The 55233-nt window shown below is 59.2% G+C and carries 60 protein-coding genes and 2 pseudogenes (1 of these 62 only partly in view); 26 read left to right on the top strand and 36 right to left on the bottom strand.

What is annotated here, in order from left to right; all coding sequences use genetic code 11:
• The 4 genes from OP494_RS16275 to OP494_RS16260 form a co-directional block, all read right to left on the bottom strand.
• Positions 1 to 163: the 5' portion of an FAD-binding oxidoreductase gene (locus OP494_RS16275; protein ID WP_280542447.1), read on the bottom strand. 1235 nt of this gene lie to the left of the window's left edge; only the first 163 of its 1398 coding nucleotides appear in the window; the start codon lies at positions 161 to 163; its stop codon lies off the left edge, out of view.
• A 23-nt stretch (positions 164 to 186) separates the two neighbouring features.
• Positions 187 to 1551, bottom strand: coding sequence for a Na+/H+ antiporter NhaC family protein (locus tag OP494_RS16270; protein WP_280542445.1), 1365 nt, complete (start codon positions 1549 to 1551; stop codon positions 187 to 189).
• A 101-nt stretch (positions 1552 to 1652) separates the two neighbouring features.
• Positions 1653 to 2942, bottom strand: a complete 1290-nt coding sequence (locus OP494_RS16265) for an FAD-binding oxidoreductase (protein ID WP_280542443.1) — start codon at positions 2940 to 2942, stop codon at positions 1653 to 1655.
• A 9-nt stretch (positions 2943 to 2951) separates the two neighbouring features.
• Positions 2952 to 4319, bottom strand: coding sequence for a glutamine synthetase family protein (locus OP494_RS16260; protein WP_280542442.1), 1368 nt, complete (start codon positions 4317 to 4319; stop codon positions 2952 to 2954).
• Between the two features lie 188 nt (positions 4320 to 4507).
• On the opposite strand from OP494_RS16260, the gene OP494_RS16255 reads away from it, so the two are divergent.
• Positions 4508 to 5167 carry a GntR family transcriptional regulator gene (locus OP494_RS16255; protein ID WP_280542440.1) on the top strand — a complete coding sequence of 220 codons (660 nt, stop codon included), beginning with the start codon at positions 4508 to 4510 and terminating at the stop codon, positions 5165 to 5167.
• Between the two features lie 48 nt (positions 5168 to 5215).
• Here OP494_RS16255 and OP494_RS16250 read toward each other — a convergent pair whose 3' ends face one another.
• Positions 5216 to 6931 (bottom strand): mechanosensitive ion channel domain-containing protein, encoded by a 1716-nt coding sequence (locus OP494_RS16250; protein ID WP_280542438.1) that lies wholly within the window; start codon positions 6929 to 6931, stop codon positions 5216 to 5218.
• A 321-nt stretch (positions 6932 to 7252) separates the two neighbouring features.
• Between OP494_RS16250 and OP494_RS16245 the strand changes: the two genes are divergently transcribed.
• Together OP494_RS16245 and OP494_RS16240 are read left to right on the top strand one after the other, a co-directional pair.
• A complete protein-coding gene (locus OP494_RS16245) occupies positions 7253 to 7681 on the top strand; it encodes a DUF2231 domain-containing protein (RefSeq protein WP_280542437.1) in 429 nt (142 codons plus the stop codon).
• Positions 7678 to 9021 (top strand): sorbosone dehydrogenase family protein, encoded by a 1344-nt coding sequence (locus OP494_RS16240; RefSeq protein ID WP_280542435.1) that lies wholly within the window; start codon positions 7678 to 7680, stop codon positions 9019 to 9021. The genes OP494_RS16245 and OP494_RS16240 overlap by 4 nt, the downstream gene beginning before the upstream one ends.
• A gap of 38 nt (positions 9022 to 9059) precedes the next feature.
• Here the strand turns inward: OP494_RS16240 and OP494_RS16235 are convergent, their stop codons facing one another.
• From OP494_RS16235 to OP494_RS16225, 3 genes are all read right to left on the bottom strand, one after another.
• Entirely contained in the window at positions 9060 to 9947 is an 888-nt protein-coding gene (locus tag OP494_RS16235; protein ID WP_280542434.1) for a LysR family transcriptional regulator, read from the bottom strand.
• 85 nt (positions 9948 to 10032) lie between these two features.
• Positions 10033 to 10422: a tautomerase family protein gene (locus OP494_RS16230; RefSeq protein ID WP_280542432.1), complete on the bottom strand. Its 390-nt coding sequence runs from the start codon at positions 10420 to 10422 to the stop codon at positions 10033 to 10035.
• 670 nt (positions 10423 to 11092) lie between these two features.
• Complete coding sequence (locus OP494_RS16225; protein WP_280542430.1) at positions 11093 to 12082, bottom strand: MDR family oxidoreductase; 990 nt, start codon at positions 12080 to 12082, stop codon at positions 11093 to 11095.
• A gap of 345 nt (positions 12083 to 12427) precedes the next feature.
• Here OP494_RS16225 and OP494_RS16220 point away from each other — a divergent pair, with 345 nt between their 5' ends.
• The 3 genes from OP494_RS16220 to OP494_RS16210 all read left to right on the top strand — a co-directional run bounded on the left by OP494_RS16220 (position 12428) and on the right by OP494_RS16210 (position 15960).
• Positions 12428 to 13870, top strand: coding sequence for a CoA transferase (locus OP494_RS16220; RefSeq protein ID WP_280542428.1), 1443 nt, complete (start codon positions 12428 to 12430; stop codon positions 13868 to 13870).
• A gap of 100 nt (positions 13871 to 13970) precedes the next feature.
• Positions 13971 to 15479 carry a DUF2252 family protein gene (locus OP494_RS16215; RefSeq protein ID WP_280542426.1) on the top strand — a complete coding sequence of 503 codons (1509 nt, stop codon included), beginning with the start codon at positions 13971 to 13973 and terminating at the stop codon, positions 15477 to 15479.
• Positions 15480 to 15570: 91 nt separating this feature from the next.
• Entirely contained in the window at positions 15571 to 15960 is a 390-nt protein-coding gene (locus OP494_RS16210; RefSeq protein ID WP_280542425.1) for a GFA family protein, read from the top strand.
• A gap of 210 nt (positions 15961 to 16170) precedes the next feature.
• Here OP494_RS16210 and gstA read toward each other — a convergent pair whose 3' ends face one another.
• On the bottom strand, positions 16171 to 16773 hold the full coding sequence (gene gstA / locus OP494_RS16205; RefSeq protein WP_280542423.1) for a glutathione transferase GstA: 603 nt from the start codon (positions 16771 to 16773) through the stop codon (positions 16171 to 16173).
• Between the two features lie 123 nt (positions 16774 to 16896).
• Here gstA and OP494_RS16200 point away from each other — a divergent pair, with 123 nt between their 5' ends.
• Positions 16897 to 17778 (top strand): LysR family transcriptional regulator, encoded by an 882-nt coding sequence (locus OP494_RS16200; RefSeq protein WP_280542420.1) that lies wholly within the window; start codon positions 16897 to 16899, stop codon positions 17776 to 17778.
• A gap of 184 nt (positions 17779 to 17962) precedes the next feature.
• On the opposite strand, the gene OP494_RS16195 is transcribed toward OP494_RS16200, so the two are convergent.
• The gene (locus OP494_RS16195; protein ID WP_280542419.1) at positions 17963 to 18469 is read right to left on the bottom strand and encodes a DUF2846 domain-containing protein; all 507 of its coding nucleotides are present in this window, start codon (positions 18467 to 18469) and stop codon (positions 17963 to 17965) included.
• 327 nt (positions 18470 to 18796) lie between these two features.
• Between OP494_RS16195 and OP494_RS16190 the strand changes: the two genes are divergently transcribed.
• Entirely contained in the window at positions 18797 to 19483 is a 687-nt protein-coding gene (locus OP494_RS16190; protein WP_280542416.1) for a glutathione S-transferase family protein, read from the top strand.
• 24 nt (positions 19484 to 19507) lie between these two features.
• Here the strand turns inward: OP494_RS16190 and OP494_RS16185 are convergent, their stop codons facing one another.
• Complete coding sequence (locus tag OP494_RS16185) at positions 19508 to 19918, bottom strand: TetR/AcrR family transcriptional regulator (RefSeq protein WP_280542414.1); 411 nt, start codon at positions 19916 to 19918, stop codon at positions 19508 to 19510.
• A gap of 283 nt (positions 19919 to 20201) precedes the next feature.
• On the opposite strand from OP494_RS16185, the gene OP494_RS16180 reads away from it, so the two are divergent.
• Positions 20202 to 21590, top strand: a complete 1389-nt coding sequence (locus OP494_RS16180) for a PAAR domain-containing protein (protein WP_280542413.1) — start codon at positions 20202 to 20204, stop codon at positions 21588 to 21590.
• On the top strand, positions 21587 to 21979 hold the full coding sequence (locus OP494_RS16175) for a hypothetical protein (protein WP_280542412.1): 393 nt from the start codon (positions 21587 to 21589) through the stop codon (positions 21977 to 21979). The genes OP494_RS16180 and OP494_RS16175 overlap by 4 nt, the downstream gene beginning before the upstream one ends.
• Positions 21980 to 22112: 133 nt before the next feature.
• Here the strand turns inward: OP494_RS16175 and OP494_RS16170 are convergent, their stop codons facing one another.
• The 11 genes from OP494_RS16170 to OP494_RS16120 all read right to left on the bottom strand — a co-directional run bounded on the left by OP494_RS16170 (position 22113) and on the right by OP494_RS16120 (position 31020).
• Complete coding sequence (locus OP494_RS16170) at positions 22113 to 23117, bottom strand: virulence protein RhuM/Fic/DOC family protein (RefSeq protein WP_280542410.1); 1005 nt, start codon at positions 23115 to 23117, stop codon at positions 22113 to 22115.
• 82 nt (positions 23118 to 23199) lie between these two features.
• Positions 23200 to 23676 carry an NYN domain-containing protein gene (locus tag OP494_RS16165; RefSeq protein WP_280542408.1) on the bottom strand — a complete coding sequence of 159 codons (477 nt, stop codon included), beginning with the start codon at positions 23674 to 23676 and terminating at the stop codon, positions 23200 to 23202.
• 183 nt (positions 23677 to 23859) lie between these two features.
• A complete protein-coding gene (gene rpiB, locus OP494_RS16160) occupies positions 23860 to 24306 on the bottom strand; it encodes a ribose 5-phosphate isomerase B (RefSeq protein ID WP_280542407.1) in 447 nt (148 codons plus the stop codon).
• Positions 24307 to 24327: 21 nt separating this feature from the next.
• Positions 24328 to 25602, bottom strand: a complete 1275-nt coding sequence (locus OP494_RS16155; RefSeq protein WP_280542402.1) for a TRAP transporter large permease — start codon at positions 25600 to 25602, stop codon at positions 24328 to 24330.
• 9 nt (positions 25603 to 25611) lie between these two features.
• Complete coding sequence (locus OP494_RS16150) at positions 25612 to 26079, bottom strand: TRAP transporter small permease (RefSeq protein WP_247619461.1); 468 nt, start codon at positions 26077 to 26079, stop codon at positions 25612 to 25614.
• Positions 26080 to 26144: 65 nt separating this feature from the next.
• On the bottom strand, positions 26145 to 27131 hold the full coding sequence (locus OP494_RS16145) for a TRAP transporter substrate-binding protein (RefSeq protein WP_280542399.1): 987 nt from the start codon (positions 27129 to 27131) through the stop codon (positions 26145 to 26147).
• A gap of 7 nt (positions 27132 to 27138) precedes the next feature.
• The gene (locus OP494_RS16140) at positions 27139 to 27909 is read right to left on the bottom strand and encodes a FadR/GntR family transcriptional regulator (protein WP_247619459.1); all 771 of its coding nucleotides are present in this window, start codon (positions 27907 to 27909) and stop codon (positions 27139 to 27141) included.
• Between the two features lie 456 nt (positions 27910 to 28365).
• Positions 28366 to 28692: a DUF202 domain-containing protein gene (locus OP494_RS16135; protein WP_280542385.1), complete on the bottom strand. Its 327-nt coding sequence runs from the start codon at positions 28690 to 28692 to the stop codon at positions 28366 to 28368.
• 39 nt (positions 28693 to 28731) lie between these two features.
• Complete coding sequence (locus OP494_RS16130) at positions 28732 to 29097, bottom strand: DUF202 domain-containing protein (protein WP_280542381.1); 366 nt, start codon at positions 29095 to 29097, stop codon at positions 28732 to 28734.
• Positions 29098 to 29149: 52 nt separating this feature from the next.
• Positions 29150 to 30283, bottom strand: a complete 1134-nt coding sequence (locus tag OP494_RS16125) for a mandelate racemase/muconate lactonizing enzyme family protein (protein WP_280542379.1) — start codon at positions 30281 to 30283, stop codon at positions 29150 to 29152.
• On the bottom strand, positions 30280 to 31020 hold the full coding sequence (locus tag OP494_RS16120; RefSeq protein WP_280542376.1) for a GntR family transcriptional regulator: 741 nt from the start codon (positions 31018 to 31020) through the stop codon (positions 30280 to 30282). The genes OP494_RS16125 and OP494_RS16120 overlap by 4 nt, the downstream gene beginning before the upstream one ends.
• Positions 31021 to 31326: 306 nt before the next feature.
• Between OP494_RS16120 and OP494_RS16115 the strand changes: the two genes are divergently transcribed.
• The 5 genes from OP494_RS16115 (at position 31327) to OP494_RS16095 (ending at position 37326) form a co-directional block, all read left to right on the top strand.
• Positions 31327 to 32952, top strand: a complete 1626-nt coding sequence (locus tag OP494_RS16115; protein WP_280542374.1) for a GMC family oxidoreductase N-terminal domain-containing protein — start codon at positions 31327 to 31329, stop codon at positions 32950 to 32952.
• Positions 32949 to 34373 (top strand): aldehyde dehydrogenase family protein, encoded by a 1425-nt coding sequence (locus OP494_RS16110; protein WP_280542372.1) that lies wholly within the window; start codon positions 32949 to 32951, stop codon positions 34371 to 34373. Before OP494_RS16115 ends, OP494_RS16110 begins: the two co-directional genes overlap by 4 nt.
• 71 nt (positions 34374 to 34444) lie before the next feature.
• Positions 34445 to 35506, top strand: coding sequence for a TRAP transporter substrate-binding protein (locus OP494_RS16105; RefSeq protein WP_280542364.1), 1062 nt, complete (start codon positions 34445 to 34447; stop codon positions 35504 to 35506).
• Positions 35507 to 35554: 48 nt separating this feature from the next.
• The gene (locus tag OP494_RS16100) at positions 35555 to 36028 is read left to right on the top strand and encodes a TRAP transporter small permease subunit (RefSeq protein WP_280542355.1); all 474 of its coding nucleotides are present in this window, start codon (positions 35555 to 35557) and stop codon (positions 36026 to 36028) included.
• Complete coding sequence (locus tag OP494_RS16095) at positions 36025 to 37326, top strand: TRAP transporter large permease (protein ID WP_280542350.1); 1302 nt, start codon at positions 36025 to 36027, stop codon at positions 37324 to 37326. The genes OP494_RS16100 and OP494_RS16095 overlap by 4 nt, the downstream gene beginning before the upstream one ends.
• On the opposite strand, the gene OP494_RS16090 is transcribed toward OP494_RS16095, so the two are convergent.
• Positions 37297 to 37719, bottom strand: coding sequence for a hypothetical protein (locus tag OP494_RS16090; RefSeq protein ID WP_280542349.1), 423 nt, complete (start codon positions 37717 to 37719; stop codon positions 37297 to 37299). The genes OP494_RS16095 and OP494_RS16090 overlap by 30 nt on opposite strands.
• 40 nt (positions 37720 to 37759) lie before the next feature.
• A complete protein-coding gene (locus tag OP494_RS16085) occupies positions 37760 to 38569 on the bottom strand; it encodes a sulfite exporter TauE/SafE family protein (protein WP_280542348.1) in 810 nt (269 codons plus the stop codon).
• Between the two features lie 108 nt (positions 38570 to 38677).
• Here OP494_RS16085 and OP494_RS16080 point away from each other — a divergent pair, with 108 nt between their 5' ends.
• The 4 genes from OP494_RS16080 to OP494_RS16065 all read left to right on the top strand — a co-directional run bounded on the left by OP494_RS16080 (position 38678) and on the right by OP494_RS16065 (position 41123).
• Entirely contained in the window at positions 38678 to 39478 is an 801-nt protein-coding gene (locus OP494_RS16080) for a helix-turn-helix transcriptional regulator (protein WP_280542347.1), read from the top strand.
• Positions 39479 to 39821: 343 nt separating this feature from the next.
• Positions 39822 to 40286, top strand: coding sequence for a nuclear transport factor 2 family protein (locus OP494_RS16075; RefSeq protein ID WP_280542345.1), 465 nt, complete (start codon positions 39822 to 39824; stop codon positions 40284 to 40286).
• Positions 40287 to 40288: 2 nt separating this feature from the next.
• Positions 40289 to 40846 (top strand): TetR/AcrR family transcriptional regulator, encoded by a 558-nt coding sequence (locus OP494_RS16070; protein WP_280542342.1) that lies wholly within the window; start codon positions 40289 to 40291, stop codon positions 40844 to 40846.
• 16 nt (positions 40847 to 40862) lie between these two features.
• Positions 40863 to 41123, top strand: coding sequence for a PHB depolymerase family esterase (locus tag OP494_RS16065; protein WP_280542340.1), 261 nt, complete (start codon positions 40863 to 40865; stop codon positions 41121 to 41123).
• A gap of 64 nt (positions 41124 to 41187) precedes the next feature.
• Here OP494_RS16065 and OP494_RS16060 read toward each other — a convergent pair whose 3' ends face one another.
• A complete protein-coding gene (locus OP494_RS16060) occupies positions 41188 to 42108 on the bottom strand; it encodes a LysR family transcriptional regulator (protein WP_280542338.1) in 921 nt (306 codons plus the stop codon).
• 165 nt (positions 42109 to 42273) lie between these two features.
• On the opposite strand from OP494_RS16060, the gene OP494_RS16055 reads away from it, so the two are divergent.
• Positions 42274 to 42678 carry a RidA family protein gene (locus OP494_RS16055; protein ID WP_280542337.1) on the top strand — a complete coding sequence of 135 codons (405 nt, stop codon included), beginning with the start codon at positions 42274 to 42276 and terminating at the stop codon, positions 42676 to 42678.
• A 47-nt stretch (positions 42679 to 42725) separates the two neighbouring features.
• Here the strand turns inward: OP494_RS16055 and OP494_RS16050 are convergent.
• The 5 genes and pseudogenes from OP494_RS16050 to OP494_RS16030 form a co-directional block, all read right to left on the bottom strand.
• Positions 42726 to 42905 (bottom strand): annotated as a pseudogene (locus OP494_RS16050) (NYN domain-containing protein); the annotation flags it as partial.
• Positions 42906 to 43025: 120 nt separating this feature from the next.
• Positions 43026 to 43175, bottom strand: a complete 150-nt coding sequence (locus OP494_RS16045) for a hypothetical protein (protein ID WP_280542335.1) — start codon at positions 43173 to 43175, stop codon at positions 43026 to 43028.
• 124 nt (positions 43176 to 43299) lie between these two features.
• Positions 43300 to 43789, bottom strand: a pseudogene (locus OP494_RS16040) (zeta toxin family protein).
• Positions 43790 to 44197: 408 nt separating this feature from the next.
• Positions 44198 to 44674 (bottom strand): NYN domain-containing protein, encoded by a 477-nt coding sequence (locus OP494_RS16035; RefSeq protein ID WP_280542333.1) that lies wholly within the window; start codon positions 44672 to 44674, stop codon positions 44198 to 44200.
• Positions 44675 to 44892: 218 nt separating this feature from the next.
• Positions 44893 to 45327, bottom strand: coding sequence for a MarR family transcriptional regulator (locus OP494_RS16030; RefSeq protein WP_280542332.1), 435 nt, complete (start codon positions 45325 to 45327; stop codon positions 44893 to 44895).
• Positions 45328 to 45681: 354 nt separating this feature from the next.
• Here OP494_RS16030 and OP494_RS16025 point away from each other — a divergent pair, with 354 nt between their 5' ends.
• The 5 genes from OP494_RS16025 to OP494_RS16005 all read left to right on the top strand — a co-directional run bounded on the left by OP494_RS16025 (position 45682) and on the right by OP494_RS16005 (position 48082).
• A complete protein-coding gene (locus OP494_RS16025; RefSeq protein WP_280542330.1) occupies positions 45682 to 46332 on the top strand; it encodes a DsbA family protein in 651 nt (216 codons plus the stop codon).
• 66 nt (positions 46333 to 46398) lie between these two features.
• Complete coding sequence (locus tag OP494_RS16020) at positions 46399 to 46722, top strand: multidrug efflux SMR transporter (protein ID WP_280542328.1); 324 nt, start codon at positions 46399 to 46401, stop codon at positions 46720 to 46722.
• A 67-nt stretch (positions 46723 to 46789) separates the two neighbouring features.
• On the top strand, positions 46790 to 47182 hold the full coding sequence (locus tag OP494_RS16015) for a multidrug efflux SMR transporter (protein ID WP_280542326.1): 393 nt from the start codon (positions 46790 to 46792) through the stop codon (positions 47180 to 47182).
• A gap of 84 nt (positions 47183 to 47266) precedes the next feature.
• A complete protein-coding gene (locus tag OP494_RS16010) occupies positions 47267 to 47749 on the top strand; it encodes a nucleoside deaminase (RefSeq protein WP_280542324.1) in 483 nt (160 codons plus the stop codon).
• Between the two features lie 159 nt (positions 47750 to 47908).
• Positions 47909 to 48082 carry an alpha/beta hydrolase gene (locus OP494_RS16005; RefSeq protein ID WP_280542322.1) on the top strand — a complete coding sequence of 58 codons (174 nt, stop codon included), beginning with the start codon at positions 47909 to 47911 and terminating at the stop codon, positions 48080 to 48082.
• Between the two features lie 413 nt (positions 48083 to 48495).
• On the opposite strand, the gene OP494_RS16000 is transcribed toward OP494_RS16005, so the two are convergent.
• The 3 genes from OP494_RS16000 to OP494_RS15990 form a co-directional block, all read right to left on the bottom strand.
• Positions 48496 to 49443, bottom strand: coding sequence for a DUF808 domain-containing protein (locus OP494_RS16000; RefSeq protein WP_280542320.1), 948 nt, complete (start codon positions 49441 to 49443; stop codon positions 48496 to 48498).
• A gap of 270 nt (positions 49444 to 49713) precedes the next feature.
• Complete coding sequence (locus tag OP494_RS15995; protein WP_246895737.1) at positions 49714 to 49917, bottom strand: cold-shock protein; 204 nt, start codon at positions 49915 to 49917, stop codon at positions 49714 to 49716.
• Between the two features lie 269 nt (positions 49918 to 50186).
• A complete protein-coding gene (locus OP494_RS15990; RefSeq protein ID WP_280542319.1) occupies positions 50187 to 51038 on the bottom strand; it encodes a helix-turn-helix transcriptional regulator in 852 nt (283 codons plus the stop codon).
• A 110-nt stretch (positions 51039 to 51148) separates the two neighbouring features.
• Here OP494_RS15990 and OP494_RS15985 point away from each other — a divergent pair, with 110 nt between their 5' ends.
• Positions 51149 to 52330: an MFS transporter gene (locus tag OP494_RS15985; protein ID WP_280542318.1), complete on the top strand. Its 1182-nt coding sequence runs from the start codon at positions 51149 to 51151 to the stop codon at positions 52328 to 52330.
• A gap of 126 nt (positions 52331 to 52456) precedes the next feature.
• Here OP494_RS15985 and OP494_RS15980 read toward each other — a convergent pair whose 3' ends face one another.
• From OP494_RS15980 to OP494_RS15970, 3 genes are all read right to left on the bottom strand, one after another.
• Positions 52457 to 53773 carry a HipA domain-containing protein gene (locus OP494_RS15980; protein WP_280542317.1) on the bottom strand — a complete coding sequence of 439 codons (1317 nt, stop codon included), beginning with the start codon at positions 53771 to 53773 and terminating at the stop codon, positions 52457 to 52459.
• Positions 53760 to 54092 carry a helix-turn-helix transcriptional regulator gene (locus OP494_RS15975; RefSeq protein ID WP_280542315.1) on the bottom strand — a complete coding sequence of 111 codons (333 nt, stop codon included), beginning with the start codon at positions 54090 to 54092 and terminating at the stop codon, positions 53760 to 53762. The genes OP494_RS15980 and OP494_RS15975 overlap by 14 nt, the downstream gene beginning before the upstream one ends.
• A gap of 351 nt (positions 54093 to 54443) precedes the next feature.
• Positions 54444 to 54623: a hypothetical protein gene (locus OP494_RS15970; protein WP_280542313.1), complete on the bottom strand. Its 180-nt coding sequence runs from the start codon at positions 54621 to 54623 to the stop codon at positions 54444 to 54446.
• Between the last annotated feature and the right edge of the window lie 610 nt (positions 54624 to 55233).

Genomic DNA, 55233 nt, shown 5'->3' with positions numbered 1-55233 from the left:
GATCGGGGGAAAGCCTCTTCAGGTAATAGGCAGTCCAAAGCCCGGTGAAGCCGGCGCCGACGATGACGACGTCGGCCTGTACATTCCCGGACAGGCGCGGGCGCGATGTCGGCTGCTCGGCCAAGGTGGAGGTCCAGAAGTTGCAACGCGCGTCATCGTGCATGAAGTACCTGCCTGAATCAGTCATCACATATACCCCAACGCCAGGTAGCCCGCAGCGGCAATACAGCCCGCCAGGGCCGCATAAGGCAGCTGGGTAAAGGCATGCTGGAACGGTGTGCAACCACTGGCTTGAGCGGTCAGCACCGTGGCATCGGAGTAGAAGCACGCATGACTGCCGAAGGTGCTGGCGGAGAGCGTGGCGCCGATCACTAGGGTCATGTCGGCCCCGAGATTCTGCCCCAGCACGGCGACGATCGGCAGGATGATCACGAACACGCCCCAGTTGGACCCGGTGGCAAAGGACACGAAGCCCATCACGGTAAAGATGATGAACGGCAGCATTTGCGCGCTGACCAGTGGCTCGACCGTGGTGATGACATAGTCGGCGAGGCCCAGCGACGTATTCACCTCATTGAACAGGAAAGCAGCGACCAGCACCGCCAGGGCATCCAGCATCGACTTGAAGCCTTCGAGGATGTTGTCGAACGTCTCGCTGGGTGAAAGCTTCTTGAACCCGATGAAGGCCACGATCATCCCGGCCAGGGTAACGAAGATGCCCATCAGAAAGTCGAGATCGAACCACCAGGTAAAGAAGGCCAGCGAGGCCATGGGCAACAAGAAGGACCAGATACTACCTTTCGAGTTGGTACCCGCTTCGAGATGGGCGATTTCAGCGTCGATATGTTCGGCACCGGGAGGCACGCACTGCCCCTGCCCTTCGGCACGCTGCTCGGCCTTCTTCATGGGGCCGAAAGCGGGAATCCAGCGAAAGATGAACAGCGGCACCAAGATCACGGCGACCCAAGGATAGAACATGAACGGGATGGCCTGAATGTAGGTCCACACACCCTGACCATCCTCCGCCACGCCGTTGCTCTCGAGTAGCGCGCCGAAGAAGACCGCCCAGGTCGATATCGGAATCAGCACGCTGATGGGCGCCGCAGTGGAGTCGATGACATAGGCCAGCATTTCCCGGGACGTCTTGAAGCGGTCGGTGACCTTACGCATCGAGGTCCCCACAGCCAGCGAGTTCAGGTAGTCGTCGACGAACAGGATGATGCCCATTACCCAGCAGCCCAGCAGCGCACGGGGCTTGTTGGTCGTGTAACGCATCAGCTTGTCGGCGAATGCCCGGGAGGAGCCGGACTTGAGTAGCAGCGCGATGATACTCCCCATCAAGCCACAGACCATGATGACCCAGGCGACGTCCTCGTCGGTCATGACCGTGAGCAAATCATCGGTGAGGCTGCTCAAGGCATTGCCTGGGTCGATCATCAAGGTACCGATGAAGGCCCCCAGCACCAGCGGTTCGAGAGCGCGTCGTGTCCACAGCGCGAGTATCAAAACGATTGCCGTGGGCAACAGGACCAGCGGATTGTCATATTCCATCGTGTCTCACCTCAGCGGAGTTGTTGTTGTGCCTTCGTGAATGACGGGAAGCCGAATTGTCGGGCGCAAAAGCGCCGCTATTTAAGTTTTTCGAGTAATTGCTACTTCAGCTTTTCGAGTAATTGGTAGTACCACATGCCGGCCGCGAGCAGTGCATTGCCGAGACGGTCATCGAGCGGGATACGAAGGTGTCGAACCTCGGCGAAGGCATCGAACTCCTCGAGACTGCCGGCGACCGCGTTGGCCATGATTTCGCCGACGATGTGTGAAGTGGCAATGCCATGGCCCGAGTACCCCTGGGCGTAGTAGACGTTGTCGGAAAGTTTGCCGAGCTGAGGAATGCGGTTGATCACGATGCCCGCCATGCCTTGCCACTGAAAATCGATGGCGATGTTCTGGAGCTGAGGGAAGGTGCGTTCCAGGCGCGGCCGCAGCTCGCCGGCGATGTCTTGTGAATCGCGTCCCGAGTAATTGGCCCCGCCGCCGAACAGCAGACGCTTATCGGCGGTCAGTCGGTAGTAATCGAGCACGAAGCGCGTGTCATAGACCGCCAAGTCCTCGGGGTTAATGGCCTGCGCCTGCTCAGGTGTCAGTGGCGCGGTGGTCACGATTCCCAGTGCCGCAGGGAAAAGCTTGCCACTGAGTTGCTTGCGCTCGAGGCGATGATAGGCGTTGCCCGCAAGAATCACGCTATCGGCCGCCACCCGGCCGTGCTCGCCGACCACCACCGGCGTATTGCCATGCTCGATACCGACCACCGGCGAATTTTCGAAGATAAGCGTCCCTAGGCTTGCCGCCGCGCGGGCCTCTCCAAGGCACAGGTTCAGCGGGTGCAGGTGCATGTTGTAATCGTTGCGGATCGCACCGTGATAGAGCTCAGTGCCGATCACGCCGCGCACCGCCTCGGTATCCAGCCAGTGGATGTGCTCACCGATGGCATGGCGCTGCGATTCCTCGTAGTCCTGGCGCAGCGCCTTCACGTGGCTCGGTTTGTAGGCCGCCTGCAGGTGGCCTTGCTTGAGATCGCAGGCAATGCCGTATTTCGCTACCCGCTCGCGGATGATCTGATGCCCGCGCCAGCGCAGATTCCAGACAAATTCCTTGGCGCTCTCACCCAGCGTACGCCGCATCTGTTTGGCCATGGCATCCTGGCCGGAGAGGCTGCCGGTCACCTGACCGCCGTTGCGCCCGCTGGCGCCCCAGCCGATCTTGTTGGCCTCGACGATGGCGACGCGATAACCGCGCTCGGCCAGTTCGACCGCGGTGGCCACGCCGGTGAAGCCGCCACCGACGATTGCCACATCGACCCGGTGCTCTCCTTCCAGGCGCGGATAGTCGGACTCCTCGGCGACCGACGCGGTGTAATAGGAAGCGCAGCGCTCCTGGATCATGTCTTCTCCTTAGAGCCGGGTGAGATAGGTCTGGCGGTCAATATCGGTGACCATGGCCAGCAGACGCTGGGCCTCGTGCCGCTTCACCCTGGCGTAGAGATCGCGGTACTCGGTACCGAGGATGTCGGCCATGGCCGGCGAGTCGGCGAAGCGCTCGATGGCAGCGAGCCAGTCGTGAGTGAGACACTCGGGACGCTGCTGCGAGATGGCTTCGTCCTCGATGGCCGGTGGCGGCGCGGTGCGCTGCTCCAGGCCCTGCAGGACACCGCCGAGCAGCGCCGCGGCCACCAGGTAAGGGTTGGCATCGGCACCGGCCACGCGATGTTCCAGTCGCGCGCCAGGACCACGCCATTCCGGTACGCGCACCGCCGCGCCACGATGGTCACGGCCCCAGGTGCACTCGATCGGCGCGAAGCAGTCCGGCTGGAAGCGCCGGTAGGAATTGGCATGGGGGGCGAAGATCGCCTGGGCGTCGAGCAGGCTGTGCATCACGCCGCCAATGGCGGCTTCGAGATGCCCGGCGCCGTTGTCTTCATCGAGGATATTGGTGCCATCATCGTCGATCACGCTGACATGCAGGTGCATGCCGGAGCCGGCCTGCTCGGTGTAGGGCTTGGCCATGAAGGTGCTGGACAGACCATGGCACTTGGCGGCTTGGGCAACGAGGCGCTTGAAGTAGATTGCATCGTCGGCGGCGGCCAGGGCGTCCGGGCGATGCCACAGATTGACCTCGAACTGGCCGGGCCCGAACTCGGCGATCAGCGTGTCTGCGGGTACCTGCTGAGCGTCGGCAAAGGCGCGAATGGTATCAAGCACCTCGCCTAGCGATTCCATCGCGTCCATTTCATAGAGCTGCAAGCCCTTGGGCACGCCACCAGGACACAGCGAGGCGGGTGGCATTGGCCTCAGCGCCTGCCGTTCGTCGGCGTCGAGTAGGTAGAACTCCAGCTCTATGGCCACCACCGGCGTCCAGCCGTGCTGGCGAAAGCGCTCGACTACGGCCGCCAGGATGGCGCGCGGATCCATGAAACTCGGCGTCCCATCCAGGCCGTGCAAAGTGGTGAGAACTTGGTGGCCATTGGCCCACGGTAGTGGCGACAAGGTGCGTTCATCGGCGTGGCAGACGCCATCCGGGTCGCCGATGGACTGCGATAACCCGGTGAGGGCGTCGTTGTCCTCGCCCCAGATATCCAACGACTGCGTCGAAAGTGGCAGCCGGACTTGCCCGGCCAGCACCTTGTCGAACTGGGCGGCGGGGACCCATTTGCCACGCGGAATACCATTCATGTCGACACAGAGCACGTCGACCCGCTTGCTGGCAGCGTCTAGGCGGGAGCGCTCGGAACAGGGAACGCGTTGCGAAGATGATTGCGTCATGGATCGATCTCGCTAGTGTATTGTTCTGAGAATGGTGTGATCACACGTGTGTGATCACACTAGCAGAGGCCTGCAGGGCTCACAAGGCACCCATGGCAGTCGTGATCGCTCAACTGAGTTAAGATAGGTCGTAGAGCCTCGTCGGCACCGTCGCCCCTGTAATAAGCGAAATGACAATGGCAAACGGCATGACCACGCAACTGACCGCCCATCGCGATGCGTTTTCACCCGATACCGCCTCGACCCGGCTGCACCGGGCTCTCCGCGTGCGGTTATGCGAGGGAGACTTCACGCCTGGGGAAGTGATCTCGATCCGGCGTATCGCCGCGGAATACGGCACCAGTGCCATGCCATCGCGGGAGGCGGTGCGCTGGCTGGTCACGGAGGGGGCGCTGGTATTCTCCGACAGTCGCAAGATCATCGTCCCCGAACTTAGCCATGATCGCTTTCATGAAATTTTATTCGCGAGAAAGAATCTTGAAACCGAGGTGTCGCGCCAAGCTTTCGACAATATCGCCGGCACCGACATCGAGGCCCTGGAACGGATTGATGAGCGGATCAACACCGCCATCGCCCAGGGCGACCTGGTGAGTTACATGCGGGGTAATTACCAGTTCCACTTCCATATCTACCGCCTAAGCCAATCGCAAGTGCTTTTACCATTGGTCGAAATACTGTGGCTGCAATATGGCCCCAGCATGCGCTACATCTGCACGCGCTGGGGGGCATCGAGCATCGCCGACGATTATCATCGCGAAGTGACTCAAGCGCTCAGACGCGGCGACCTCTCGGCGTTCTGCCAAGCGATTGCCGCGGATATCGAGCAGGGCATGCTGCTGCTGGAATGACGGCCTCCTGGTGAGTCGCTATCAAGCGTCCCTATCAAAGAGCCCTTATCAAGACGCCCCACCGCCGTAGCTAGGCGGACGCCCCGGCCTTTCGCCTAGCGCCACATCGTGCTCGCTGATGGTCGTCACTTCCCTTGGCCACCATTCGGGGTGGTCGTCTCGGATGAAGGCCATCAGTTTCTCCCGAACATTCATTTCAGCGACCCAGCCGGCGAAAGGATCCGAGGTCATCAGGTAGCAAACGACCGTCTGCGCCCGCTCAGTCTGTCCCGTTACATAACAAGAAAGCTTGTGGTGTTCGATGACGTTATCTTCTTCCTGCGCGTACTCCAGGAACTTCTCCCTGAGGCATTGAATGTCAGCGCTCAAGTGGAGGATCAGCGCCAGGCTTCTGAACTCCTTGGTGCTCTTGACCGACAGGTTTTCGAAGGGCCTGGAAACGAAGTACGTGACCGGCACTATCAAGCGTCGGTCATTCCAGACTCTCAAGCGGATGTAGGTATAGAAGATACCTTCCACGTAGCACCATTGGTCTTCGAAGACCACCAGATCGCCGATACGTATGGGCTTGGCCAACGACAGCTGAAACGAAGAAAGGATATTGCCGAGCACCGTCTGGCCGGCGATCCCCACCAGCACCGCCAAGACGCTGGCCGAGGCCAGCAAGGTGACTCCCAACGTCTCGAATAGCTGGATCTGACTCAGCACATAGATCGAAACAGCCGTGACCGTGATCAGAATAATGATGCGTCGCAACGCATAGAGTGTCGTCAAGAACTGACGCGCGTCCTGGGGCTTGGTGTCATCTATCTGCCCGATGAGACGCCGGGTTATTTGCAGCATGAAAGTATCGACGAGGCGCAGCGCGATCGTGCCGCCACCCCAAGCCAGAATGACGATCAACAGCACCCGGAAGGAGGTGGTTGCCACAGCCGAGAAAGACACGACGTAGTCGAGCACCGCCTGGGTGACCAGTGACATGACGACGAGCGCTACAGGCGCCTTGATTCGACCGACGAAGATGCTCGGCGCGCCGGAAGGTAACCAGCGTGTTGCCACCCCGACCAGGTGGTGGACCCACCACCCCATCAGCCCCACCAGCAACAGAAATACCGGAATGGCGATCCATTCCCAGATTCTGAGCGCTCCAAACGAAGCCTTGAAACGCTCCGGAATATACGCCTCAAACATCAAGGGGCCATATTCCTCGTAAAGCAAAGGCACCGACAAAACACTGTCCGGCATGACCAACCAGACTGGCGCCTCTTCACCCACCCGATATCGGCCCAGACGGATGTCATAGGTTTCGCCCTGGGCGGTGAGCGATGCCAGTTTGAGGTTCCGGCGGGGCTCTCCTGTCTGGGGATGCTGGCCCGTGGGGTCCTCGATGGCAGCATCCTGGCGTCCAGGGAGACTGGAAACCTTGAGCCATTCGCCACGTTTGAGCACCTCGGCCAGTTGCCTGGCCAACTGTCCGCCTCGCTCTCGCTGCTGCGCAGGGGATAGTTCGGAAAGATTGAGGATATGCGCCGCCGCCGCGAAGTCCTCATTTTCGGTCAGTGTCAGAAAACTACGAATCGCCTCCCGTGGCGTTATTCGTTTGACCGCCTTGGGGACCTCGCCCAGCCCCGCGTTGAGCGAATCGACGGAGAACCAGCGTGTCTCATCACTATCGTCATCCGGCGTTTGCGCCATACATAGGCTGGAGAAGATGAAAACCACTGCAGCCACCAGCCACAGTCGCCATGCGCTTTTTTTCTTCATACGTCCCTTACCGATTCAGTGGGCCATCCATGCATTCCACCCACCACCGGATCGATCCCGATCCGGCCGGGCCTTTCTCCATAAAAGACCAACCAGTTAGTGGTTGCTCGCAGTACAGCCCACCCGGTATTGCCGCGTCCAGTTTTCATTGTCCGGCGCTCCGCTCCAGGGTGGGGCCCGCGTGTCATGGGCGAGCAAGGAGAGCCGGCGGAACGTCTATTTTGGTGGGGCCTCCATGAGCAAACTACACTGCAGCCGAATGCGCCTGGCCAAGTCATCCTTGGCGAGGCGTCTTCCACTGATCCGCAAAAGGAGTTTGCCGTGATTGCCACCGCCGCACGACCGGCCCGCAGTGGGCCTAACCCACTGCATGGAATGTTGCTTGCGGGCACCTTCCCTCTCTTCTTGGGCGCCGCGTTGAGCGATTACGCCTATTCCACCACTTACCAAATCCAGTGGAGTCACTTCGCTTCCTGGCTGATCGCCGGCGGCCTGGTGTTCTGCGGCTTGGCACTGATCTGCGCGCTGGTCGGGATATTCCGCCCCGCCAACAGTCGCGGTCTTTCCATCCTCTACTTTCTGCTATTGCTGGTGACCTGGATCCTCGCCTTCGTCAATACGCTGGTCCACGCCAGAGACGCCTGGGCGATGATGCCGACGGGACTGACGCTCTCCATCGTCATTGCCGTGCTCTCTTTCATGGCCGTCTGGATCGGATTCACCAGCCGCAAGCGCGGAGGTCAGTCATGAAGTTCGCACGCAAGTACGCTGGCATACGTTATGCCTTATCGCTCTCGATCCTGCTGCTCGCCAGTGGTGCCTACGCCGCCGATTCAGGCCAGCAGTACGGCCCGAACCCTGAGCTACCCGAGCCGCAGCGAGGCCTGTTGCCCAACATGGCGGTGCCCGCACAGGCACAGTGGGGCGACACGAAGCCCACGGTGCCCGATGGCTACACGATCACCGCCATCGTCACCGACCTCAAGGTCCCGCGCCAGACGCTGGTGCTTCCGAACGGCGATATCCTGGTGGCGGAAGGCAAAGGCGGCGGTAACGCCCCCAAATCGCGACCGAAAGATTTCATCGCCGGCTTAATTCAGTCGCAAGGCACCACCTCGGTCACAGGCGGCGACCGTCTAACCTTGCTGCGCGACAGCGACGGTGACGGTACTTTTGAGGAGCAGACGGTGTTCGCCGAGGACCTCAATGCGCCCTACGGCCTCGCCCTGGTCGATGACGATCTCTACGTCGCCAACCAGGACGCACTCGTTCGCTTCGACTACCAAGAAGGCCAGACCGAAGCCAGCGGCCCACCAGAAGTGGTTACACCGCTACCTTCGAGGATCAATCACCACTGGACCAAGTCCCTGACTGCCGGCGCGGATGGCGACTATCTTTATGTCGGTATCGGCTCCAACAGCAACATCACCGAGCGCGGCATGGCGGCGGAAGTGAACCGTGCGGAAATCTGGGAGATCGATCCGGAAACCGGCGCATACCGCGCCTACGCCACCGGCGTGCGCAACCCCACCGCCTTGACCATTCAACCGGGCACGGACCAGCTCTGGGCCGTCGCCAACGAGCGCGACGAACTCGGGCCGAACCTGGTGCCCGACTACCTCACATCCATTCAGGATGGCGGCTTCTACGGCTGGCCTTATAGCTACTGGGGCCAGCACGTCGACCCACGTGTAAAGCCGGAGAATCCGGCGCTGGTGGAGTCGGCGATCGCCCCCGACTACAGCCTCGGCTCGCACCACGCACCGCTCGGCCTCGACTTCTCCAACTCGGCAGTGGGCGAACAATTCACCAACGGCGCCTTCGTCGGCGAACACGGCAGTTGGAACCGCGCCGACCCCGTTGGCTATAAGGTCGTCTTCATTCCATTCGAGAATGGCCAGCCCGCTGGCAACCCCGTCGACTTCGTCTCCGGCTTTCTCACCAGTGACGGCAAGACACGCGGCCGCCCCGTCGGCGTCACCGTCGCCCCGGATGGCTCGGTGATCGTCGCCGACGACATGACCAATGCGGTCTGGCGGGTCACGCGGGATGATGCGAACGCGCAGCCAGCAGAGCGCGAAGTGCATTAAGCCACTGCCCTCATAACCGACCCTGTGTAGCCTGCCTTTCAGATAGAACTGCGACTCAAGGTATCTCGGAAATCCTGGAAAACTGGCGTGGCGTAACCTTTACGCCACGCCAGTTTCGTGGTGACGTTGCAGAGTGGAATGCACTTCAGGTTATCGGGTGGCAGCAGCGTTTGATAGACACTCTCCGGCAAGACCGTTGCATACCTACCCGTGCATGCCAAGGCAACCATTACGTGATACGAGGGTGATTCCTGAATCTCCCATTCTTTTCTATCAGGTATACTCAGGTATTCTTCGGCGATTCTCCTATAGGTACACCCCAGCGGAAATGCTGCCAGTTTTTTCACCGAGACATCATCCAGGCCAGGATTTTCAATTCCTATGTCCGGATGCAGCAAGACGAGAGATTCTTCCCAGGCATCGTGGAATTCCAACCCAAGTACATCCAGTTTTTCTGACAGCGGGCTCTCGATGAAGGAAGGTGGAATAGCCAGAAAGGCACCATCGATCTTTCCCGACCGAACGTCATCCAGCAGTCGTATCGATGGGCTCGTTGTGAGGTCCACTCCATGCTCAGGGAAAGACGTATGAAAGGCGGCTAGAAGTCCCGGCAAACGGCTCGCAGCCGTTGCCTCCATACTGCCGATCCTGATCGATCCCGGAAAGCGCCCTCCCGAAACGACATGCATGGACTCCGTCCGGAGACTGAGCATCCGCTCAGCGTAATCGAGAAAAACCTCGCCTGCCGCCGATAGGGAAAAGCTTTTCCCCGTCCTCACCAGAAGCTCGGCACCGATGCTTGCTTCCAGCTTTTGCAGCCTCGTGGTCACGTTCGATGGGCTCTTTTTCAACCGCCGTGCTGCACCCGTTACACTGAGCTCATTCGCGACGCAGACGAAAACCCTGAGAGACTCAAAGTCTTCCATTAAGCCAATCTCCCGATGCAAGAAATTCCGGTAATAAAGCTCTCCACAGCATCCATATAACCCTTTTGATAAAACTGACTATACGTTACAGCTTACCAGTAACGAACTGGGCTTCTCCAAGCCCAAAACTCCAGTCCGGCCCCGTGTTTTCTATCACCGAGACAATCAGGTCACTGGACTTTATCCCGCAACACGCTTCCAAGCGACTGGCCAAAGAACGATAAAGCTCGACTTTCATCTTCTCCGGCCGTGACTTACTGATCACGGTCATGACAACGCTGGCATCTGTTCTTTCCAGGCCCAGCCCTGTATCGGAGAGAATCATCTCACAGGGCTTATGGCTATGGACGACTTGGTATCGGTCCGACTCGGGTACCTGGAAGCTTTCAATAACGGCCTGATGCGCCGTATCAAGCAACATTCTCAATTCGGATTCAGTCCTACCTTCCACAACATCAAACTTAACAAGGGGCATAAAAACTCCAACAAATAGCGGTATATTCACCAATCGCAAAGAAATAAATAATGGACGCTTACCTTAGGGTAAAGGCGCTTCTGATGTCGCTGATAGACACTTCCGTTCGCATTTTAAGCGTAGTCGGCTCAAGTTCTTTCTCAGACAGGCAATTCAACCATGCCTTCCTCGGCTCAGCGCAATAGATTCGTTTAACACCCTCCTCGAGGAAGTTTTCAAGATCGACATTTTCGCTCGGATAAAGTATTTCGAAAGCCTTGCGACTTCACCTGAATTGGAAACCTCTCGGGCCACGCACTGCAGATAAAGACACATCAGGTTATTGGTCCCTCTTGCTCGCGTCGAATCGTAGAAGGTCATGAATATCGAGCTATTTCTGGCAATATTTCGGGAGTGCTCCGCCAATGTCCAGGACGACCAATAGAAGTTTAGATCGGAGTCCGGCAGCGCGGTGACAGGTGTATTCCAAGGAACGTCGTCGCGCGATGTCGCGATATTAGCATAGAGACATTCCTTCAGAATTTCGGCCGAGCGACTCGCCAAGCTTAAATCACCCATAAAAACTCCCCTTAGTTTACAGCAGTCATCATTTCACCAAGCACTTTCAAAAAACCCTCCCAGCCAAGTTTCAAACCGAAACGTGTGAGATAACTAGTGACATTTGGCGCCTTTAAACGTTAACGTCTACAACTATCCTTCCTTTAAGCCTACCGGCCAGCATGTCCGGTGCTCGTTCAGAAACCTCATCAAGGCCAATAGTCGTGACCAATTGCTGCAAAGCCGTCCGTTCTAAATATTTCGCGAGAAGGTCCCAAGCTTGAAACCTACGTTCCTTGCTGCAATAAACGCTATCTATACCCACGAGAGCTATACCGCGCAAAATAAAAGGTGCAACGGTAGCAGGAAAATCCATTCCCTGGGCTAGACCACAGGCCGTGACCACACCACCGTATTGAGTACTCGCACATGCGCTGGCAAGTGTATGGCTACCGACTGTATCCACCACGCCACTCCAACGTTCCGCGGCCAGTGGTCTGCTTGATGAGCTGAGTTCCGTCCTATCGATGACATCCGCTGCACCTTGACGTTTTAACCAATCGACTTCGCTAGACTTACCAGTGGAAGCCACAACGCGATAGCCAAGGTTTGATAATAAGTTCACTGCAATACTACCAACGCCCCCCGAAGCGCCGGTGACCAAGACATCACCATCAGCGGGCATAATGTTGTGTTGCTTCAATGCAAGTACACACAATGCCGCTGTATAACCCGCAGTCCCGATAGCCATAGCTTCTTTAGTAGAAAAAGGTTCAGGTAGAGGAAGCAGCCACTCTCCTCTCACGGCAGCGCGTTGGGACATCCCACCCCACTTTGATTCGCCAACCCCCCATCCATTAAGCATCACAGCATCCCCCACTTTAAACTTGGGGTCTTCGCTTTTAGTGACGAAGCCTGCGAGATCAATGCCGGGGACAAGAGGGAAGCGACGTACAATGGGCGACTCGCCCGTGATTGCCAGGGCATCTTTGTAATTGAGCGTCGAATACTCCACTGCAACTTCTATCGGCTCTTTAGGCAGCTGTTCGGGTGAAAGTGATATCATTCGTGCTTGATATCCTTCGTCATCTTTTGACACAAGGATCGCTTTAAAAGACGTCATATCGTGAGTTCCTTAAGCCGGAATCGCAATAAACCAGGGTTCTAGACCACGGTGGCACCAGCCTATCTCCCAAGCCTCATCGTTCTCATATTAAGAACGATACTTGACTATCATTCTCTTTTCAAGAAAATATGGGCATCCGATCTCCATACGGATACGACCCACTGCCCAGAGCGGTGCGGTGCGGTGCGGTGCGGTGCGGTGCGGTGCGGTGCGGTGCGGTGCGGTGCGGTGCGGACACAGCATGGTCCGGGAGTCCTGCGGCAGCCTTAATCGTGGTTTTGACCTACCTCGGTTACCACAGCCCAGAAGCACATCCTGCCCCCATATTTAGGAGCTATAGGAATGAGTCAAAACAAGGGAAAAATCAGCGCATTCGATGAGCTGATGGGCATCCGGGCTGGTCAGCAGCTTGCGCCCAATGAGGTAAGCTTTACAGGAGACGATCCGCTGTTTGTATCTCCTTTTCGTATCGGGCGAACATTGGCCCACGCACTGGCGGCACGCAGTGTGGCGGCAAACGATTTATGGCAACTGAAGACCGGACGCAGGCAGTCCATCAGTATTGATGCCAAGGCAGCTGCAGCGACTGCGTTGGGCGGCGAAGACATGACACTGGTCCGTGGTGACTACGGCCAATATCACCCTACGCCCATCTCGGAAGATGTAGAGCACATGGTGGCGCTCACCCAGCCGTGGCGGACAGCGGATGACCGCTGGTTTGTACCGCATTTCAACTTGCCACATCTCGAGCGTCGAGTACTCGATGTTTTGAATTGCAAGAGTACGCCTGATTCAGTTGCTGAGGCCGTAAGGCATTGGAAAGCAGATGAACTTGAAGAAGCTATCGCAGCAGCAGGCGCATGTGGCGGGAAAGTGCGTACGCCAAAGGAGTGGCTTGCTCATCCCCACGGTGCTTATCTCGCATCGCGGCCAGTCGTTGAAATCACTAAAGTTGCCGATGGAGCACCGCAGCCACTCCCCGAAGGTTCCCAACCGGCGTCAGGTATCAGGGTTCTTGATCTCACCCGTATTCTCGCCGGTCCAACGGCGGGCATTGGTATGGCCGAACATGGCGCTGATGTCCTGATGGTCACCGCGCCCCACCTGCCCCAGGTCGCGCCTTTTGTACGTGATACTAGCCATGGAAAACGTAGCTGCTTCCTTGATTACAACGACGCCTCGGACGCTGCTCGACTCAGGGAGTTAGTTAGTGATTCGGATGTATTCATTGAAGGGTATCGTCCTCACCGTCTTGAAGCCCACGGGTTCGGTGTAGAGGAGCTGGCAAAGCTTCGCCCTGGCTTGGTCTACGTCAGTGTGAACTGCTATGGATCGGGTGGACCCTTTGCATCACGGGCTGGTTGGGATCAGGTAGCACAGGCCGTAACTGGCATTTGTGATCTTCAGGGGCAAGCGACGAAGGCAGGCAAGCCCATGTTGACACCCGTCTATCTATGCGACTTCCTGACTGGCTACCTAGCTTCCTTTGGCGCCATGGTGGCACTGGCTCGACGTGCTCGGGAAGGCGGCACATATCACGTACAAGTCTCTTTGTGTCAGTCAGCCATGTTTCTTCAACGCCAGGGGCTGCTTGAGCAGTTCGAGACTGCGCCGGGGCGGCTGTCGCCTGAAGAATTTGAAGCCTACGCCGTATATGACGACCACACTTCCTATGGTGACCTGAAAAGCCTTGGGCCTGTGATTCGCATGTCCGAGACGTCACCTCGGTGGGAGAGAACCACACCTACACTTGGTAGCGATACGCCAGAGTGGTTGCCGCGCTGATATAGCGCCCCGGCAAGATATGCGATGCCCAGCCAAGTCGTGCATGCTGGAGGCAAGGGTATAACGACATCACGGTAGCCACGACAGGCAAGGGGTACCCATGAGCCGAGAATCGGAACCGACGCGCAAGGCACTGTACGAGCAAGCCCAACGGCAGGAGATCGCGGGACGCTCAAAGATGAGCAAGGCGGAACTGGCGGCGGCGCTCGAGCGGCAACCGTTCGAGGAACCCGCCGCCCCGGTGGCGACACGTTTCGATACTTTCAAACGTCTGGCAGAAGCCGTGGCTGATGGGGATTTCGTGCTGCGTCCGCGCGCCTTGACCGGTTTCGAGCGGCGCCGGCACGTGCGCCAGACGCTGCGCGAGGATCACCGGCTACGCATCGCGGACGGCTCCGAAGAAGCCGGCGCCAAGTTCGACCAGCTCGCCGACTCGCTGTTCTCGTTCTTTCGTGGCACCGCGCTGCTGTTCTATCGCGACATGGCCGGCGACGACGCCTGGATGCCGACCGTACTCGCGCTCGGCGACGTTCACCCCGGCAACTTCGGCGTCATGCCCAACATGGACAACGTGCCAATCTTCTCGGTCAACGATTTCGACGAGGCCTACTACGCCCCGTTCAGCTGGGATATCAAGCGCGGCGCGGTCGGTTTCATGATCGCCGCAGAGACCGAAGGCGAACTCAAGCGCAAGCAGCAGATCAAGATCGTCCGCCGCTTCGTGCAAGGCTATATCAAAGAAATGGAACGGCTGGCCCAGAAAGGCACCGAGCAGGATGAAGAAATGCGCTTCGACAACGCCCCGAAGCTCATCCGCACGCTATTCGAGAGCGCCGATGAAGATCGTGCCGCGTGGCTCGCCGACGACTATCTCGACGAGACGCGAAGCGGCTTCCGCCCGACCAAGAAACTGGTACCGACCTCGTCGCGACGCGACGAATTCCAGAAAATCACCGACCGGCTGATCAAAGAGAACGACATCGAGGTGCCAGCACGCGCCCGGGGGCGAAGTGAGAATGGCATGCGCGTGAAGGACCTGGCGATACGTCTCGGCCAGGGCACCGCCTCGCTGGGGCTCAACCGCTACTACGTACTGATCGAAGGCCCCGAACGCGACGGCACGGACGACCTGATCATCGAGTACAAACAGGCCCGTCGCTCGGCGCTTTCCGGCCTGGTGCCGCCCTCTGCCTACGAAATGGACACGCTCGCCGAACGCATCAGCCATGCTCAGGCCGTGCACCTGATACGCGGCGACGTCTTCTACGGCCATGTCGAGTTCGAGGGCCACAGCTATCTATCCCGCGAGCGCGCGCCGTTCCGCGACGATATCGATTTGGACGAACTCTCCAAGAGCGAATGGAAGGCTTACGCCCGCATCTGTGGTGGCGTGCTCGCCACCGTGCACGCCCTCTCCGACGAATCCGGCAACCTCGACTACGACATCGAACCCGCGATCCTCAACGCCACCGGCCCACCGACACTGTTCGCCGAGGACATGGTGGAATTCGCCACCGAAGCCGCCGACCGCGTGCGACGCGACCATGGGCTATTCCGCGAGGATCACGCTCGAGGCGCGTTCACGCAGTTGGATATCGTGCATCGGTGAGTGACGCGGGAGCCATACTGGTTCATGGATAGCGACGAAATTCTCGTCTCGGCAACAGATTCAAATGCATGATATTTCAGGAGATATAACAATGGATCCAGTAACCGGCGGCTGTCTGTGCGGCAAAATCCGAGTCACTGCGCATGGCGAGCCACTTCGGGTCGGCATTTGCCACTGCATGGACTGCCGCAAGCATCACGGCGCGCTCTTCTATGCCGCCGCCGATTACCTCGCGGAAGCGGTGATCATCGAAGGCGAGCCGCACGAGTACCAGGGGCGCCACTTTTGCTCCAACTGCGGCTCATCGGTCTTCTCGATGAGCGATGGCGAGATCGAAGTCCACCTGGGTACGCTCGATGCACCCGATCGATTCATGCCGACCTATGAGCTATGGACCATTCGGCGTGAACACTGGTTGCCACCGTTTCCGCTCGCAGAGCGTTACGATCGAGATCGCACGCCATCCGGGGCTGACACTTAACCGAGCAGCACCACTACTGGACCGCGACGGTCTCGAGCCATAACGAGCGCCTGCACCATGGCGAGATGTCGCGCGAGTTCCACGGCTATAGCGCCTCACTCCAGCAGCGCCTCACCCCAGCAGCGGATCGCCTTCGATGGGTATGCACTGGCTCGCGGTGTTAATAAGGGAATTAGCGGTGAGCTTGGGCATGCGAGGCACCAACGCCGACTAGGCCCCCTCGGCTTGCCGTGCCGCCCGAACAGCCGGCCTGTCTCCTATCCGAGCCATATAGCTCGCCAGCGCCGGCCAAGGATCGAGGCCGATATCGAAGAAGCGACACCATCCCAACACCGTGAACAAGTAGGCATCCGCAACGTTAAAGTGCTCGCCCATCAAATGGTCCTTTTGCTCGAGAGTGCTTTCCAGGTAGTCAAAGCGCTTAAAAATTTTATCGCGAAAGACGCCTTTGGCAGCGTCGGGCAGTTCCGCGTTGAATAGCGGCGCCAAACCAGCGTGGATCTCACTATTAATGAAAGCCAGCCACTCTTGTAAACGGATCCTCTCCCAGCTCCCAACAGCTGGCGAAAGATTCATCTGCGGCTCGAGGTCAGCCAAATACAGGAGTATGGCAGGTCCTTCTGTCAGGATTTGTCCTTCCTTGAGCTCCAAGGCCGCTACATAGCCCTTAGGGTTGATGGTGAAAAAATCTCGACCATCTTCCGTCACTTTCTTGCGGTTATCGACACGAACCAACGCGAATGGCAACGCCAATTCGCGCAGAACGATATGCGGCGAGAGTGAACAGGTATTGGGTGCGTAATAAAGCTTCATCGGAATCATCTCTGTTGGTATGCACGACACGCCGAGGTGCCACTGGTCTTTCAGAGTGTGCTAATCGCTCCCAACATCGTAAAATTAATATTTCACTGTATAGCCATTAGCTGAGCTACTGACATGATGAACCTGACCCACTGGCGCTTGATCGTCGCCGTCGCGGATGCTGGCACTATCTCCCAGGCAGCCGAACGCGTCGGCATGACGCAATCCGGGGCTAGCCAGGCTATCGCGCAGATGGAAAAGGCGCTGGGATCGCAGCTGTTCACTCGCATGCGACGGGAGGCCAGCATGACTGCCTTCGGTGAGCTGGTCGTCGACAACGCACGTTCCATGTTGACGAGCCTCGACAGCATTCGCGGCCTAGCCGAAGAGCAGAAAGGACTTGGTCGCGGTCGTTTGCGTCTCGGTAGCTTCCACTCGGTTATCTCGAATCAACTCCCTCCCTTACTGACCACCTTCCATCAGCGCCACCCCGGCATCGAGGTCATTGCTCTGGAAGGCACCGATGAAGAAGTCGAGGCGTGGCTGGCCAGTGGCGCTATCGATCTCGGTGTGGTGTTGAATCCCACACCGGACCGTCAAGCCTTGATACTCGGTCGCGATGCTTGGGTGGTCCTGGTACCCGCTTCTCATCTCTTGGCGCGGCGCGCTTCCGCATATGGAGTCGACTTTACTGAACTCGCCACACAACCGTTCATCCATGCCACTGGTGGCTGCACAGTGAACGCTCAGAGCTTGGCTCGAGATGCAGGTGTGGAACTAACGAACATTCGCGTAACGGTGCGAGACTGGGCCAGCGCCTGTGCGTTAGTACGAGAAGGGATGGGGATCGCCGTGGTTCCGGAGTGCACCCTACCGCGAGATCGAAAAGGGTTACGTGCCCTACCCTTAACGCCCCCGATATACCGCCAGTTTGGTTTGGTCACGGGAGCCGCAACACCCATCCCCAACCCCATAGAAGCGTTCTGGCAGCACGTTGAAAAAACACTCAAGTGCTAGTTTACGAGGCCACATAGGATTCGCCACCAAGGCCGCTAACCGGCCTGTCCGGCGATCCCGCATCTGGATATCGTGAATCGGTGAGTGGAGGCACACCGAACGTACACATGAACGGCTTTTTTAAAATGAAAAGACGTGAGTAATGTAGGCTGACCTGCCGAGCGGTGCCCGGCAGGTCGTAGGCCTACTGCGAAGCGGCCAGGCGGCAGCACTCACGCACCGCCTCCATGCCCTTCGTTTTTTCGACCATATTCAGTCCTGCACCACCGACGAATACACCCATCTTGATGTATTGCTCGACGAAATAATTCTCACCGGCATCGGCCATGAAATCGATCGAGTTGTCACTGAACTCGGACTCCGTCGACAGACTATGTTCGCCCGGCTCGATCACTTCATAGAAGTAGACGCCATTGGCCGTTTCACCTAGAAGCTGGCCATCCAGGGAAACCGATTTCTTCAGCGCCTTCCCCATGAAACTGTCACGGTAGACATACAGCCCAGCCTTCTCCTGCGGCGGTGTAGGGAACTGCTTCAGTGCTTGATCCGCGTCGTTGGACCCCATCGGTACCGAGGCGCACCCCGAGACGACCAACGTCGCCAATAGCAGAAGCCCTGCAATCACATTCCTGTACATCGACATTTCCTTTAATTTCGTCGTTTCTTTTAAGTTGTTGCGGCTCACCGCCATTCGAATATCGACCGTGAATGCTTTTTATTTAGAAAAATATTATCATCAAGTAGAAACGTTGACTCAGCGCTACACGGAAAAGCTTCCACAACACCACGAGCATGATGATCAACGACGCAGGAGGGCCCTAGCGCACGCAACCGGGGGTCGACGATGTCAAGCGGCCATGGGATAGCCGGACGTATGGCTCGCCGATGGCCACCATCGTCATTGGTGGGCGATCACTTAAACTTTCGACAACGCTTAACAAACTCGAGCTAGACTTGTGCCGGTGCCATTCGCTCCCGTTCGATTGTCCAAGTCTCGTCCTCGCTCAGGAGAATATCTTTGGATTACCAACTCTATATCGCCAACAAGAACTACTCCTCCTGGTCCATGCGCCCCTGGGTGCTGATGACAGCTTGCGATATCGCGTTCGAGGAGATATTGACGCCCTTCGCAGGCACCGCAATCCAGCAAGCGTTCAGAGAGTTTTCGCCCACCGGCAAGGTCCCCTGCCTCAAGCACAACGATGTGCTGGTCTGGGACTCTCTGGCGATCATCGAGTACCTGGCAGAAGCGCACCCGGGCGTATGGCCGGCGGATAAGCAGGCGCGAGCCTGGGCACGCTCGGCTTGCGCAGAAATGCACTCGGGCTTCATGGCGTTACGCGACGAATGCTCGATGAACTGCGGCTTGAGGATCGAACTGGGCACACCGAGCCCAGCGCTGGAGCAGGATCTGACGCGGCTGGCGGAATTATGGGTGGAAGGCCTCGATCGCTTCGGTGGGCCCTGGCTCGCCGGTGAGGCATTCGGTGCGGTCGATGCGTTCTACGCGCCCGTGGCGGTTCGCTATCGCACCTACGGGCTGACCCTGTCGGCCCAGGCCAGCGCCTATGCAGAGCGCTTGCTCGAGCACCCGGCGGTTCGCTCATGGGTCGAGCAAGGCATTCAGGAACCATGGCGCGACGAAGCGCACGAAGAGGATTGCCTGCGCGGGCGCCGTATCCTGGCCGAGTTACGTCAGGTCTGAAGCGATGTTGGCGCCTCCTATTCTCTACCTACTCTTCAAGGTGCCCCGAATCAGCGACGCGAACGTCTTTGTCGCGTCGGCCTCGCTGCAGTTGCTGCGCACCATCGCCGCTGCGAGCGCATCTCCTGCGCCGATCAAGCCAACGCAGCAGCGTTCAAGATCGGCATCGGCCATCTCGCAGTACGGTTTCAATACCCCGGCGAACAGCTGGACATAGCCGTCGAGCAATTCCTGATAGACCGCCTCTTTTTCCTCGCTGCCCGCTAGCGCCGCACCGATGGCATGCCACTCGCCGCTGGTATCGGCATAACAGTGAACGTGAGCAGCGGCGAGTATTTCGGCGGTTTCCTCGAGACTCCGCTCTCTGGAGGTCAGCGCTTCGCGAAGCGCACTCGACTGCTGCGAGTCGATTAGCTTGTAGAGCGCGATCAACAACCTCGAGCGGCTTGTTATTCACTTTTAATGCTCGATGCGCCACTGCATCGCTGAGATATTTTCAGTTCATCGATCAAGGCTCTGAGACCTGCCGAAGCACCAAGTCCAACCATAGCACGCCCTCACCGACGAATCCGGCAGGCTCGCGACATCGCCAGAGACCAGCACCACCACATCCGCCTGTGCCGCGTACTCGAATACATAAACTATTCATTACATACTTATACTTGATCTCCTCAAGTTGACCCTCGACCATATCTACCAATATTGAAGCGGAGTCCGCATGTTCAAACCCGGCGACGGTATGATTCGGGTGGGTGATCCGACGAGCCATGGCGGCAAGGTCATCACTGGGCAGCAGAATTACATCGTTGATGGAGTCGCCGTGGCCTGTGTTGGCGACAAGGTGACGTGCCCACAGGACGGCCATAACGGCGTGACGACTATCGTCGAGGGACATCCAACGATCCGAATCAACGGAAAACCCGTCGCGTTTCACGGCTGCCGAACGGCCTGTGGCGCTCGCCTGATGTCGATGGCGCAGGGCTATCACATGCTGGGTAGTGCAGACCCTGCCCCGGCGCCGAAGGCAACGCCGGCCACGCATCGCGATCCAGCAGCCGCTGCTGCCGCCAGGCATCGTGACGAAGAAAAAGATGGTCTCGAGCCTGGGTTCCATATCGTGCGCGAGGCGGGCTATCGTGACCAAATCAAGCAGCAGTTGCTGCCCTCCCCGTCACCTGACGTAGATGCGATGTTCTACCGGCTGAACAGCCACTTGCCCGATTACGTCCTGCCAGGATCAATGGTTGTGCTGAGCGATCCCGACAATCAGATGTGCATGGCCGAAGAACAGCAACTGCAGGACCAGGCGCGGATGATCCAGACCTCAGTCCAGCAGTTAAAACCTTCTCAAGCCGACATCATGATGACGAACTGGGAGGCGATGCTCGAGCTATCCGAGTCACTGAGTGATGCCTCGACCGAGATGGGCGTCACTGCAACAGCGCTGGAACCGCTCAAGGCACAAGCGGCTGACGCCGTCGACGACCTGGCCAACGTCTGGGATCAAGGACAGGAATACGTGAAGGCGAATGGCGAGAAGCTGCTGTCGAAGATACAGGGGGAGTCGCAATCCTTCATGGCGGGCGCATTCGAGCTTTCGGAAACGGCACAGGCTCTCAAGCTCAAGCTGGGTGTAAAAACCAACAAGCTCGTTCATCGAGCATCGCAGGCGTTCGAGGGTTTCCCAACATTCAATGTGCCAACCGTCATGGATGGCATCAGAAAAGCCAGCTCCATCGCCAAAACGCTCGACGCGGCAACGTATCTCGGCATCGCGCTGGATGTGACCGCCACGCAACTCAAGGTCAAATCTTCCTGCACGGCCTATTCAACGACCAAACAGTGCCGAAAGGCGCAGATCGTTGGTTATTCAGCGCTGACTGGTCGGACCTTTGCGTCCGCCGTCGGTGGTGCCGGCGGAAGAACTGCGAGTGGCATAGTTTGCCTTGGCATCGGCAACCCCGCCGGAGCCCTTACTTGCAGCATTGTTTTGATGGGAACAGGTGGGTATGTCGGTAACGAGTTTGGTGATGCTGTGGGAACGGGCTTCGGCCAAGCCATTTACGAAGTGGTTTACGACGGTGGCAACGACGAGGCAGATCAATGAACGGTTCGATACCCTGGATCATTTTTGTCTTCGGCAACGGCGCAGTGCTCGCCATCGGCTTCTTTCTTGTCATTGCTGGCTTGATCTTAGCACCATTCGTTATCGATAGAGCCGATCAGGCGTTGAGCGTGTTATTACCAAAAGGTGAGAGTCTATTCAAAGGGTTGCCTGTATCCTACTACCGACTTGGCACCTATGGTCGAATCATCGCACTTCGCAATACTCGTTGGTATCGGCGCAACGTGTTCGAGGGGCGTGAGGATCGAGTCCAGGCTATCATCGATGCACCCAGATGGCTTATGCGTCTCTGTGTATGGGTATTCGCTGTCTACCAGCCTTTGGGCGTGCTTTGGCTAATTTGGGGCGGACTCATCATGCTGATGCGATAGTCATCACTTAATCATGGCGATCCCCCTAAGGCTCTCATTTGCAGAATTTCCTTCTGAGTAATTTTCGGTGGCGATGAATACGAGAGAATCTCAGTGAACGGTTCGATACCTCGGATCGTTTTCGTTCCTGAATTCAAGCGGACGTTGCCTCACCGGCGAGCATGTTCATGATCAGCCGGATCATCGTCTCCTTGTTGGCGGGATCGGACTCCGCGACCAGCAGCGTCAGCGCGGCCAAACCGACATCGTTGATCACAGGCTCTCCCGTCGATGACAGCAGGCGATCATTACGGTGCAGGAAGTCGACGAACAGGAAGGCCGCACTGCGCTTGTTGCCATCAGCGAACGGATGGTTCTTGATCACAAAATAGAGCAGATGCGCAGCTTTCGACTCGATACTCGGATAGGCCGGCTCACCGAAGACGGACTGGTCGAGATTACCCAGCAGTGAGGCCAATCCATCGCTTCGATCCCGCGCAAACAGGTCGGTCGCCTCTCCCCGTTCTATCAATTCGGCTTTCAACTCGCCCAGCGCCGCTCTCGCGATGTCCAACGTAGGGAGTTGCCCGCCCGCCTGCACGTCGGGATCGCTCAATAGCCCTTCGTCATAGCGTTGCAGCAGCAGAAACGTCTGCGCATAACGCGCGACGATATCCACCAACCCACGACTGCCCGACACATCCAGCGACGGGCTGTGCGCCGCCTTGCGCACCAGCGCCATCGCCGCTTCCAACTCCTGGGCATTGGCCTCGAAGCGCTGTTGATGCAGCGTCCAGCCCTGGATGAGATGCTCCCGCAAGACGCGCGTTGCCCACTGGCGGAAGCGGACCGCACGCCGGGAGTTGACGCGGTAACCGACGGAGATGATGGCATCGAGGCTGTAGTGCAGCCTCGCACGCTCGACCTTTCTGCCCCCTTCAATTTGAACTTGTAAGAATTCCTTACAAGTTCCCTCCTCCATCAACTCTTCCTCGACGTAAATATTTTTCAAGTGGATCGTGATGTTCTGCGGCTTGACGTCGAACAGCTCAGCCATCTGCCGCTGCGTCAGCCAGACGGTCTCGAGCCCTTCGTCCAGACACACGTCGACCGCCTTGTCGGCATCCTCGTAGATCAGGATCTGTAGTTGTTCGCTCATGTCGGTCTTGTTCGAGTGAGTTCAAGATTAACCGACCATAGCACGCCCTCTCCGACGAATCCGGCAACTCAGCATCAGCGCCTCACCCCAGCAGCAGCTCGCCCTCGATGGGTATGAACTGGCTCGCGGCGTTTATAAGAGAATTGGCGGTGAGTTTGGGCACGCCGTAGACCTCGACGCGCTTGCCATGCACCTCGCGGATCTTCTCCGCCAGCAGGTCGAAGTCGCCATCGCCGGAGACCAGCACCACCACATCCGCCTGTACCGCATACTCGATGGCATCGAGCGTGATGCCCACGTCCCAATCGCCCTTGGCGGAGCCATCCGCGCGCTGGATGAACGGCTTGAGCCTGACCTCGAAGCCGATCGAGCGGAGAATATTCTGGAACTCGCGCTGCTTCGCGTCGCCCTTGTCGGTGGCATAGCAGCGCGCGGCCAGTACCTCCCGGTTCGCCGTCGCCCTCGCCCAGAACCGACGGTAATCGAAGTGTTTGCCGTAGGCTTCGCGCACGGTGTAGTAGACGTTCTGGGTATCCACGAAGATGGCGACGCTTGTCATGGCAAGGAGATCCCCGGCAGGCAGTGAGGCGCCAGCCCCGGAAGGCGAGCGTTGGCTTGACTGCATGATACGCGATAACCGACGCGTTCGGCTTCAGGGGAGGGGCTGGAGGGTTGGTTGAATTTCATGGCCGCCAGCGTCTGACCGGCGCTCGGCGGCCTGGATATCCTATCGATTGCGGTTCTAGCCTTCGTTTTCCATGGCATGCAGCTTTTCCACGCGCCGGCGGAATTCTTCGCTGGTGGAAAACTCGGCTTCGAGATAGGCCTTGATAAGGTCGTTGGCCAGCCAGGGGCCGACGATCTGTGCACCGATGCACATCACGTTGACGTCATCGTGCTCGACGCACTGGTGCGCCGAGTGGATGTCATGGCACACCGCAGCGCGAATGCCGCGAATCTTGTTGGCGGCAATGGAGGCGCCCACGCCGGTACCGCAGACCATCAAGCCCCGGGCCGCCTCGCCACTCGTCACCTTGCCGGCCATCTGCTTCGCAATATCGGGGAAATCCACCGGGGTGTCATCGTGTGACCCCACGTCGACCACCTCATGGCCGAGCGATTCCACGTATTCCACCACCGAGGCCTTGAGCCTGTAGCCCGCATGATCCGAGCCTATGACGATCTTCATATATCTACTCCAGGTTTTTGTTTAGCGAAGCATGCCGGGCAACCAGAGCACCAGGTCCGAGGCAAACGTGATAATGGCCAGCGTCGTCAGCAGCGGCACATAGAAGGGAATCAACGCCCACAGCAGTTGGCGTAGCGATATTCTGGCAATCGACGAAATCAGGTACAACGACAGCCCCATGGGCGGCGTCAGCAGGCCGATCATCAGATTGAAGATCGCCACGATGCCCAGGTGCACGGGGTCGACACCGGCCAGCACCATGGGCGGTGCAATCACCGGCACCACCAGCAGCGTGGCAGTGGTGGAATCGAGGAACATGCCCACCGCAAAGAAGATCAGGTTGGCGATCAGCAGCAGTACCAGCGGATCCTTCGAGACCTGCAGAATCCAGCCGGCGAATTCCTGGGGAATCTGCTCGACGGCCAGAATCCACCCAAACAACGAGGCGGCGGCGACGATGATCAAGATGGCGCTGGTACTGCGAAGCGTGACCATCATGGCATTCCACAAGTGCGCCCAGGTCAGTTCCCGGTACACCATCCCGCTGACCAACAGCACATAACCGGCCGTGACCGCCGCCGCTTCGGTCGGGGTGAACAGACCGCTCATCATCCCCGCGATCATCAGGACCGGCGCCAGCAACGCCGGTAGCGCCGGCAGCAGTGCCGACAAGACCTCCCCCAGGGTGGGCCGGCGTGCCGCACGGGGCATGTTGCCACGCAGCGCCAGCACGGCTGCCGTCGCCATCAGCAACGCGATGCAGATCAGTGCCGGCACGATGCCTGCAATCAACAACTGCACGATGGAGACACTGGTCACCGAGCCATAGACGATCAGGGGAATGCTCGGCGGAAAGATCGGCCCCACGACCGCCGACGAGGCCGTGACGGCAGCAGAAAAAGGCGCCGCGAAGCCGCGCTTGCGCATGGCCTCGATTTCGATCTTGCCCAGCCCGCCGACATCGGCCAACGCCGCGCCGGACATCCCCGAAAAGATCAGGCTGGAAAAGATATTGACCTGTGCCAGCCCGCCCGGCACCCGGCCCACTAGCGTATCAGCGAAACGAAAGATGCGCTCGGTCACGCCCGCCAGATTCATGATGTTGCCCACAAATATGAAGATCGGCACGGCCACCAGGGGAAAACTGTCGAGTGCATAGGTGATGCGTTGGGCCAGTAGACCGCTGGGAAAGCCCTCGATCAGCACATAGCCAATGGAGGGAATCAGAATGGAATAAACGACCGGGAACCCCAGAATGAACAGGGCCAGGAAGCCGATGATCAAGGCAATGCCCATGATTACCCCTTATTGGTTGGGTCCGACGTCAGCGGCGGGTGGCTTGTTGCCATGGACGATATGCAACAGGCATGCGGCACTGAACCCGAGCAATGTCGATCCCAAAAACAGCCAGAACGGAATCTTGAGGGTCGGCGTGGTATTGCCGAGGTTCGCTTGCATAGTGATGACCGTGGCATAGGCGATAAAGGCGCTGGCCGCGATCGTGCACAATAGAATCACCACCTTCACGGGCCCGCGCAGCCATGTCGGCAACGACTCTCGAAGCTCGGCCATGACGATGTTCTCGCCGTTGTCGACCACCAACGGATAAGCCATGAAGACCAGACAGACCAGCAAGAAGCGGGTGAACTCCTCCGCCCCGACCATCGGGCTGGTGAAGACTTGCCGCAGGATGACTTGCGCCAGCGGGACCAGCACGATCCCCGCCAGCAACAAGGCGCACAACCCTTCAAGCAGCCTCCTGACTAGATGCATGCCGACACTCCTTTACTGACGAACCATTCGCCAAGGAGCCCCATTCCGGGGCTCCTGGCGCTAACTCACTCGACCTTCGAGATCATGTCGATGTAGGGTTTGAAGTTCGGAAAGTCCTGGTCGACCTGGGCCCGCACCTGCTCGCGGAAGGCTTCCACGTCCAGCCCGTCGTCCTCGTCCAGCACCGTCATGCCCTTGTCCGTCAATGTCTGCACCAGCTCGTCTTCCGAGCTTTCTGCCCACTGCAGCGACTGTTCTGCCTTCTCGTCGAGCACCTTCTTGATGGCGCTGCGATCCGACTCATCCAGCGACTGCCATGCCTTCTCGTTCACGAATACCGCCAGCACGGAATCCATGTGACCGGTGAGCGAGACATGCGACTGGACTTCGTACAGCTGGTTGGCGTTGATCATGGTCAGCGGGTTTTCCTGGCCGACCACCAGCCCGGTCATCAGTGCCGTGGGAAGCTCCGAGACCGCGACGGGTGTCGGCGTGGCGCCAAAGCCCTTGACCATGGAAACCCAGAGATCCAGCGGCACGGCCCGGAAAGGCTTGTTGTCGAGATCTTCCGGCGACTTGACCGCGAAGTTGGAAGAGATATGACGCTTGCCCCGGTAGATCCTGCCAATGATGCGAACACCACCCTCTTCGATCAGCTGCTGATTGATCTTCTGCACTGCCGGCGACTCCGGCGCTGTCGCGTGCAAAGCATGCTCGGCATCGCGATAGACGTAGGGGGCATTGAAAACAGCCGCCTCCGGCACGATCCGAGCCAGCGAGGCAAAGTCATGATGGCCCATGCCGATGGACCCCATGCGTACCCCATCCACCATTTCGGCCACGCCACCTAGCTGGCTGGCGGGAAAGACCTGAACCGAGATGTTGCCCTCGGTAGCTTCGTTGATCTCTTTGGCGGCTTCGGCCGCGTAACGGGTTTGAAGGTCGCCTTCCGCCCCTACGTGGGCGTAGCGCAGGGTTTCAGCGGATGCCGTGGTGCTCAGGCCCAGCGCCAATGCCGCCGTGGCCACTCCCATGCCGATTCTCGTGAACATGCGTGCCTCACTTATATTTGTCGGTTGAGTACGTGCTGGCGCTGCCCTTGGTATGGGCAGCAATAATGCTTCGCCGGCGCAGTTCGTCGCCTATCGCGAAGTGTTCGCGGAGCCTCTGGTGGGCCAGGTCGCCATCGCCCTCGACGATTGCCAAGAACACCTGGCGGTGGGAATCGATATGGCTCTCGATGATCTCGGGTGCGTTCGCGGTCGTTCTTCGCCGCTCGACGTGACTTTTCAGCAGCATGTTGGAGATGGCGTGATAGAGGGTGATCAACGTCTGGCTGTGACTCGCCTCCACGATGGCGATGTGGAACTCATAATCCGAGCGACCGCCCAGCTCCGGATCATCCACGGTCTCCGTCAACTGCGTGAAGCACGTCTCGATGCGGGAGATGTCGGCATCCGTAGCTCTCTCACAGGCGAGGCGGATGGCCTGACACTCGATGGCGATACGGGCCTGCATGACGTCATCGAGCGCGCTCTGCTCCTGGGCCAGATAAAAGGTGAAGAAATCCGACAGCATCCCGAAGTTGGCGCGGGCGATGAAAGCCCCCTTGCCATGGCGGATGTCGAGTACGCCCAGCATGTTGAGCGACCGCATGACCTCGCGCAGCAACGGCCGCCCCACTCCCAGAGTCAGCGACAGTTCACGTTCGCTGGGCAGGCGATCCCCGGGGCTCAGCGCCCCCGAAAGGACCTGATCGCGGAAATAGCCGAATACCTTCTCGGCTCCGCGCAGTTCCTCACCCTTCCCTCGGGCCGTCTCCTCAGCCATGCATCCTCCTCTGGTCTTACCTCTTGGCACCAATGACACGCCTACGTTGCTCAAACTGAAGCATCAGCGAAGCTTCAAAACTCGATATTGGCAGGGAAGCGCCATCAATCCCTCTTGCAAGAAAGCCTATGGCGGTTCTGCGTGGTCAACAATTAAACTTTCGTATCCAACAACTGGTCTTACCAGTTCCTGGATACTTCCTGCCACTTGGACGCCGCAGTGGGCTAGATTCTGGTGCCGGCACGGCACACACGGCGGTTATCCCAACGAAGGGAGAGTTCATGGGTATGACGGGCCGGATTGAACGCTAGATTTCTATCGACTCGGCAGGGGGCTACTTCGAACGGTTATCGCAGGCTGGCGGGCAAATAGTGGAACTTGTAATGCCCGAAGAAGTTGACGACCGAGCCGGGGACGGAGCGTGCAGGGTGTAGAAGACATCCTTGTCTGTCTTGCTTAAAACCCACCCAGTATCACCATCAGGCAGGTCATGGATATCACTTGCATGGCCGCTGTCAACGCCAATATCGAGCCCAGGGCCGGCACCGCATGCTCCCGGTTGAGGTAACCGCATTGCAGACGATAGCGGCGTTGCAACGACATACCGATCAGGCAAGCGCACGACACCATCAACAGCCAGAGTCCGCAAGTCATCAGAGAATGGTATGGCAACCAGCGCACGAGCAGGGCACTCGCCACCACCAAGGACACAAGAGTTCGGCGCCAGGCGAGCCAATTTCGTTCAGGCTGTAGTCCGGGGTCCAAATGCAGCAATTGAGCCATTGTCGTCTCTATTCCCGCCGCTGTTCAGGAAGGCGATATTCATGAAGCCAACAGTATCGCGAACATTATCGTCACCGCGGCCACCATCAGCGAGAGCATGGGGATCTGCAACGGCGGTGGAATCGGGCGAGCAAGCCGCATGGCCTGCTCAACCCTCAGCCAGCGAAAGAAGGCGCTGATGCTTATAACCATGGCCAGCGTAGTCAGCAGAACCGCCAAACCTAGGCGAGCGAAATCGGAAAACAGCTCACTGGAGAAGGCTTCTATGGCAATACCGCCGGCTAGTAACGCCAGCGCGGTACGGATCCAAGCCAGAAAAGTACGCTCGTTGGCAAGTGTAAAGCGGGGGTCCGGCGGCGCCCCCGTGTGCAGACGGAACCATCGAAATCGGCGATGCGGATCCAAAGGTACATCCCCCTTGTTCAACAACCAGGCACTCGCGATAGGCACTCAACTGTCAACGTTCGCCGATCAGATAGGACTCCAGCCGTTCAAGCCCGTCCAACTCGCCGATACCCGGCGCTTCACCCAAGACGGCAACTCCATTTTCTACCCGATTGAGCGGCCCGGCCAGTTCGCCGCGCAACGGATTGGGATTGGAATCCACCTCCAAGGCGCCCTCGCCGCCCACCGCCGCGAGCAAATGCCCCGAGGCCAGCAGACCAATGCCGCCACCTAGATAGTGCGGGAAGTAGCACAGGTCGGCGTTATTGATTGCCCGCCCCAGGGGCAAGCCACAGCTGATACCACCCCACTTGGCCGTGTCCGGCTGGATGATGGAGAGCGCGCCGCTGTCGATGCCTTCCCGGAAACGCGCCTCACCCATCAGGTTCTCGCCAGCGGCCACCGGAATCGAGGTCATCGCCGCCAGGGCCCGCCACTCCGACCAGGGCGCCGTGCACAGCAACGGCTCCTCGATCCATTTCAGGTCTAGGTCCTCCAGGCCCGGCAGCTGCTCGCGGGCCTGATCCAGGGTCCAGCCCTGATTCACGTCCACCATCAGGCCCGCGTCCGCGCCCAACGTATCGCGTAGGGCCGCCAAGTTGGCCCGGTCGCGCTCCATCCCGAAACCGATCTTGAGCTTGAAGCGGGTATAGCCAAGGTCCGCCATGGCTCGGCCCAAGCGCTCCGGCCCGGTGGGGTTCAGCCCGCTGGCGTACACGCCGATGCAGTCCGAGGTGCCCCCCAGATAACGCCACAGCGGCTGGCCCTCGCGGCGCGCACACAGATCCCACAGCGCCATGTCGATGCCTGCCAAGCACTGGGCGAACGGTCCCGGCTCCGCGGACTGCAGCGCCAATACACGGGTGCCGGCCTGCAGGGCGTCGAAGGCCTGCCGAGGGGTGTCGTAAACCGCCCCCTTCATCAATGGCCGAAACACACTGTCCACCAGCCGCGCGCGGTGCTCGGCGCCCACCATGGGAAAATTGCACCAGATTTCGCCCCAGCCTTGGTGACCATCCTCGTCGGTCACACGCACCACGACCATGGGTCGGTCCGACATCGTTCCGAAAGAGGTTTCCACCGGAGTTTCCAGGGGACAACGGTAAACGAAGGCCTTGATATCGCGGACAGCGACCGGTTTTTTCATGCTTTCAGGTCCATTTCCAGATGTATGTAGTCGCCGCGATACACCGCCTCGGCGACATAGATAATGGTGTTGTCCGGATCCACCAGCACCCGGCGCACATTGGCGATGGGATCGCCCAGCGGCATGTCCAGCAGGCGCGACACTTCCAGATCCGCCTTGGAGATGGTGATGCTCTGCTTGGCCTGGGCCACGGTGACGTCCAGGGACATGAGCACCGGCAGGATGATCTCGTCGCGAAACCGCTGCTCCGCCTTCTCGAACACGCCCTGCTCCAGATAGATAGAGATCACGCAGTACTTAACGCCATCGCGGGCATGCACCCTGCGCAAATGGTGGTAGGTCTCCGCCGGCACGCCATCACTCTCGGTTAGGCGCGGCGGCGTGCTGGAATCGGAGATATTGGTGACCACCGGCGTATCGCCGCGGTAGGCCTCCACCAGGGCGTCCAGCGTGGTCTCCATCTTCACCGGATGCCGCTCGCCGGCACTCTTGATCACCAAGGTACCCACTCCTCGCTGCATCTTGACTAGGCCGGAGCGGGCCAGCAACTGCAGTGCCTGACGCACCGTGACGCGGGATACCGAGAACTCCTTCATCAGAACATCGATGGGCGGCAGCATAGTGCCCTCCGACCAAACCCCGCGATCGATCCGATAGCGGAAGATATCCGCCAGTTGCAAGTAGAGCGGAATGGGGCTCGCGTTGAGCAACCCGTTTTCGTCGTTGTGGTCAGCCATTCGATCCTTTCCCGGTGACCGCCGCCTGGGCGGGTGCGTAAACACAGAACTTAGCGGCGAAGCAATCCGCAATCACTGAATGACTCCGAAGCCCGTTCTCACCGCTGCCTAGACGGGCAACAGCTCTTTTATGGTAATGGCAAAAACCGCTTTTGGAATGCCGTTACCGCGCAATGCCCTTGGAAGAACCATCTCCGAGAAACGCTTGACAGAAACTCTAGCATGTGGAAACGTTCTAATCAACTAAAGTCCTAACATTAGGACTTAAGGACATCTAGAGACGAAAATCACACCGAGGAGTAAACGGTGCCCGACAATCAATACGACTACATCGTGATAGGTGCCGGCTCGGCCGGGTGTATCGTCGCCAACCGACTTTCTGCCGACGGGCGCAACCGGGTGTTGCTGCTGGAGGCAGGGGGCTGGGATCGCAACTTCTGGCTGCATTTCCCGGTGGGCTACTACCGCTCGATCTACGACACCGGTGTGGCGCGCCTTTTCGATACCCGCCCCTCCGAGGGAACCGGCGGGCGCAATATCGTCTGGCCCCGGGGCAAGGTGATCGGCGGCTCCAGTTCTATCAACGGCCTGATCTTCATTCGCGGTCAGCGCGAGGACTTCGACGGTTGGTCCGAGCAAGGCGCCACCGGCTGGTCTTACGACGAGGTGCTGCCCTATTTCCGCAAGCTGGAGCGCTACACCGGCGCCGGCGATGACGCCTACCGCGGCGACAGCGGCGAGATGCACGTCTCCGACATGCGCACCGACAACCCGGCTTGCCGCGCCTGGCTGCAAGCCGCTGAAGCCTGGGGACTGCCCTACAACCCGGACATGAACGGCGGCGACACCAGGGGCGTGGGCCCCTACCAGCTCAGCCTGAAAGGCCGTTGGCGCTGCAGTTCCTCCAAGGCGTTCCTGACCCCGGTGAAGGACCGCACCAACCTGACCATCATCACTGAGGCGCCCACCAACCGGGTGCTGTTCGAAGGCAAGCGCGCCATTGGCGTGGAATGGCGCCAGGGCGAGCGGACCCACCAGGCCCGCGCCGCCAAGGAAGTGGTGCTCTGCGCCGGCGCCTTGCAGACACCGCAGCTTCTGCAGCTGTCCGGCGTGGGCCCCGGCGAACTGCTGCGCGAGCACGACATCGAGCCGGTCCATGAGTCTCCGGAGGTGGGCGCCAACCTGCAGGATCACTACCAGGTACGCATCATCTACCGGCTCAAGGAAAAGCTGTCGCTGAACAGCGATGTACGCAATCCCTTCAAGCTGGCCAGCATGGGCCTGGAATGGCTGCTGCGCGCCTCCGGCACCCTCACCGTGGGCGCCGGTCAGGTGGGCGGCAGCGCCCGCACCCGTTACGCCGAAGGCGACCGGCCGGACGTGCAGTTCAACGTCATGCCGCTGTCCGTGGACAAGCCCGGCACGCCCCTGCACGACTACCCCGGTTTCACCGCCTCGGTGTGGCAGTGCCATCCGCGCTCGCGGGGCACGGTGCGCATCGCCTCCGCCGACCCGGCGGCGGCGCCGGTGATCGACCCCAACTACTTCGCCGACCCGTTCGACCGCAAGGTGATCGTGGAAGGCGTGAAGATACTGCGCGAGATCGCCGCCCAACCGCCGTTCCGCGACCTCTGGGATCTGGAGGTGGAACCCGGCGCCGAGGTGGCCGACGACGACGCCCTCTGGGAAGCGGTACGCCATAAGGGCGGCACCGTCTTCCATTGCGTGGGCACCTGCCGCATGGGCAGCGACGACCGCGCCGTGGTCGACCCGCAACTGCGCGTGCGTGGCGTAGATGGCCTGCGCGTGGTGGATGCCTCGGTGATGCCGATGGTGACCTCCGCCAACACCAACGCGTCCTCGCTGATGATCGGCGAGAAAGGCGCGGCTCTGATCCTCGACAACCCACCTCTTCGGGAGCAAGCACGATGAAATACGATTACCGGAACCATAACGGCGGCGGCAACGTCTTCGAGACCCGCAACCCGGCGCGTCCCACCGAAATCGTCGGCGCCTACGCCGAAACCCGCGACGCCGCCAACGTGGACGCGGTGCTGGCACGGGCCACCGATGCGCAAGGGGAATGGGCGGCCGTGCCGCCGGTAGCACGTGGCGACCGCCTCACAGCCTTCCTTAATGACGTGAGCGCCGATGTGGATCGCATCGCCGAAGCGATCACCCTGGAACAGGGCAAACCCCTGGTGGAAGCCCGCAACGAAACCCTCAAGGGCTGTGCGGAAGGCAAATTCATGGCCGGTGAGGCGGCCCGCCAGCAACTGCAAACCACCGCCGCCGCCCGGCCCCGGGTGCGCAACCTGATCCTGCGCCGCCCGCGCGGCACCCTACTGGCGATCTGTCCGTGGAACTTTCCGGCCATGACGCCGCTGCGCAAGCTGTGCCCGGCGATCGCCTTCGGCAACGCTCTGGTGATCAAGCCATCCCAGTTCACCCCGGCGGCGGCGTTCATTCTCGCGGAGATCGCCGAGCGGCACTTCCCCGCCGGCCTGGTGCAGGTGATGCCCTGCGGCGGCGCCTTCACAAGCGAGCTCACCGCCGCCGGCCGCTTCGACGGCGTCAGCTTCACCGGCTCCGTGGCAGTGGGCCGCAAGGTGGCTCAGGCAGCGGCGACCAGTCTGATCCCCACTCAACTGGAGCTGGGCGGCAAGAACGGCGTGATCATCAACGACAGCCAAGATCTGGATAGCTGTCTGGACCAGGTGTTCGGCGCCGCCTTTCAGACCGGCGGCCAGCGCTGCACCAGTCTCAGTCGGGTAATCGTGCACCGTGACTTCCAGGAATCGGTGGTCCAAGGCCTGGCCGCCCGCGCCCGGGCACTGACGCTAGGCGACGGCCTCGACCCGTCCACCACCTTGGGGCCGCTGTGCAACGGCGCCCATTTCGAGAGCGTCAAGACCGCTACCGCCCGGGCCGTGGACGAAGGCGCCACCCTGATTACCGGCGGCGACAGTGCCACCGTAGCCGGCTGCGAGAGCGGTTACTTCTATCGACCCACCGTGCTCGACAATGCCGGGGTATCTCGGACTGCCAGCCAGGAGGAAATCTTCGGTCCGGTGTTGTCGGTACTGCCCTATGACGATTTCGGCGAAGCGCTATCGCTACTGAACGAAACCGAATACGGCTTAACGTCGAGCCTATTCTCTGACTCTCATGCCCTTATCCAGCGTTTTCTGGATGAGAGCCAAAACGGCATGCTGCATGTGAACAATGGCACGGTACCCGACGTGAACATGCCTTTCGGCGGGATGAAGCACTCCGGCCTGGGGGCCTACTCCGTGGGCGCTTCCGCCTCGGCCTTCTATACCGTCGAGCAATCCGCCTACCTGGCCTGGTAACGCCTGTTTCATCGCAAAACGCGACCCACCGGCGACGGCGGCCGCGTTCCATAGCCATAAAAAGCTGAGACATGATCATGAAAACAATCGCCAAGCTGACGGCACTAGCCGCCCTGATCATCGCCACCGGGACCCACGCTGCCACCCCCAATCCGTTCGACTGGCAATCGGTCCCTAAGAAAGACGACCAGGTCACCATGCGTCTGGCCCACTCCCTGAACATGGAGTGGAGTTCGCAAACCGTGGCGCTCAAGCGCTTCGCGGAACTGGTGGCAATATATACTGACAACCGTGTTCGTCCAGTTATCTTCCCCGGCTCGCAACTGGGCGGCGAAAAGGAGATGTTGCAGCAGGCCCGCCAGGGCGTGATTCAGGTGACGATCCCCGCTACCAACAACATGGCCCAGGTGGCGCCCAGCATGAACGTGCTGCTGCTCCCCTACCTGACGCAGAGCACCGAGGAATCCAACTACTTGCTGGATCATATCACTCCGACCCTCCAGTCCCGGGTGATAGAGGAAGCGGGGGTGCGCATCGTTGGCTGGGAAAACACCGGCTGGCGGCACTTCTTCTACAACGCCCCCGAGCCGATCCAGACGCCGGAGGACCTGGCGTCGCTGAAAATGCGCGTGCCGCCCAACGCCATCATGCTCGGGACCTACAAGTCCTGGAACGCCTCGCCAGCGCCGATCGCCTGGAACGAGCTATATAGCGCCCTGCAGCAGGGCGTGGTCGAAGGCGGGGACAGCCCGGTCAGCGACATCATCGGCATGAAGTTCGACGAGGTGATCGAACGCATCAGCCGGCTGCATTACACCATCCTGACCCACCCCATCGTGGTATCCGAACGCTGGTACCAGAGCCTGGAACCGGATCTTCAGGAGGCGGTGCTACGCGCCGGGCGCGAGACCACCGAGTATGTGCGCTGGTGGCAACCACTGGACGAGGCCCGCTGGTGGAAACAGGCCGAGGAAGCCGGCGTCGAGATCACCGAGATCGAGGATGAAACGCCCTGGTTGGAAAAGGCCCGCGCCGCCTGGCCCGACTACTACCACCTGATCGGTGAGGATGGCGAGGAGCTCACAGAAAAAGCCCTGGAAATCCTCGAATCCTACAAAGCAAGCAAACAATAAAACAATCACGCCAGCTGTCGACCGAGAACAGGTCGACGGGAGACTCCCATGTATAGCCTGCTCAGACGAACACAACTAACGCTGTGCCACCTGCTCCTTGCCGGAATGGTCCTGGCGCTGCTGTTGCAGATCATTGGCCGCAGCTTCAACGCCGGCATGGAATGGACCGAGGAACTCTCGCGGTTTGCCTTCATCTCCTTCGTGTTCATCAGTGCGAGCTACTCGACGCTGATGAAATCCGAACTGAAGATCGGCGTGCTCTACGACTGCCTGAGCCGACTCATCGGCGCTAGGCCGATGGAAAGACTGATCACCGCCCTGCTCCTGGTATTCGATGTACTGATGATCGTCTACTGCTTTCAGAACGTATTGGACGGCATAAAGTACCCAAGCGTATCGCCCGTGTTGGGCTTCAACACCAACTATCTATTCGTGGTCCTGGTCATCGCGTTCGTGCTTTCAGCGCTGAGTCGGCTATGGGCCGGTAACGCCAAGGGCAATGCCGTGGAGGAGTCACCATGACCGACGTTCAGCTCGTCCTGATCATCCTGCTCCCGCTGTTGCTTTTGCTAGGGGTGCCGATCTACGCGGCAATAGGCCTGACCGGTTTCGCAGCGACCTGGTTACTCGGCGCCGACCTGGTATTCGCCGCCCAGAGCATTTTCAACGGCGTTGACAATTTCGCCCTGCTAGCGATTCCCGCGTTCATTCTCGCCGGCAACATCATGGAAAAGGGCGGCCTTACTCACGACATTATCCGCATCTTCCGGCGGATGTTCGGCCACATTCACGGCAGTCTGGGCATCGTGACCATCCTGTCCTGCATGTTCTTCGCCGCCATTTCCGGCTCCGGCCCTGGGACCGTAGCAGCGATCGGATCGATCATGGTTCCATCCATGGTACGCTATGGTTACCCGGCGCCCTACGCAGCCTCGGTGACCGCCACCGGCGGCACCCTGGGCATCCTGATCCCGCCCAGCAATCCGATGATCATCTACGCCATCATCGCCAACGTCTCCATCGCCGATGTGTTCGCCGCCGGCCTGTTACCCGGCTTGCTGATGGGCACGGTACTGGTGGGTACCGCCTACATCATGGCCAAGCGCAACGGCGCGGTGGTGGCGCCGGCTCACGAGGCGGAAGACGAGTCCGAAAGCCTGGCGTCGCTGATCTGGCAGGCCAAGTTCGCCCTGTTTCTGCCTGTCCTGATTCTCGGTGGCATCTATTCCGGGCTCTTCACTCCCGTGGAAGCCTCCGTGGTAGCGGTGTTCTACGCCTTGGTAGTGGCCCGGTTTGTCTACCGCCGCCTGGATCTGCCCGCGCTACACCAGGCGTTTGAGCTGACTCATCGGATTTCCGGTGCCTTGATGATCGTGGTGGCCTGCTCCGCGCTACTGGCCAAGGCCATCACCCTCGAGACGATTCCGCAGCAGATATCTGCCGCGATGGCCGGGATCTCAACCGATCCGCTGATGATTCTGCTCTGGATCAACATCTTCCTGATTTTGGTCGGGACCTTCATGGAGACGATGTCGGCGATCATTATCTTGGCGCCGATCCTGGTACCGCTAGTGACCGCCTTCGGCATCAACCCGGTCCATTTCGGCATCATCCTGATGATCAATACTCAGATCGCGTTCCTGACCCCGCCCCTGGGAGTGAACCTGTTCGTCGCCAGTCAGATCTCGCAGGTACCAGTGGAGCAGATCATCCGCTCGATCCTGCCCTTCCTGCTGGCATTACTCGGGGTGCTGGCGCTAGTGACCCTGTTCCCGCAGATCAGTCTGGCACTACCGGAACTCCTCAAGTCCCTCCGTTAACCCTGACTCGGGCGCGTCATCAAGGATGGTGTGCCCCGGCAAGCCCGACAGTATCGCGACCGCCAGAGTGATATTGGCGACCGTTTCTCGCCTCGTGAGCAGCGTCAGCGCGGCCAAACCGACATCGTTGATCACGAAATAGAGCAGGTGCACAGCTTTCGACTCGATACTCGGATAGGCTGGCTCGCCGAAGACGGACTGATCGAGATTGCCGACGGAGATGATGGCATCGAAGTTGTAGTGCAGCCTCGCACGCTCGACCTTTCTGCTACCTTCAATCTGAACTTGTAAGAATTCCTTACAAGTTCCCTCCTTCACCAACTCTTCCTCAGCGTAGATATTTTTCAAGTGGATCGTGACGTTCTGCGGCTTGACGCCGAAGAGCTCGGACATCTGCCGTTATGTCAGCCATACAGTCTCATGAAGGCGCGGCTCAGTGCATGACGACCATCACCACCAGCATTACCGTCAGCAGTAACAGGTACACCCCGGCATGAATACGATCGGGAATACGCCCGATCCATAGCGACGCCAGGCGGATGCCGAGCCACGATCCCACCGCCAGCGCCAGTAAGGCGCGCAGATCCACATACCCCGCATACCAGGCGCCCAGAGCGGTATCGCTGGCCGACAGCAACACGTAGGTCGCGGTGCCGCTCACCGCCATCGGCAACGACAACGGGTTGGCCATCGCCGTGGCCGCCGTCATGCTGGCCCCTCTGCGGCGCATCAGCGGCACGGTCATTACGCTGCCGCCCACACCCAGCAAGGCGGCGACTGTGCCGATGAACGTGCCTGTCATCGCCGTCACCAGGCGGCCCAGGGGACGTACATCACCACTCGCCTGGTGCAGGAAACCGGGCCTCAGGACGGCATCCGCAATCGTGATCGCCAGATAGCCGATGAACACCCAGCGCACCCAGTCTCCACTCAACGACACTGCCACTGCCGCACCGAACACGGCACCGATAGCGATAAAGCCCACTAACGGACATACCAGACGCCATTGCACGGTCCGCCGCTGGTGATGACGCCATGTCGATAGAGAGGCAGCAAAGATCATCAGTGCGGTCGAGGTGGCTACCGCGATATGCATGGCCGCCAGCCCCGTCGCGCTATCCGTCCCATGGACGGCAATCAGCAAGGTATACATCAAGGGAACCACGACGAAACCACCACCGAAACCAAACAACACGGTGGTGACTCCGGCCAACCCGCCGCAGAGAAGCAATACGCTATACACCGAAACTCTCCTGATGAAACTCAACGACAGGGACGATATTCCGATAAGGGGTGGCCGACATTCGCCAGTTAGCCAATAATCGTTGTATTTCGGCCACGCTGAGGACAAATGCTTAATATCCCTCTTGCGGACGTGGATCATGTCGCGCGACCCATCGTGGCCATCGGCACCGACTACAGCCCTGGCACCGTGCTTGATTTTCATACCCATCGGCGTGCCCAGTTTCTCTACGGCATGACGGGCTTGATGGAAGTCGACACCGATGACGGCACCTGGATGGTACCGCCCTACAGCGGTGTCTGGTTGCCTGCGGGCAAGCGCCACCGGGTGCGGATGAACGGCGTCAGTACCCGTAGCCTGTATATCGAGCCTCTCGCGGCTCCACGTTCCTCACCCAGTTGCGAAGTGCTGGTCGTGTCACCACTCCTCCATCATCTGCTGCTGGCCTCCGCCAACATGCCCGCGCTCTATGACAAGAGCGGTCGCGATGGCGCCCTCGCCCAGCTCCTACTGTACGAGCTGCAACTGGCACCGGCATTGCCGCTGTTTGCGCCTCTACCCCGGGATCCCCAACTGGCCAGCCTGTGCAGAGATTTTCTCGGCCAACCACATATCCATAGCCTGCCCGAGGACTGGGCGTGGCAACTGCATCGCAGCCAACGCACCTTCAATCGCCTGTTCCGTCAACAGACCGGCATGTCCTTCGCAGTGTGGCGCCAGCAAGCCTGCCTGATGGCCGCCGTTCCCAGACTGCTATCGGGCAGCTCCGTTACCCGAACTGCACTGGAACTCGGCTACGACAGCCCCGGCGCCTTCTCCAGCATGTTTCGCAAAGTGCTCGGCCAATCCCCCACCAGCTTTGTGCGCGCTGTTACTCGTCAGGAAGAGGAGCTACCCAACCATTGCTGATGCGGGATTAAAGACGGAAACCAGATGATCGCGGGCGTGCGTAATCTAACGAGAGCCGAACTATCCGGAATTTCCGGATAACTGGTATTACTAAAATTCCTTGAGCCGCACGAGAGCCTGACGGCGATTCCTCGACGCCACGCCACATCATTGCCTTAACCCAATAGCAGGTCGCGCTTGATGGGAATGAACTGGCTCGCGGCATTGATAAGGGAATTGGCAGTGGGCTTGAGCACCAGCAGGCCATTTCCGGACCGGGATACTCAAGGCCGATCACCCCAGACTCTTTCTTTGTACCAATCGTTAAAGTATATTTCGATTGGTACACAACAGGAGATTCAAGATGGTCCGACCACCCCTTCCCCCCTTTGACCAGGACACCGCCGCGCAAAAGGCGCGCATGGCGGAAGACGCCTGGAACAGCCGCGATCCCGAAAAGGTGTCATTGGCCTATACCGAAGACAGCCTGTGGCGGAACCGTGGGGAGTTCCTGCGCGGCCGCGAGGAGATCGTCGCCTTCCTGCGTCGCAAGTGGACCCGCGAGCTCGACTACCGCCTGATCAAGGAAGTCTGGACCTGGGGTGGCGACCGCATCGCGGTGCGCTTCGCCTATGAGTGCCACGACGACAGCGGGCAGTGGTTCCGGGCCTACGGCAATGAGAACTGGGAATTCGACGACCAGGGCCTGATGCGGCGGCGGATCGCATCAATCAATGATGTGCCCATCACGGAATCCGAGCGGAAGTTTCACTGGCCCCTGGGCCGCCGCCCGGACGACCATCCCGGGCTCAGCGCTCTGGGGCTCTGAGGGTGGCGCGCACGGTGATGGAGCGCGCGGATGTGCTTCCTCTGCTGGGAGAGGCCTTTCGCGAGCACGGTTTCGAGGGCGCGAGCCTGTCGGTCATCACTCAACGGACCGGACTGGGCCGTGGCAGCTTGTATCACTTCTTCCCGGGCGGGAAGGCGGAAATGGCGGCGGCAGTTCTAGAGGACATCGATGCCTGGTTCGACCACGAAATCTTCGTCCCCCTCCGGATGGCGACAGACCCAAGGGCGGCGATTAACGCGATGTGGGAGGCGGTCTCCGCCTATTTTCAGTCCGGGCAGCGAATTTGCCTGGTGGGCGCCTTCGCGCTGTCGGACACGCGGGACCGATTCGCCAGCGCCGTGAACGCGTACTTCGCCCGTTGGATCGAAGCGCTCGCCGCCGCCCTGCGCCGCCTGGGCCACGACGCGAAGTACGCCGACGCAATTGCCGAGCAGGTGGTGGCGGGGATACAGGGCGCGATCACCCTGGCCCGGGCGCGGCCCGATGCGGGGCTCTTTGAGCGAGTCGTCACTGGTTTGCGGGCCATGACCGAGAAGTAGGTCATAGCGCGTCCGTTTGTATAGCGAGCCGGCGATCATTGCCGGCATGACCCGTCAGGTGATCGACACGCATGGGCTCGATGCGAGCCGGGGCTATGTCGCGGGGCTCTCGGCAGGCGCGGCCATGGCAACGACACTGGCGATGACCTATCCGGATCTCTTTGCGGCTGTGGGCGTGCATTCCGGCCCCCTCGGCATACCCAGAGCCTCCCCCGCTGCCTTGGGGGCGATGCAGGGCGGCACGGGCCCACTTGGGTGGTGGCGCAGTGCAAGCTAAGGCGCCACCTGGCGAACTATCGAGGATTTCTCAGTAGTTACGCTGAACCGGCAACCGGGCCATGTCACGAGAGAGGTGGATGAATGACGGGCGCATGTCGCGCCATGAGCTCAGCGATCCACTCGATGAACACGCGCAGCTTCGCGCTGACATGCCGGTTTGGCGGATACGCCAGGAACAGCGGCATCGGGTCGAGCCGCCAATCCTCGAAAAGGGCTACCAACTCGCCCAAGGCGAGATGCTCCTTGGCCATATAGTCCGGCAACCAAAGGATGCCCAAACCGGCCAACCCCGCCGCAAGGTAGCTATTGCCATCGTCCGTCGACAAGACGTAGCGGCCTTGTACCTTGATGCTCTCCTCATGGCGTTGCATAGCGATGGGGTTGCCGAGACGGGACCCCAGGAACCCCACGACGCGGTGATGGGTATTTTCCAGTTCGCCGGGGTGTGCGGGCGAACCGGCACGTTCCAGATAGCTGGGCGAGGCATAGACCCCTAGCGGCAGGTCGCCGATGCGCCGTGCCATCAGCAATTGGTCGGTCAGCTCGCCACCGCGCACGACGCAATCCACCTTATCATCGATGATGTCCACCATGCGATCGCTGACGCCCAGGTCCAGTTGGATGTCCGGGTAGCGGGCATGGAAGTCAGGCAGCGCCGGTATCAGGATCATGCGCGCCAGCGGGCTAGGAACGTCCACCCGCAACCGGCCTCGCGGCTCGCTCGCAGCGCCGGAAAGGCTCGTCTCGGCATCGTCCAGGCCGGCCAGCAGCCTCAGCACGCGCTCATAGTAGGCTGCCCCGTCGGCGGTCACGTTGACCTTACGCGTGGTGCGGTTCAGCAGCCGGACTCGCAAGCGTGCCTCCAGTTGCTGCACGAGCTGCGTGACGCTGGTCCTGCTCATGTGAAGGGTATCGGCGGCCTTGGTGAAGCTGCCAGTTTCCACCACTCGTGCAAACGCCTGCATTGCATCGAAACGGTCCATAGCTTCCCCAAATAGATTCCGAAATAGCTTCCCAGGGCTCCTCGTAATTGTTCGTGCTCGACAAATAGTGATGGCCAGACTTGCCCGTTTATCCGCGCCCCCACGGCCTCTAAGTTATCACCATCGTTAACACGGGTCGCTTCGGCCCGTTGATGGAGACAAGACATGACCAAGCGTGACGTCGTTTTCCCGGCCGGTCGCCAAGCACTCTATGAGCGGAATCGCTATTCACCGGCGATTCGCTCCAATGGGTTTCTATTCGTCTCGGGCCAAGTGGGTAGCCGCGAGGACGGCTCCCCCGAGCCGGACCTGGAGGCGCAAGTCCGGCTCGCCTTCAACAATCTGGTGGCGATCCTGAAAGCAGCCGGATGCACCTTCGACGACGTGGTCGATGTCACCGTGTTCATGGTCGATCCCCAATCAACATTCGAGACGGCCTGGAAGGTGGTGCCCGAGTTCTGGGGGAGCGCGCCTCATCCGACGCTGACCGCCGTCGGCGTCACATGGCTCTATGGGTTCAACTTTGAAATCAAGGTCATCGCCAAGCTGCCGGAATCAGCGGCCAGTTGATCGAGCCACCGTTGGGCCAGCCAGATAGTGTGGTTCGGCTGGCCGCCTCACCCCAGCAGCAGGTCGCCCTCGATGGATATGAACTGGCTCGCGGCGTTGATAAGGGAATTGGCGGTGAGCTTGGGCACACCGTAGACCTCGACGCGCTTGCCATGCACCTCGCGGATCTTCTCCGCCAGCAGATCTAAGTCGCCATCGCCGGGGACCAGTCACTCGGCCAGCACCACCTGAACCGAAGCAGCACCGTCAAAGCGCTACACGCATGCCTGATGCACCCAAAAAAAGAACCCGCCAGCGGGCGAGTTCCTATGATGTTCATCTCACGATGGGACTAGCGCAATGACCCCTCAGTGCTGCTCCTTCGCCTGCTCAAGAACACGCTTCTGACGAGCAATGGCATTGTCGATGACCTTCTTGCGCATCGCCTGCTTCTTCTCAGCGGTCGTATGGCGCGCAAACTGCGTCAACGGGGTCGATTTCGCGATTCGATCTTTCATGTTTCATCCTCGCCTGTCAGCAGGCTTTCCAACTGCTCACAAGTGTAGCGCTCAGGCAGGTAAGCATCAATCGAGTCGATATCCGACTCCCAGTGCTGATTCGTGCCATCCGTGTTCTTTATGATCATTCCAGGACGATTTGCTCGCCAAAATCCCGTTTCATCCGACTCACCACTTCCTGAACATCCAGAAATTGCCGGATGAAGCTTTCGAGCGGGATATGGCGCCCTTCAACCTTTTCGCGGCTGCACACGAACTGCCACGCTAATCGAGGGTGTTGATAGACATAGAATATCTGCACATTCCGAGCTTTCTGCAACGAACGAGCAATGTTCTTGCTAGCGATATCGAAGCTCGCCAGAGTGCCGTCCAAAATGAACGACTGCCGCTGCTTCAGCATGAGGTCGTGGATTTTCTCCACCAGAATCGACACGGCACCTTGGAAACAGCCAAGAGTTGTTGCCGGTATAGCCTGGCAGTTCCTCCCGCAAGTCATCCGGGTCTATCCGCAGTATGTTACCGAGCCCATCGATCCCTTCCGCCTTTAGCTCATCGAGCGCCGCAACATATTCCTTGGCGATCTCGGTCTTTCCCGCTCCGGGTGAGCCCGCCATGAAGATCGAGATAGGACGCTCTTCGGGTTCGTATCTTCTCGGGTCCGTTCGTTCACGTGCGATCCGCTTCTTATTACGCCTGGCAAACGCCACCGCATTGCCTGTGATCTTTTCTTCGTCGACCATGCACGTCTCCAAAAGTGCGAGGCACCCCTCTTATCGGCAAAAGGCCACCCGACTTCTCGACTAACCTGTCCAAAACTACTGGATAATGCCAGGCAGTGCTTCAGTCTCCCACTCAATAGGCAGCTTGTTGCTCCCGCCGCGAATTGACCGCGATAGCCGCCGTGCTGGATGCCTCGCGAGACCTGACACGCGCTCTCCTGACGAACTCTCTGGATTCCCGAACAGTTGATTCTGGTTCAAGCTCATCCTCTCCGACGAATCCGGCAACTCAGCATCAGCGCCTCACCCCAGCAGCAGATCGCCCTCGATGGGTATGAACTGGCTCGCGGCGTTGATAAGGGAATTGGCGGTGAGCTTGGGCACGCCGTAGACCTCGACGCGCTTGCCATGCACCTCGCGGATCTTCTGTGCCAGCAGGTCGAAGTCGCCATCGCCGGAGACCAACACCACCACATCCGCGTGCGCGGCGTGCTCGATGGCATCGAGCGTGATGCCCACGTCCCAATCGCCCTTGGCGGAACCATCCGCGCGCTGGATGAACGGCTTGAGCCTGACCTCGAAGCCGATCGAGCGGAGAATATTCTGGAACTCGCGCTGCTTCGCGTCGCCCTTGTCGGTGGCATAGCAGCGCGCGGCCAGCACCTCACGATTCGCCGTCGCCCTCGCCCAGAACCGGCGGTAATCGAAGTGTTTGCCGTAGGCTTCGCGCACGGTGTAGTAGACGTTCTGGGTATCCACGAAGATGGCGACGCGTGTCATGGCAAGGAGATCCCCGGTAGGCAGTGAGGCGCCAGCCCCGGAAGGCGAGCGTTGGCTTGACTGCATGATACGCGATAACCGACGCGCTCGACTTCAGGGGAGGGGCTGGAGGGTTGGTTGGATTTCATCAACGACATGACCACCGTTCAGCGACTTACTGGCGGAGGCTCACGCAATCTGTCAGGTCATTGAGGCCGAGGCATTCAGGCTTCACTGGGCTACGCCGCTGTCTTTTGGATCATTTGGCGCAGACAAGCGACGATGTCGCTATTGGCTGGCTGGCTGCCGGCTTCGTCAAGAGCGGCCTCAAGAAAAGCATCATAGTCCTTGCCAGCTTCTTCTTGAATTTGCCTTCCTCGACTAGTGATTACGGTATAGACCCCTCGCTTATCATCAGGACACATGTCACGGATCGTATACTGGTTGCGTTCCATACGTTCAACCAAGCGCGTAACGGAACTCTGGTTCAGCCCCAGGCGGTTGGCCAACTCTTGCATGCGAAGCTCTGAGTCCGGCGCCGTAGATAACAATTGCAGGGCGCGATACTCGGTCAGGCCGAGTCCATGCTCACGTTGCAGTGCCTTCGCCACCTGATTTTCGACCGACTCGAAGACATTTCTCACCTGCTGCCAAACTACCGATTTCGGTGGCATCTCTGTTCTCATCCTAAGCTGTCAAAGTTGTCGTTATCCTATTAACGCAAATACTTGTGCATGCATATATTATCTGAATTTCTGCCTGCAGGCCAGTCTGCGCCTCGGTGTTTGTAGCCACCCATGCCACCGTGGCTTGAGTGGGGGTAGAAACATAGCATTAAATTTATTTGCATGCGCAAGCATATTGACAGCAAGGCGCGCCCACCCTACCCTCGAAAGTACTTGCACGTGCAAACACATGTGTCGTCAGCTTACCAATCCACGGGGCACGCAAACCGCCGCTGCAAGCCAAAGCCTGAGGAACGGTGCCTTTATAATAACTACATGTATGCACAAATATTAGGAGAGCATATGTCTACGCAAATCACTATCTACACCGATTACGTCTGCCCGTATTGCCTGCTGGCAGAACACATCGTCGAGGAAGCGACCCAAGGGCTCGATGTCGAGATCAAATGGCGTCCCTTCGAGTTACGGCCCGCGCCGGCACCGACCCTGCGTGTCGAGGATCCGTACTTGCCGCAGGTCTGGAATAAGTCGGTCTATCCGATGGCCAAGCGCTTGGGAGTGCCGATCAAGTTACCGGCTATCTCGCCGCAGCCACGCACCGACAAGGCCTTCGAGGTTTTCGCTATGGCCGACGAGCAGGGGCTGGGCCATGCGTTTTCGATGCGCGCTTTGAAAGCCTTCTTCCAGGAGGAGAAAGATATCGGTAACTCAGAAGTGCTAGCCGATCTGGGGGCCGAGGTGGGGCTCGAGCGGGAGTCCGTACTGAACGTACTGGCCAAGGGCACTTACCGGGAGCGTCACCACGAGGCCCTGCGTCATGCCAGGGAAGACATGGTTATCACATCCGTGCCCACCATTGTGGTGGGCAAGCAGGTGTTCCGTGGCGTGCCGTCACCGGGAGAGCTACGCCGGGCCCTCGACCAGGTCATTACCGAGACCAACCACGAGCAGCACCAGCCTGATACCGCTGTCTCACACAAAACCGCACGCTAGGCCCACGACAACGGGGCCAAACCCAACGTTCAAATAGAATGTTCAACAACCGTAGGAGTAAACATCATGATCAGCTGGCTATACCTCGGCGTCGCCGTCGTTTTTGAAATTGCCGTCGCCTTCTCAGCAGGTAACGCGCAGGGATTCACCCGACTCTGGTGGACAATCGCCACGCTTGTTAGCGGGGCCATTGCCACCTTCTTCCTTAGTCTCGCGCTTCTCGAGTTCGACGTCGGCGTGGGTTACTCAATTTGGACATCCGTTGCCGGGGTCGGGATCGTCATCTTGGGTGCGATTTTCTTCCAGGAACGGCTCAACCTAAGAAAGCTTTCGGGTATCGCCATGGTCATTGGCGGTGTCATTGGGCTTCGACTGAGCGGAGCAGCGTAAGGACAAATCACGCAATGACCGCAATGGCGGTACCTATGAAATCAGCACTAAACCAAAGGAAATCGACATGATTAACACATCTACTCCCCAAGCCAACAACGGTCGTGCATGGCTCGCGCTACTGCTCGCCGGCGCCTTCGAAATCGTTTATGCCTTGAGTGTCGCGGGTAGCGAAGCCTTTACCGTTCTGAGCTGGTCGATCTCGGCAATCGTCTTCTTCCTGCTTACGTTGTATGCGCTGAGCATCGCCTTGAAGACAATCGACATCGGAATTGGCTATGCCGTATGGGCGGGCATCGGCGCGGTAGGCTCGGCTGTATTCGGCAGCGTGCTTTTCGAACAATCCCTCACTCTGACCCAGGCCTTCTGGCTCGCCGTCATCATCGCTGGTGTCATCTGGCTGAAACTGGCCAGTAGCGAGAAACTGCAAGCCGATGAATCAGGCCTCGTAGCGTCCTGAACGAGACTCAAACGTGCTCGAAAGGACAAGCTGCCACAAGCCGCTTGTCCTCTCATGCAGGATCCACCCCGTCGGGAGACAGTGATGTCCACTAGTCCAACTGATCGCTTCTCGCAGCTCATGGATGATGTTGTTGCCTACTCCACTGAGCATGTCCGTAGTGGCGGCATACCCTTCACGGCCTTTGTTGTTGATGCCTCCGGAACGGTTCTGGGGCGTGGCGTAAACCGCGTTCTTGAACATCACGACCCGACCGCCCATGCGGAAGTCGAGGCAATCAGAGACGCGTGTCGTAACATCGGCGCCAGCCAATTGCGGGGGAAGATGCTCCTGGCTTCGGGCGAGCCCTGTGCCATGTGCTACCTGAACGCACTCTTCGCAGGTATCGACGAGGTGATCTACGCGGTCGATCGGGACGGTGCCGCCGAAGCGGGCTTCGATTACCGAGGTTCGTACCAGATGCTGGCGCATTTCCCCGACCAGTGGCCGATGAAGGTACACAAACACGCCACCACCTTGGCACTCGAGCCATTCAACCTTTGGAAACGCAAGAGGAGTTTTCTGTGAATACCCCACTAAGTTCGTCCCAGGCCAATAATAATCCTGCCACACTGTTCCGCCCTGATGGTTGGAACCGTTAAATCCGAATCGGCACTGTGGTCCCGCATGCCGATGTTGGGCCGGAAGCCGAGCTTCAGGCGATGGCCACTGAGGACATCACCATCCATGGCAGTCATACTCTGGGATGCGTTGCGGTCAATAGACGCAAAGGGACACATCGAGTTAGCAAACCATATCGAAGGCGGTATCGTCCGGAACTGCGGCCATTATATGCCTGAAGAACAACCTGAAGAGATCGGTAAAAGGATGATCGAGTTCTTTAAAAGCGATGAAAATTGATACCTTTATTTTCTTTCAGCGCCAGCGCTAGAACTTTTCTGGCCTTCAGAGCTGACGCGCAGGATGGGCTTGGTAGCGGTCGTATCCGTGCAGCGAGCGCACCCGATATCCCACTGCCAAGATCATCGGCAGGCTATACCAGTTGACTTTATAACGCTTCCCGTCAGAGGCAGTTATCAAGGATTCCTTGACAACTGCCTCTCGAGATAACTCGCTTTCCTTCAGTATGTTACGAACGTGCAAGCTTACATTTTGCTTCGACGTCGCAAACAGCTCGGCAAGCTCAGCCTGGATCGGCCATACGCTCCCATCCTCGGTGTGTAGATGTACCGCACTATGCCCATCATCGATTCGAGAGGATCAGTTCAGGTGGCGGGCCCTTAGATGCCTGATACACACTTCGCGGCTCATACCTATTCGGACTGCGCCTTCCTGGAGGGGATGAAATGCAGCACACCCACGACGACCGAGCCCACCAGAAAGCCAATCACCGCAGAGCACAGCGTATTGAAGCTCCAGCCCAGCATGCCGCCCAAACCACCGGTTGCCTCGCCGATGCCCTGCTCGACATGGTGTACCCACGCATAGGGCGCGTTGAACCAGCCCGTGCCATCGGCACCCAGGTTGACCAGCAGGATATGCCCGCCGACCCAGAGCATGGCGACGGTGCCCACGACCGAGATGGCCGTCAGCACCTTGGGCATGGCAGTCACCAGGCTCCGGCCCAGCCTCTGAATGCCCGAGCTATCGCGCTGGGCGAGTTTCAGGCCGAGATCGTCCATCCTGATCAACAGCGCCACCACGCCATACACCAGAATGGTGATGAAAAACGCGACCACCACCAGGCTCGCCAGCTGCGACCAGAATCCCTGGTGAGAGACGGCGGAAAGCGCGATCACCATGATCTCGGCGGATAGAATCAGGTCGGTCCGAACGGCATTGCTGACGATCTTTTTCTCCGCCTCCGGCCCCTTTTCGACCGACGGCTTGTCGTCCTCCTGACCGCCGGAGAGCTTGTGCCAGACCTTCTCCGCGCCCTCGAAAGCCAGGTAGGTACCACCGACCATCAGAATGATCGGCAATAACCCGGGCAAGAAGTGATTCAGCAGCAAGGCCACCGGCAGGATAAAAATCAGCTTGTTGCGGATCGACCCCGCCGCGATCTTCTTCACGATCGAGAGTTCACGCTCCGCCGTTACCCCCTGCAAGTATTGCGGGGTCACCGCCGTATCATCGACCACCACTCCGGCCGCCTTCGCCGTCGCACGCCCAGCGGCGGCACTCACATCATCCAGTGATGCTGCGGACAACTTCGCCAATGCGGCGATGTCATCCAGTAGTCCTATCAAGCCGCCGATCATGGAAGCCTCCTGCATCAATGAAAGTGAAGATAGTAAAGCACATGGCTGCGGCCGGGGGTTCAGGGACGTTAATACCGCATGGGCCTGGCGGTTAGGGAAGAAAGTTCGTAATGCACGGTGGGAGGTGGTGAGGCAGGTAGTGAATAGCGATGCTGAAAACTCAACATCAGGCGAAATCGCACGTTTTTGACACGCAGAAACACCAAAGCCCGCCGAAGCGGGCTTTGGTGCTCGAAGCCTTGCGGCTCGACAGCGCAGACTAACCCAGAGTTAGTTAGCCTTTACGTTTGAAGCCTGAAGGCCTTTCTTGCCCTGAGTCACGTCAAACGAGACGTCTTGACCATCCTGCAGGGATTTAAAGCCTTCAGCTTGAATTTCGGAGAAATGGACGAACAGATCGTCACCACCTTCGGCGGGAGAAATGAAGCCAAAACCTTTTGCGTCGTTAAACCACTTAACTGTGCCAGTTGCCATTTTCGAATTCCTTAGCGCGAAAGCGCTTTTACTACGAGTGCCGGGTACTACCCCAGATGAAGTGGGTAAAACAAGGGGATATAACCAGACTACCGAACGATTCGAGTACAACTGACATATGCGACTTGCTAACCAACGGGACACATCGTTTCATGCTGGCGAGGGGGTCGTCAATGGGGTTTAGGGTCACCGGATTGAGACATGCGGATTCACCCGGAGTCCGCTTGCGCTCACAGGGGCTACGAGAGAGATACGAAGACTGACATGGTCTAGCCCCCGCTTTCGCCAATCACCCAGCGCGCAAAAGCCTCGGCCTGTGGGTCCGTCTCCTGCACGGCATAGACCACCAGGCGTAGGTGTCGGCCTTCGTCGACGATGAGGCTGGTGTGCTCGAAGCCGACCTTGCCCAGCCCATCGAGATCGAGCGCGCGCACGCCCTGGCATGGGGCGTCCACTTCGTGACGGTGCCACCATTGGCGAAACTCGGGAGAGTGCGCGGTGAGATCCTTCACCAGATTGCCGATGGCGGGGTCGCCGTCCGCCCGCGCGTAGTCGCGTCGGAAGCTGGAGAGAATGCGCGGTGCCTGGGTTTGCCAGTCGGCAATGACTCGACGCAGTTCGGCGTCGGTGAACAGCATCCAGAGCAGATTGCGATATTCGGCTGGCTGACGGTCAAAGCCGAATACCCGCGCCGCCACGTCGTTCCACGCCAGCACGTCCCAACGCAGGTTCAGAACATAGCTGGGGCGTGTCATCAGGTCGTCCATCAGGCGCTTCACCAGAGGCGGCACCTGACACCAGGTCTTGCCCGGCTCGACCGGCGGGCGCTGATGAGTCAGCAGAAATAAATGGTGCCGCTCCGCCGCGTCCAGTTGCAATGCGCGGGACAAATTATCGAGAAAGGTCGACGACACCCCGATCTCGCGTCCCTGCTCCAGCCAGGTGTACCAAGTCACTCCTACTCCCGAGAGCGCCGCGACTTCCTCGCGCCGCAGCCCCGGCGTGCGTCGACGCGATCCCGCCGGGAGGCCTACCGACTCGGGCGAGATCCGCTCGCGGCGGGTACGTAGAAATTCGGCCAGTTCCTGGCGCGTGCGGTCTAGCGTTCTCTCCTGGGCCATTCTGTTGCCTCTAGTAATAGCATAAATGGTTAAATTGTAACCCTCTAAAGCCAACCGCACACTCCGCGTACTTCCCTGCACTGCCATTCGACATCTCGAGGAAAGTACAGATGACACGCGGAACACATAGCACCACCTATCTGGTGGCCATCGGCGCCTTCGCGCTGGGCATGGCCTCTTACGTTACTGCCGGGCTGATCCCGATGATTCAGGCCGACTTTACGGTCTCGGTATCCGTGGCCGCCCAGTTGGTCACCGCCTTCACGCTGGCCTACGGGCTCGGCTCGCCACTCTGTGTCGCCCTGTTGCCCGCGCATCGCCAACGCGGCGGCCTGTTTCTGATGCTGGGATTATTCGTGATCGCCAACGCAGCGAGCGCGCTGACCACCAGCCTCGCCGCCCTGATGGCCTGGCGCGTGCTGGCCGGCATGGCGGCGGGCACCTATCTCGCCATCGGCATTGCGGCGGCCGTTGGCGTGGCGCCGGCGGGGGCTCGCGGCAAGACGATCTCGATCATCATGGGTGGCATGGCAAGCGGCACCGTGCTCGGCGTGCCGCTTGGCCTACTGCTAGCAGAGCGTTGGGGATGGCAAGCCGCCCTGTGGTTGATCGCATTGATCGGGTTGGTGGCACTGATCGGCCTGATCTGCCGGCTACCGCCCATGCCCGCCGCCCAGGTGGTGCCGATGCGACGCAAGCTCTCCATCCTGACCGACCGCCGGGTCACCGGTCTGCTCGGCATCTCCCTGCTGGCCGCCGTCGCCAGCCTGGGCATGTATACCTTTATCGCGCCGCTGATCAGCGCCCACGGTGAGCGCTCGGTGACGCCCTACCTATGGGTGTGGGGCGTAGGCGGGGTACTCGGCAGCTTCCTGATCGGCACGCTGGTCGACCGCTTCTCGGGCACCAGGCTCACCTTCGCTATCATGCTGCTGCTAGGTATCGCGCTGATCGCCCTGCCACTGCTACTCGGCATCAGCTCTTGGTTGGCGCTGATCCCGATCGCGCTCTGGGGCGCCGTGGGCTGGGCACTGCAGGTGCCCCAGAACAACGAGTTGATGAAAGCCCGCGAACTCCAGGGCGACGGCAACCTGGCAGTGGCCTTGAACGAATCCGCGCTCTATCTCGGCAGCGCCCTTGGCGCCTCGCTCGGCGGACTCGCCCTGGCGCTGCAGATGCCTGTCGACGCGCTCTCCATCGTCGCCGGCATCGTGGCGCTATCGGGCATGGGCGTGCAGGCATGGCTGTGGAAGCGAACCCATGCACGCGGCATAGCCTGCCCTGATTCGTGAACTCACCACACCCGTGATACTGAGCGCCGCCGACCGGGCCGGGTCAGTGCTGCCAAAGACGATCATCTCGCCGAGATGGCGCTGGTCGCGATGCGCGGGCCGGCGGGCTTGACCCGTGCCGCCTTGTTAGCCGAGCAACTGCGCGCGTGCGGCCGCAAAGCCATCTAGTATCGTGCTATGCGCGGCGCCGAGGCCTTCGACGCAGTAGCTGTTCAGAAACTGTCGGCCGGCGAAAAGCCTGCGGTCGGTCTCGGTCAGTTTGGCTTGCTCGCAGACCCCGTCCCATGCACTAGCGATCGTGACGAGTTGGTTCTCGATGATGGCCTGGGCTTGTTCGTCATTGAGCAGGAAGTCCGGGGCGGCCGCGAGGCAGCTATGCAGCGTACTCATACGGTTTTCGCCCCTGATCAGCATCGCCTGAGTCGCCTCGTTGCCCGTTCGCCCCTGCGGGCAGATGTCATAGGCCGGGGTCAACGAGAGCATCCTGCCGTCCCAGAACGCGGCATGGTTACGGGCATGATCGTCCGTGTTGCCGCACAGGATATTGAAGACGATCCGAGCGTAGAGCTCGCGCAGCGTTTGCTTCGGATCGGTGAAGCGGTGACGGATGACTTCGGCAAGGTCTTCGTAAGACGCATAGCGCGCCATCATTTCGTCAAGGCCGAGCATCGTCAGCGCCGACACCATCGCTTTTCGCTGCCAGCCAGCCCCTGATTTGATGCGATCGAAGCGGTCGATGAGCAGCACATCCTTGCCGGCCGCCGCGGTCATCGAGACCGGGGCGACATCGAGCTCACAGGCAGCCGCCAGCTTCATGGCGATGAATTCCGCCTTCACTACGCTGTAAATGTCCGTGCTCGACGAGAACTTGGCGATCATTTTGCGATCGCCATGATCGATCAGGGCCTTCGGGCGGGCGCCGCCGATCGAGGTGCCGTGGTTCAACGCCTGATCGAGGGCGGGCGTCAGCGGGGCGCCCTTCTCGATCCGTTCAGCCGCTTCCAGCAACTCTTCATAAGACGCCTCGGCTTTGAGGCGAGGCACGTATTCCGTGGCGGAATGCTGAAAGTCGAGGGCACCGATCCGGTCTGATCCCGATTCGAGCCAATAGGTGAGTTCGGAGATGTCGTCAGCTGCGGCGTCGGCTTTGCCCCCCATCATACGATTGATGATCACCCGGCGACCCCAGGCATCGGGCGAGGCGTCACGCAGGCAACTGGCCATCGACAGGCCGGCGGTCGGTTCTATCAGGCCGCGGCGCAGGGGCAGTTCGGGCTCATAGATCGGGATCGCACCATCACGTGCCCGGTAGCTGGCGCCATAGTTGAAGCTGTAGCTATCGCCATGCTGCGCGACGCGACCGGCCACCACGGGTTGTGTCTCTCCCGGCAGCCAGATCCAGACATAGGCCTCTCGTGGCTGCGCCAGTCTAGAAGTCATCATCGACCTCCTGCCTGCTCGGGCGAACCCGCTTCGGCAGCAGCGTCAATTTTTCCTCGAGATGGGCGTTATGCATCACACCTGCCCGGTCGTCGACATCGAACAACCGCACGCCAACGAGTGTGGCGACCTCGAAGACGATGCCGATCTCGGTGCCGGCTTCGCCATTTTCGATGTTCCGGAGGGTCTTACGCGAGATGCCTGCGCGTTCAGACAGTTCGGCAGCGGTGAGCTCCCGCTCCAAACGGCTAGCCTTGATCAGCTTGCCGAGGATCGAAAGTGTCTGCTTAGTAACGCGGGAGTAGCTGCGCGGCCGTTTCATTGCCATCTCATCAAATTGGGCATTTTAAGGCTCATTAGATAGCTTGTGAGTACTTAAGTGCTCACTATGATGCGGCCTGCATGAGATAGCAAGAAGATGAGCATTTTATTACCCACAAGACCATACAATGAGACTTTAAACGCTCATTACTCAGGAAGTTGGTGGTCCTCACCTGAAGCAATCGCGCGATGTAGCGCCGTCAGAGACTCAGTCGGTGGGCTCGCCCTGGTACTGCAGATGCCTATCGACACTCTCTCCATCGTCGTCGGGCTCGTGGCGCTATCGAGCATGGCTGGCATAGCTGTGGAAGCAAGCCCATATGTGTGGAGTGACCTATTTTGACTCCTAAAATTACCCCTTCGTTTCCCACAAGTCGGCCCCGTCTTGCTCGCGGGTATTCTTGGGACGGGCCTTGAACCCGTTCTCCATGTTGCGCTGGGTTTCATCAACCCTGCCTTCGACCGCGGAGACGGTGAGATCATGCTGTCGGGCGACCTCAGCGACCGTGGCCTTGCCCTTGAAGATGTCCATGACACGGACGCTTTGCACTTCGCAGTCCATCGTTTGATGGGGGTGTCGTCACTCATTTTCTCCTCCTGATAACTGCACTATAGCTTGTGCAGCTTTGGAGGAGGTCACTTCATCCAAGCAGAACCAGAAACTCCAAATGGCAGCTTGATTTTGCATAGTCAAGATTAGACCTGCTGCACCCGCTCACCATCCAAAAACCACCAAAGCTGATTTTCACCATTGCTTTTGATTACAATACCCAAGCCCAAAGTTTTACTTTGACCTCTAACTATGCCATTAAGTACAAATGCGTCAACTTCCACTTTATTATAGGTAAAACCTATCATATGTGAATTCTAGGAAAAACCTTCCATTCTCACGGAAAATTTTTTCATCTTGCAAGATAACTTCAGATAATGATTCCACCATAAAGTCTCCCTCGACACGTGTAACCTTGAACTTAGGCATCATTAGGCCTCTTCTCTGGATGCAACGAGGTATCGAAACTCCGTCCTTAAACCCTGAATTCAACTAATAAGTGCAGCACCTGCGGTATCCAGGGCCCCTGAGTATTCCCCCAGGAAAACCTGTGCCGGTGTCCGATAACCGAGCCGTTTTCGGGGACGATCAT

This window comes from Chromohalobacter sp. 11-W, from assembly GCF_029889905.1.
Lineage (GTDB): Bacteria > Pseudomonadota > Gammaproteobacteria > Pseudomonadales > Halomonadaceae > Chromohalobacter.
The sequence above is the reverse complement of the archived record's forward strand: the minus strand, read 5'-3'. Positions and strand labels throughout refer to the sequence as shown.

What these genes read in the sequence shown, in the direction of transcription:
- OP494_RS16270 (WP_280542445.1), bottom strand. Translation starts at nt 1,551, where the DNA reads ATGGAATATGACAATCCGCTGGTCCTGTTGCCCACGGCAATCGTTTTG.
- OP494_RS16265 (WP_280542443.1), bottom strand. Translation starts at nt 2,942, where the DNA reads ATGATCCAGGAGCGCTGCGCTTCCTATTACACCGCGTCGGTCGCCGAG.
- OP494_RS16260 (WP_280542442.1), bottom strand. Translation starts at nt 4,319, where the DNA reads ATGACGCAATCATCTTCGCAACGCGTTCCCTGTTCCGAGCGCTCCCGC.
- OP494_RS16255 (WP_280542440.1), top strand. Translation starts at nt 4,508, where the DNA reads ATGACCACGCAACTGACCGCCCATCGCGATGCGTTTTCACCCGATACC.
- OP494_RS16250 (WP_280542438.1), bottom strand. Translation starts at nt 6,931, where the DNA reads ATGAAGAAAAAAAGCGCATGGCGACTGTGGCTGGTGGCTGCAGTGGTT.
- OP494_RS16240 (WP_280542435.1), top strand. Translation starts at nt 7,678, where the DNA reads ATGAAGTTCGCACGCAAGTACGCTGGCATACGTTATGCCTTATCGCTC.
- OP494_RS16235 (WP_280542434.1), bottom strand. Translation starts at nt 9,947, where the DNA reads ATGGAAGACTTTGAGTCTCTCAGGGTTTTCGTCTGCGTCGCGAATGAG.
- OP494_RS16230 (WP_280542432.1), bottom strand. Translation starts at nt 10,422, where the DNA reads ATGCCCCTTGTTAAGTTTGATGTTGTGGAAGGTAGGACTGAATCCGAA.
- OP494_RS16225 (WP_280542430.1), bottom strand. Translation starts at nt 12,082, where the DNA reads ATGACGTCTTTTAAAGCGATCCTTGTGTCAAAAGATGACGAAGGATAT.
- OP494_RS16220 (WP_280542428.1), top strand. Translation starts at nt 12,428, where the DNA reads ATGAGTCAAAACAAGGGAAAAATCAGCGCATTCGATGAGCTGATGGGC.
- OP494_RS16215 (WP_280542426.1), top strand. Translation starts at nt 13,971, where the DNA reads ATGAGCCGAGAATCGGAACCGACGCGCAAGGCACTGTACGAGCAAGCC.
- OP494_RS16210 (WP_280542425.1), top strand. Translation starts at nt 15,571, where the DNA reads ATGGATCCAGTAACCGGCGGCTGTCTGTGCGGCAAAATCCGAGTCACT.
- gstA (WP_280542423.1), bottom strand. Translation starts at nt 16,773, where the DNA reads ATGAAGCTTTATTACGCACCCAATACCTGTTCACTCTCGCCGCATATC.
- OP494_RS16200 (WP_280542420.1), top strand. Translation starts at nt 16,897, where the DNA reads ATGATGAACCTGACCCACTGGCGCTTGATCGTCGCCGTCGCGGATGCT.
- OP494_RS16195 (WP_280542419.1), bottom strand. Translation starts at nt 18,469, where the DNA reads ATGGCGGTGAGCCGCAACAACTTAAAAGAAACGACGAAATTAAAGGAA.
- OP494_RS16180 (WP_280542413.1), top strand. Translation starts at nt 20,202, where the DNA reads ATGTTCAAACCCGGCGACGGTATGATTCGGGTGGGTGATCCGACGAGC.
- OP494_RS16175 (WP_280542412.1), top strand. Translation starts at nt 21,587, where the DNA reads ATGAACGGTTCGATACCCTGGATCATTTTTGTCTTCGGCAACGGCGCA.
- OP494_RS16170 (WP_280542410.1), bottom strand. Translation starts at nt 23,117, where the DNA reads ATGAGCGAACAACTACAGATCCTGATCTACGAGGATGCCGACAAGGCG.
- OP494_RS16165 (WP_280542408.1), bottom strand. Translation starts at nt 23,676, where the DNA reads ATGACAAGCGTCGCCATCTTCGTGGATACCCAGAACGTCTACTACACC.
- rpiB (WP_280542407.1), bottom strand. Translation starts at nt 24,306, where the DNA reads ATGAAGATCGTCATAGGCTCGGATCATGCGGGCTACAGGCTCAAGGCC.
- OP494_RS16155 (WP_280542402.1), bottom strand. Translation starts at nt 25,602, where the DNA reads ATGGGCATTGCCTTGATCATCGGCTTCCTGGCCCTGTTCATTCTGGGG.
- OP494_RS16150 (WP_247619461.1), bottom strand. Translation starts at nt 26,079, where the DNA reads ATGCATCTAGTCAGGAGGCTGCTTGAAGGGTTGTGCGCCTTGTTGCTG.
- OP494_RS16145 (WP_280542399.1), bottom strand. Translation starts at nt 27,131, where the DNA reads ATGTTCACGAGAATCGGCATGGGAGTGGCCACGGCGGCATTGGCGCTG.
- OP494_RS16140 (WP_247619459.1), bottom strand. Translation starts at nt 27,909, where the DNA reads ATGGCTGAGGAGACGGCCCGAGGGAAGGGTGAGGAACTGCGCGGAGCC.
- OP494_RS16135 (WP_280542385.1), bottom strand. Translation starts at nt 28,692, where the DNA reads ATGGCTCAATTGCTGCATTTGGACCCCGGACTACAGCCTGAACGAAAT.
- OP494_RS16125 (WP_280542379.1), bottom strand. Translation starts at nt 30,283, where the DNA reads ATGAAAAAACCGGTCGCTGTCCGCGATATCAAGGCCTTCGTTTACCGT.
- OP494_RS16120 (WP_280542376.1), bottom strand. Translation starts at nt 31,020, where the DNA reads ATGGCTGACCACAACGACGAAAACGGGTTGCTCAACGCGAGCCCCATT.
- OP494_RS16110 (WP_280542372.1), top strand. Translation starts at nt 32,949, where the DNA reads ATGAAATACGATTACCGGAACCATAACGGCGGCGGCAACGTCTTCGAG.
- OP494_RS16105 (WP_280542364.1), top strand. Translation starts at nt 34,445, where the DNA reads ATGATCATGAAAACAATCGCCAAGCTGACGGCACTAGCCGCCCTGATC.
- OP494_RS16100 (WP_280542355.1), top strand. Translation starts at nt 35,555, where the DNA reads ATGTATAGCCTGCTCAGACGAACACAACTAACGCTGTGCCACCTGCTC.
- OP494_RS16095 (WP_280542350.1), top strand. Translation starts at nt 36,025, where the DNA reads ATGACCGACGTTCAGCTCGTCCTGATCATCCTGCTCCCGCTGTTGCTT.
- OP494_RS16090 (WP_280542349.1), bottom strand. Translation starts at nt 37,719, where the DNA reads ATGTCCGAGCTCTTCGGCGTCAAGCCGCAGAACGTCACGATCCACTTG.
- OP494_RS16080 (WP_280542347.1), top strand. Translation starts at nt 38,678, where the DNA reads ATGCTTAATATCCCTCTTGCGGACGTGGATCATGTCGCGCGACCCATC.
- OP494_RS16075 (WP_280542345.1), top strand. Translation starts at nt 39,822, where the DNA reads ATGGTCCGACCACCCCTTCCCCCCTTTGACCAGGACACCGCCGCGCAA.
- OP494_RS16060 (WP_280542338.1), bottom strand. Translation starts at nt 42,108, where the DNA reads ATGGACCGTTTCGATGCAATGCAGGCGTTTGCACGAGTGGTGGAAACT.
- OP494_RS16055 (WP_280542337.1), top strand. Translation starts at nt 42,274, where the DNA reads ATGACCAAGCGTGACGTCGTTTTCCCGGCCGGTCGCCAAGCACTCTAT.
- OP494_RS16045 (WP_280542335.1), bottom strand. Translation starts at nt 43,175, where the DNA reads ATGAAAGATCGAATCGCGAAATCGACCCCGTTGACGCAGTTTGCGCGC.
- OP494_RS16035 (WP_280542333.1), bottom strand. Translation starts at nt 44,674, where the DNA reads ATGACACGCGTCGCCATCTTCGTGGATACCCAGAACGTCTACTACACC.
- OP494_RS16030 (WP_280542332.1), bottom strand. Translation starts at nt 45,327, where the DNA reads ATGCCACCGAAATCGGTAGTTTGGCAGCAGGTGAGAAATGTCTTCGAG.
- OP494_RS16025 (WP_280542330.1), top strand. Translation starts at nt 45,682, where the DNA reads ATGTCTACGCAAATCACTATCTACACCGATTACGTCTGCCCGTATTGC.
- OP494_RS16020 (WP_280542328.1), top strand. Translation starts at nt 46,399, where the DNA reads ATGATCAGCTGGCTATACCTCGGCGTCGCCGTCGTTTTTGAAATTGCC.
- OP494_RS16015 (WP_280542326.1), top strand. Translation starts at nt 46,790, where the DNA reads ATGATTAACACATCTACTCCCCAAGCCAACAACGGTCGTGCATGGCTC.
- OP494_RS16010 (WP_280542324.1), top strand. Translation starts at nt 47,267, where the DNA reads ATGTCCACTAGTCCAACTGATCGCTTCTCGCAGCTCATGGATGATGTT.
- OP494_RS16005 (WP_280542322.1), top strand. Translation starts at nt 47,909, where the DNA reads ATGGCAGTCATACTCTGGGATGCGTTGCGGTCAATAGACGCAAAGGGA.
- OP494_RS16000 (WP_280542320.1), bottom strand. Translation starts at nt 49,443, where the DNA reads ATGATCGGCGGCTTGATAGGACTACTGGATGACATCGCCGCATTGGCG.
- OP494_RS15995 (WP_246895737.1), bottom strand. Translation starts at nt 49,917, where the DNA reads ATGGCAACTGGCACAGTTAAGTGGTTTAACGACGCAAAAGGTTTTGGC.
- OP494_RS15990 (WP_280542319.1), bottom strand. Translation starts at nt 51,038, where the DNA reads ATGGCCCAGGAGAGAACGCTAGACCGCACGCGCCAGGAACTGGCCGAA.
- OP494_RS15985 (WP_280542318.1), top strand. Translation starts at nt 51,149, where the DNA reads ATGACACGCGGAACACATAGCACCACCTATCTGGTGGCCATCGGCGCC.
- OP494_RS15980 (WP_280542317.1), bottom strand. Translation starts at nt 53,773, where the DNA reads ATGATGACTTCTAGACTGGCGCAGCCACGAGAGGCCTATGTCTGGATC.
- OP494_RS15975 (WP_280542315.1), bottom strand. Translation starts at nt 54,092, where the DNA reads ATGAAACGGCCGCGCAGCTACTCCCGCGTTACTAAGCAGACACTTTCG.
- OP494_RS15970 (WP_280542313.1), bottom strand. Translation starts at nt 54,623, where the DNA reads ATGGACATCTTCAAGGGCAAGGCCACGGTCGCTGAGGTCGCCCGACAG.